Raw genomic sequence first — 50,690 nt, forward strand, 5'->3', positions numbered from 1 at the left:
TAATCAGCGAATCTAAAGGTAATCGCAATCCGATAGGCGAGTTTCCAGGAATTAAAAAGAGATGATTTCGTCTAAAAGCCCATTCGCTTGTGTACCATTTTCCACTCGTGTTATTAAGCGGTAAAATATATCCAACGGGTTTTGAAGTTCCTTCATTTAAAATCTCTTTCAATTTGTTTTTTACCAGTAAATTTCCATCCTCTTTTGTGGGATCGATATCAATTGGTAATTTTCCTTCTTGCCATAAGAAATAAAATGAATCTTCGAACGAAGGAATAATATGTTTATCTGAAATCGCTAAATGCTTAGTTAGCGTTTCTAAAAATAGTTTATCGGCATGCTCTGGGACAACAGGATTATCTGAAAACAATGATAACAATTTTCTGTTATGCCAAATAAGTTTACCATCTTTTCTCCAACAAATTTCAATTTGCCAACGCGGAAGCGGTTCTCCTGGATACCATTTTCCTTGCGCTTGATGAAGAAAAGCACCTTTACCAAATTTATCATATAATCTCGTGGTTAGGCTTTTTGCTAACTCTCTTTTATGAGGTCCGTCGGCATCGGTATTCCATTCAGCCGATTCCATATCGTCTATCGAAACAAATGTTGGTTCTCCACCCATAGTGAGTCGTACATCACCTTTTTCTAATTGTTTTTCAACTTTATAGCCAAGTTTATGAATGGCTTTCCATTGCTCATCGGTGTAAGGTTTGGTAACTCTTGGCGATTCGAATATACGCTTTACAGAATTTTCGAAAAAGAATTCGGTTTCACAAACATCGGTGGAACCAGAAACGGGTGCAGCACTTTCAAAAGACGGAGTACAAGCTAATGGAATATGTCCTTCACCAGCTAATAAGCCCGATGTTGCATCAAAACCAATCCAGCCTGCTCCAGGAATATAAACTTCGGCCCAGGCATGTAAATCGGTAAAATCTTCTTCAGGACCAGATGGACCGTCTAATGATTTTTCATCAGATTTTAACTGTACTAAATAGCCTGAAACAAAACGCACTCCAAACCCTAAATGCCTCAATACTTGAACAAACAACCAGGCGTAATCTCTACAAGATCCGTTTTTTTGACTTAAGGTTTCTTCACAGGTTTGTACGCCAGGATCCATACGAATGTTGTAATTAAGGTACTCGTATATTTTTCTGTTAATATCGATTAAGAAATAAATGGTTTTTCTTGGTGTATAATCGATGGTTTTAATAAAATTTTCAAGAAGTTCGCCTTTATCGGTAATTTCAAGATAGGGAAGGAGTTCTTTTTTAACGGTTTCTTTATATTCAAACGGAAATTCTTCGGCATATTCTTCAACAAAAAAATCGAAAGGATTGATAGTTTTTAAATCGGCTATAATTTCAACTTCTATAGATAACTCCTTTGTTTTTTCAGGAAAAACCAATCGTGCTAAGTAATTCCCAAATGGATCTTGTTGCCAATTAAAAAAATTGTTTTCTGGTTTAATTTTTAGCGAATAGGCCTCTATAGGTGTTCTGCTATGTGGTGCTGGTCTTAGCCTAAAAATATGAGGAGATAGCGATACAGGACGATCGTATTTATAAAGTGTTTTATGAGAAATTACTATTTTTAAAGCCATGTTTTAGTTGGTTTTTCGAAAGACGCAATTTAATTGTTTTTTAAATGAAACTTGATACGCATATTTAAAATAAAGAGCCTTTTATTAACATATTTATTAGCCTAATTTACAAATTACTAGGTAGTATTAAATGAATTTTTAATATAGTCCTTAAGTTTTATAAAATCATTAAAATTTAAATTTTAAACTGCTGTAATCTCATATTTGCTAACGAAATAATCAAAAGTTGCTAATCGATTTGCAATACCGTTGTTAAAATACTTTTGAATACCTTAAAAAAGACAAAACATGTATGTTTTTTGAGAACATACCTTTAATTTAGTGATTTTAACTTTAAGAAATAAAAATCATGAAACGTCATAATAGCGCAATCATTATATTGTTTTTAACGCTCTCATTTTTTGAAGTAAACGCTCAAAATAAGTCTTCATTAATAAAAAAAAATGCTCAAGTAGAAACTATAGAAACGAGATTTCTATTTACCGAAGGACCAGCCGTAGCGAAAGATGGGAGTGTTTATTTTACAGATCAGCCGAACGACAAAATTTATATTTGGAATGAAAAGAATGGTATTTCACTGTATTTAGAAGGTACAGGAAGATCGAATGGCATGTATTTTAATGATAAAGATCAACTTGTTTCATGTGCCGATGAAAAAAATCAATTAGTCTATTTTGATGAACATAAAAAAGTACATGTTATTTTTGAAAACTATAATGGTAAACATTTAAATGCGCCCAATGATTTATGGATTGCGCCAAACGGAGGTATTTATTTTACAGATCCGTATTATCACAGATCATGGTGGAGCGAAGACCATAAGCAAGTTCAAGATGTTCCAGGGGTTTATTATTTAAATCCGGAAGGGACTATTACCCGCGTAATTTCTGATTTTGTAAAACCCAACGGAATTATTGGAACACCCGATGGAAAGACAATTTATGTTGCAGATATTGGTGATGATAAAATTTGGAAATACACGATTCAAAATGATGGTAGTTTAACCGATAAAACATTTTTTGCGCCTCATGGTAGCGATGGTATGACCATTGACAATAAAGGCAATGTGTATCTTACATCTGGTAAAATATGGGTTTATAGTCCGGAAGGCAAACTTATTAAAGATATTGAATTTCCAGAAAAACCTGCCAACGTTTGTTTTGGTGGTAAAAAAAGAAATATACTTTTTGTAACGGCTCGAAAAGGTATTTATACCTTGAAAATGAAAGTAAAAGGAGTAGACTAGATCTTAAAATTAGTCTTCATAAACTCTGTTTTCCTGTTCTGCTACTCTAATAAACGTGGTACGTTTGGTAAGTTCTTTTAAACGTTGCGCCCCAACGTAGGTGCACGTGCTTCTCAAACCACCTAAAATGTCTTGTAAGGTTGACTCTACATTGCCTCGATAAGGAACTTCAACAGTTTTACCTTCACTAGCTCTATATTCAGCAACACCACCAACATGTTTTTCCATAGCTGTAGAGGAACTCATCCCATAGAATTTTCTGAAAGGTTTACCGTTGCGTTCTATTATCTCACCACCACTTTCGTCATGGCCTGCAAGCATGCCACCAAGCATCACAAAATCGGCACCAGCACCAAAAGCTTTAGCAATATCGCCTGGAGTGGTGCAACCACCATCACTAATAATTTGTCCACCTAAACCGTGTGCTGCATCGGCGCATTCAATAATAGCAGATAATTGCGGATAGCCAACACCCGTTTTTACTCTTGTGGTACAAACAGAACCAGGACCAATACCAACTTTCACTATATCGGCTCCAGATAGTAATAGTTCTTCAACCATTTCTCCTGTAACAACATTTCCAGCTATAATTACCTTGTCAGGATAGTGTTCTCTTGTTTGTTTTACAAAATCTGCGAAATGTTCAGAATAGCCATTAGCCACATCAATACAAATAAATTTTAAGTTTGGATTGATTTCAAAAATAGAAGCTAACTTTTCTAAATCTTTTTTCCCCGTCCCTGTACTAATAGCAATATGATTTTCAATATTTTTTGGTGCATTGGTAGCAAATGTTCTCCAATCTGAAAGTGAATAATGTTTATGAATTGCTGTAAACAAGGATTTATTTGCTAGCGCCAAAGCCATATCAAAAGTACCCACAGTATCCATATTAGCTGCTATAATAGGAATTCCTTGCCAAGTTAAAGGGCTATGTAAAAATTTAAATTCTCGTACTAAATTTACTTGAGCTCTGCTTTTTAATGTTGAACGTTTTGGACGAATCATCACATCCTTGAAGCCAAGTTTTATATCATATTCTATTCTCATTTTGTTATAAAATTAGTGGAGTACTTTCAAAAGTATTATTTTTAAAATTGAAAAATTGTAAAAAACGAATAAATTACATGAACCTCATGTTATTATTTAATATTACCTTTATATTGGCAGAAATTTTTACAAAAAATATAATAAAAACTTACAGAAAAAACCATTTTGGGAATTAGAGCAGATATCAAAAATTTTCTAAAAAATCAGCTTAAAACAGCATTTCTTAAAAAATCTATGCGATCATTTAAGATACGAGTAGTATTGATTTTTTTCTCCTTTATTACTATGATTATTTTATTGTTTGTTGGATATTCTCAAATTGAGAAAAAAAATGATTACTTATTAAATGATATAAATAAGATCAATCAAGTCAATAAAAATATTTCTAAAACTACCATAGATTTTCAATCTTCCTTATTATTTCATTTTAATAAACAATTAGACACAAAGAGCTATGTAGATTCGTTATTGTTATATAGCTCGAATTTAGATGGTTATATAAAAACATTAGATAGTTTAAAGGGTAATTTAGTTGCACATTCAATTAATTTTGATAATGAGTTTAATGTGATATTTCATGATATAAACGTTATTAAAACTCAAATAGATGAAAATAAAACATTAGATGAATTATCAATTAAAGAGTTCTATAAAAATATTGATATTAATGGTAATCGTTTGAATGATACTTTGAGATTACTTAACGGCAAATTAACTCAAATAGCAAATGGTAGAGAAAAAGAATTGAAAAGTAATGCCTCAATGTTCTTTTTGTTACTTGTTGTTCTATTTCTGGTTATAGTTTATTTTCTGGCGCATAGATTAACTCGAGATTTAAGAGAATTAAATTTAAAAATAGAGACTTTTAATGAATTAGATACAAATTTTAAAGAGGAGCCTTTAATTTCTAATATTGATGAAATTAGGAATTTAGATAAAGCTTTTGAATTAATAAAGTCTAAATTACGATTATTAGAGTCAGATTTAGAAGAAGCCACCAAGATAAGTGAATATAAGTCTGTATTTCTAGCTAATATGAGTTATGAAATTAGAACACCTCTTAACTCCGTATTAGGTATGATAAATATGCTTAAAAAGAGTCAGTTAACCACAGAGCAACAAATACAATTAGAGATAGCAGAATATTCATCAGAGCATGTTTTGCAGTTAGCAAATATGATTTTAGATAATTCTAAAGTAGAAGGAGGAGAAATTAAATTAGAATTATCTGCTATCGATTTAAAATCTGATTTATCAAGATTAATTAAAGTTTTTGAATATGAAGCATGGGATAATAGCTTAAATTTTGAGTTTAAATTTTTAGCAGATGAAAACCAAAAATTTTTATTGCTAGCAGATATTAAACGTATAAAGCAGATTTTAACTAATTTGTTGAACAATGCAATAAAATTCACCAATGCAGGGACTGTTTCTTTAATTATAGATCAAACTGTAGGACCGGATGATTATCAGATAGTTACTTTTTATGTGAAAGATACGGGTATTGGAATTCCACCAGATAAAGCTAAACGAATTTTTAATGATTCAGACAATAATCATTTATCAATCATGGATTATTATGGAGGTACTGGCTTAGGATTAACAGCTTCTAGTCAATTAATAAAAGCGATGGGTGGTGAACTTAAATTGGAGAGTAAAGAAAATGAAGGGTCTATTTTTTATTTCAGTATTCAATTACAAAGAACTTTAAATCTGGAGCGAGAAAAATTAGAGACCAGTACAATATTACTCAATCAGTTTGACTATAAGTTTTCTGTTTTAGTTGCTGAAGACAATACCATGAACCAAAAAGTAATCAAGTTTCTTTTAGAGCAACAAGGAGCAGATTGTACGTTTGTTAAAAATGGATCTGATGCTGTTAAGCTTTTTAATATTTTAGATTTTGATATGGTATTCATGGACATATTTATGCCAGAAATGGATGGATATGAAGCGACTAAATTGATTAAAAAAAGCACGAAGTATGCTGAGCGTAATATTCCTATTATTGCAGTATCTGCCAGTGCTTTTGAAGAGGATATAAAAACCGCAAAAGAGGCTGGAATAGATGATTTTTTAGCAAAACCAATAGAAACTAAAAAATTAAAAGAACTTCTAGTTAAATACGCTCCTAAGGAGAAAACAACTAAAACAGAAGAAGAAAATAAATAATTACTTTACAGCTATCATACTAATTTCAACATGTACGTTTTTTGGTAATTGTGCTACTTGAACAGTTTCTCTAGCAGGCGCATAATCATCGTCAAAATAACTACCGTAAACTTGGTTTATTTTACCAAAATCATTCATATCTGTGATAAAAATAGATGTTTTAACCACATTATCAAATGTCATATCTGAAGCTTTTAAAACAGCTTCCATGTTTTTCATCACTTGGTGAGTTTCAGTTTCAATATCATCTAAAACCAACTCACTAGTTTTTGGATTAATTGCAATTTGACCAGACGTGTACAATGTATTTCCTGATAGAATGGCTTGATTGTAAGGTCCAATAGGAGCAGGAGCATTAGCCGTAGTAATTATAGTTTTTTTCATGATTTATGAATATTTTTAAAATCAAATATAGTTTTATAGTTGTAAATCTGGTTGTTTTCGTTTATCGTATTTAAGGTCTTTTAAGATGCTAGACTTAATACCAATAAAGAAATACCAAGAACTTCTAGAACTAAATGGTACCCAACTAAAATTCATTCTCCAACTTAATAAATCACGTTCAAAACGTAACTGTGTGTAAGTGAATCCTTGATTTTTTAAATCGTAACCAGAAGAGGCTCCTACAGACCATTTGGGAGATAAGTCAATATCACCAGAAAACATCAATGAGTGTGAGGATATTTCATTTTGGCGCCTTGAATTACTATAATTTACAGCATAAGCAATTCGTAAACTCCAGGGTATTTTGAAATTATAAAAAGTGCTTGATTCTTCTTCTTTATTATCTTTTTGCTCATCAAATCGTTGACTTGTAAAGTCGTCTGAACGACCGAATAAATCATCATCACGACCTCCACTTCGAAGATTTTCTTGGATGCTAGGGTCGTTGTTGTTGTTGTCTTTTTTATCACCTTTTTTGCTTGATAATGAGTAACTCATGGTAAGATTCGCGCTTGTTAACCTAAATAAGCTTCCTCCATTATCAATATTGAATTTATTGATTTTGTTATTATTGTTATCCAAAGCATATGGATCTAATGTGGCTCCAAAGTTTACACTCATTTTATTTTTAAAAAGTTGGGTACCACCACTCATTCTAACAGGGCTCCATTGCAAAGAATCTCCTGCTAAATTATAGGATGTTGAAAAGTTTAAGTTATTTAGAAGAGTAATTTTTTTAGGCTCTGTTGCTGTGGTGTCTCTGTCTTTTACTTTTGCTTCAAGATTATTAGATAAGGATAGACCTATTGAGCTTGAAAAATTCTTACTGGGCGAGCCAAAAATACCTTGTTCAAATCTCGTGTACTCTACGTCGCTAGTCGTTAAACCATCTGCACTCACTACTTCGTAAGTATCGTAATATTTATCAAAAGCCGGATTAATACTATAACTTATAGAAGGCCTCATAACGTGTCTAATTTTCTGTATTTTAGGATCTTTACCTTCTTTTTCAAAATCAAACATCCCATAAATAGTGGTTCCTAAACTGGCGCTGAAGTTATAAGTTCTAAAAGAATCAAAACCATTAATTTCTTCCGAGATCGTTTTTTTCTCTAAAGGGTCGTAATATTTATTAATAGTTTTAAAGGTCCAAACTTCATTGTAATTCGTACTCGCACTTAAACTAAAGTATTTAAATACTTTAAAATTTGTGCTCAATGGGATTGAATGTTGAAAACCAGCTTTAGCATCTCTAAACATTTCTTTTTTAAAGAACAATGAATCTGTTGTTTGTATTCTGTTTTCTCCTCTTAAGTTATACTGAAGATTTATGTTTTGTATAATTCCTTTTTTGGAGCCTGTTTTTGGTGCAAAAGGAAATATTCTACCAACACTTCCTTGAAAGGTTGGTAATGTCATATTAATTTGTTCTGTATTGGTATTTTGCGAATGTGTAGCGGTAACGCTAAAATTCACTTGTGGTTCACCCTGAAACGTTTTAGAATAAGAAACTGATGACGAAAGCGTATTATTAAGGAAATTACCTGTATTCACTTGATTTAAAGATGTTCGGTAATAGGTGCTACTTCCTAAGTTAACCGAGGCTGAAAATCTTGAGTTTGGGCTTGATTTTCCATCTTTACTATGAGACCAACGCAAATTATATACGGTTGATTTGCTATAATCTGGGAAGCCACGTTCACTACTTATTAAGTTTTCATAGCGAAACCCAAAATTTCCTCTAAATTTATATCGTAAGGCATAATTACTTTCTAAACGAAAGCCATAACTACCATTTGTATAATAATCTCCTAAAACAGCCAAGTCTACATAATCACTAACCGCAAAATAATACCCACCATTTTGTAGAAAATATCCTCGACTACTTTGCTCTCCAAACGTTGGAAATAAAATTCCTGATGTTTGTTTTTCAGACTGCGGAAAAAAACCAAAAGGGAGTCCAATTGGCGTGGGAACATCATAAATAAAAAGATTGGCTAAACCGGTTACTATTTTTTTTCCAGGAACTACTTTTGCTTTTCTTAATAAGATGTAATATTCAGGATCATCTAAATCTTCGGCAGTTGTGTATTTTCCTCTTCTAATAAAATAAACAGAATCGTTTTCTTTTTTTGTTAACTCAGCTATAACTGTTCCTCCAGATTGTTCTGTTTTCGAATTGTAAATGAGTGCTTTTTGAGTTTTAGTGTTGAATAAAATAGAATCTGGTTCAACTACATTGCTACCTTGAGTAAAAACAGGAGCTTGAGTATAAACACCTAGAGAATCTATAAGGCCTTTGGCGTACACTTCATTTTTACTGTAATCTATAGTAATATCACCTGCTTTAATATTCATATCACCGTATGTTATTTCAGCTTCATTATGCAAATAAAATTTTTGCTTCTTTTGATTAAAGGACGTGTAATCAGTTGCTTTATAATCAACAATATGTTCTAATAAACCCTTTTTAGGCTTAACAGAATCTTTTAAAGTACTGTCCTGAGCTTTTTCAGAAATTTGAATTGCATCTATGTCTTGAGTATTTAAAACTAAACTGTCATTCTCAGTAGTAGGTTTTATAGTAGGACTCTTTTTCGGTATATCTTGGGCAAAGCTTAACATGTTTATAAACAATGTAAAACTTAGTGCAAAAAGTAATTGAAAGTTGTTTGTACGCAACGCTTTTAAATGTATTTTTGTAAAAAGATGGCTCGGTTTTTGAAAAATCAAAATTACAATATTTTTTTTGTGATTATTTCTTTATCAAATAAAATTTAAAATTAAAATAAAGCACGCTTTTAAGCCGTTAAAATTAATATGAAAACGCACAGAGTATTACTTTTCGTATCTTTTATTATAGTATTAACATGCTCACCCTTGTTAATGGCCAATAATATCAAACTTTCGCACAAATTTGTTGTAGTGTTAGACGCAGGTCATGGAGGTAAAGACCCCGGTAGACCAACAAAAAATGGCTATAAAGAAAAAGATATTGCTCTTAAAATTGTTTTGGCAATAGGAGCAGAACTAGAGAAAAACCCAGATATTAAAGTTATATATACACGAAAAACAGATGTTTTTGTAGATTTATTTGAACGAGGTAGAATAGCTAATAAAGCTGAAGCGGACTTGTTTGTTTCTATACACTGTAATGCCCATAACACACAAGCCGAAGGTGCAGAAACGTATGTTTTAGGAATTCATAGAAATAAAACAAATTTTGAGGTGGCTAAAGCTGAAAACGAAGCCATATATTTTGAGGAAGATTATGAGAAAAAGTATTCTGATTTTAATCCTAATTCTCCTGAGGCCGTTATCGGGTTAACCCTAGCTCAAGAAGAATATTTAGATCAAAGTATTGAGTTAGCTACCCATATACAAAAGAATTTTGTCAAAGAGTTACACAGAAAGGATAGAGGTGTTAAACAAGCTGGTTTTATTGTGTTGCATCAAACAGTCATGCCTAGTGTATTAGTAGAAACAGGTTTTATTACTAATAGAACTGAAGGGGCTTTTTTAAATTCAAAACGCGGACAGCAAGAAATAGCTAAATCAATAGCAGAAGCAATTGTTAATTATAAGAATTCACTCAATCAAAATGTTGGAGAAGATATGGTTGCTGCTGAAGCAACGAATAAGCAGGAAGTTAATCAACCAACAAGTTCTGATAATGATATCATTTTTAAAGTGCAAATAGCTGCAGGATCTAGAAAAATTGCCACAAAGCCTTATAATTTTAAAACTTTAGATGATATTTCTAGGGAGCAAGAAGGTGGATTATATAAGTACTATTACGGTTCTACACCAGATTTCAATAAAGTTCAAAAGCTAGAGGAAATAGCAAAAACAAAAGGTTACAAGTCCAGTTTTATTGTAGCTTTTAAAGATGGTAAAAAAATCTCCTTAGATGATGCTTTAAAAACATCTGCTAATTAATCTCATTCTTTTCAAATTTATTTTAAATTTGTTTATCTAAAACAGTTACTTTGAAAATAACAAAAGAAGTTAAAACAGCCATATTAGTATTACTGGGAATAGTCCTTTTTATCTTTGGGTTTAATTATTTAAAAGGTAAAAACCTATTTGAATCCAACGATTTATATTATACTGAATTTGATTATAATGGATTAAGTACTTCATCTGTAGTTACCGTTAAAGGTAATACAGTCGGTAAAGTTCAAGAAATAAATTATGAGTACAAAACGGGTAAAACAAGAGTCGCTTTTTCTGTAAGTGATCAATTAAAATTTTCTAAAAACAGTATCGTTAAATTATATCAAACAGGGTTGATGGGCGGTAATGCGTTAGCTATTTTAATAAGCAACGATGGAGAACAGGCAAAACCAGGAGATGTTTTAAAATCTAAAGTAGAAGTTGGACTTATCACAAGTCTTTCAAAAAATTTCTCAGGAGTAAGTACAGATTTAAATGCAACATTAAAAACTACAGATACGCTTTTAGGAAATATTAATAAAATAGTTATTGATGAATCTGATAGAGGCTTACAACAAACTATAGCCGAATTAAATACAACTTTAAAGAGTTTTAAGCAACTATCAAATTCTGCAAATGGTTTAATTTCAAAAAATGATGAAAATATAGCTATCATTCTAGAGAACTTTAAGACTACCAGTCAAAACTTATCACAATTATCTGCCGAGTTAAAAGAAGCAAATTTAGATGATACTCTAAAAAAACTTAATACTACAGTAGTCAGCTTAAACACCGTGTTATCAGGGATTGAAAACGGCGAAGGTTCTATGGGCAAATTACTAAAAGACGACAGTTTATATAGCAATTTAGAAGGAGCTAGTTTGCAGTTAGAACAATTACTTCAAGACATGAAATTGAATCCTAAACGCTATGTTCATTTCTCTTTGTTTGGTAAAAAACCAAAACAATATGATGCTGATGGTAATGAAATAAAAGAAAAAGATTAAACCATTTTTACATGGATTATATAACAAACATACTTTTTGCTGTTTTACTATTTATTGGTATCGGTTATTTTTCTAAAAATGTCAAAAAATTAAGTCGTAATATTAAATTAGGTCATGACGTTGATGTTAGTGATAACAAATCACAACGCTGGAAAAATATGGCTATGATAGCCTTAGGCCAAAGCAAAATGGTTCATCGTCCAATAGCAGGAATTTTACATGTTATTGTTTACATTGGTTTTATAATTATCAATATAGAAGTTTTAGAAATTATTATAGACGGTCTTTTTGGAACGCACCGCATAGGATTAAGTGTCTTGCCAGTTTCCGTTTATGGCTTTTTAATTGGTGCTTTTGAAGTGCTTGCTGTTTTAGTTTTGGTGTCTGTTATTGTATTTTGGATTCGTAGAAACATCTTAAAAATAAAGCGATTTTGGAATAAAGAAATGACTAGCTGGCCTAAAAATGATGCTAACTACATATTGTATTTCGAAGTTGTGTTAATGTCGTTGTTTTTAATCATGAATGCGAGCGATATTCATTTTCAATCCATGAATTCAGGCAACGTTATCAGTCAATTTATAGCGCCTTGGTTTAGTGGTTTTTCAGAAAGTGCTTTACATAGCATGGAAAGAACTGCTTGGTGGTTCCATATTATAGGTATTTTAATTTTCTTAAATTATCTCTACTTTTCAAAGCATTTACATATTTTATTAGCGTTTCCAAATACATTTTATGGAAGCGTAAAACCTCAAGGACAGTTTGATAATTTAGAAGCTGTTACTAAAGAGGTCAAAATGATGATGGATCCCAATGTCGATCCGTTTGCTGCTCCAGCAGACAATGCAGAAATGCCTGCAAAATTTGGAGCTAGTGACGTGCAAGATCTCAATTGGGTACAATTGCTTAACGCCTACACATGTACAGAATGTGGTCGTTGTACAAGTCAATGTCCTGCAAATCAAACAGGTAAAAAACTATCACCTCGTAAGATTATGATGGATACCAGGGACCGATTAGAAGAAGTTGGCAAGAATATAGATGCTAATAAAGGAACTTTTGTAGACGACGGAAAGCAATTGTTAGATAACTATATAACAAGAGAAGAATTGTGGGCATGTACCTCATGTAATGCGTGTGTAGAGGCTTGTCCGGTAAGCATTAATCCCTTGTCAATTATCTTAGATATGCGTCGTTATTTGGTTATGGAGCAATCAGCAGCTCCAACGGAATTAAACAATATGATGACCAACATAGAAAACAATGGTGCTCCATGGCCATACAATCAAATGGACAGATTAAACTGGAAAAACGAATAAATTAGTAATGGCGTTACCCGAGGGTCGGGCTTTCGGCAGTCGCTTTTTTTGAGAAAAACAAAAAAGAGCTCCAACAAATGCCTCAATCCCTAACGCAAAATAACCGTAAATAATGAGCGAATTACTTAATGTACCAACAATGGCCGACTTTATGGCTCAAGGAAAACAACCAGAGGTATTATTTTGGGTGGGTTGTGCAGGTAGTTTTGATGACAGAGCCAAAAAAATAACAAAAGCATTTGTAAAACTTTTAAACAAAGCTCAAGTAGAATTTGCGGTGTTAGGAACCGAAGAAAGTTGTACGGGCGATCCAGCAAAACGAGCAGGAAACGAGTTTTTATTTCAAATGCAAGCTGTTACCAATATAGAAGTAATGAACGCTTACGAAATAAAGAAAATCGTCACAGCTTGTCCACATTGCTTTAACACTATAAAAAACGAATATCCAGAACTTGGCGGAAATTACGAAGTATTGCATCATACACAATTTTTAAAAAGCCTGTTAGACGATGGTCGTTTAACCATTGAAGGCGGACAGTTTAAAGGAAAACGTATCACTTTTCATGACCCTTGTTATTTAGGCAGAGCCAATAATGTGTATGAAGCTCCAAGAGATTTAATAAAAAAATTGGAAGCAGAATTAATTGAAATGAAAAACTGCAAAAAAGACGGCTTGTGTTGTGGAGCAGGAGGAGCTCAAATGTTTAAAGATGCCGAAAAAGGAGATAAAGAAGTGAACATAGAACGTACCGAACAAGCGTTGGATATAAAACCGGAAATTATAGCTGCAGGTTGCCCATTTTGCAACACCATGATGACCGATGGTGTTAAAGCCAAAGAAAAAGAAAATGAAGTTCCTGTAATGGATATTGCAGAATTGATTGCTAATGCTCAAGATTTATAAAAAAGAATATGCTAGTAGATTTTAATACGTTACCCGATGAATCAAGAGTTTGGATTTACCAAGCCAACCGATCATTTTCAGAAGAAGAGATTGAAGAGATACAATCAAGATTAGAGGAGTTTATAGAAAACTGGACTGTTCATGGTAGTGACTTGCAGTCTGGCTATTGTATTAAATATAAACGATTTATAGTCATTGGTTTAAATCAAAACATTAATAGCGCTTCCGGTTGTTCAATTGATGCGTCTGTTCATTTTATACAACAGTTAGAAAAAGATTTTAATGTTGATTTATTAGATAAAATGAATGTTTCTTATAAACAAGGCGAATTTGTAGCTTATAAAACATTAACCGATTTTAGGCAAATGGCTAAAGACAAAGCTGTTTCAAAAAACACTATCGTGTTTAATAATTTAGTCAATACTATTGCTGAATTTAAAGAAAATTGGGAAGTTCCAGCGAGTGAAAGTTGGCATAGTAGATTTTTGAAGTAATGGTTATCCAACCTAAATAAAGTGTCATTGCGAACGCCGTGAAGCAATCTGTTAAATTTTAGTTCTATTTCTTCAGAATACTTCTGTTTTAACTCCTTAGTAATGAACACAAAAGACCTTTTTACTGCTCTCAAGGAGACATAATACTTAAAATAAATTAAATTCAGCTTTACCAACTCACCCTAAACAGAAAATTAGGGGTTAGATGCAGGGAATAATAATCTTCAATGACAACAGAATCATTTGAACCGTTGTTTTCAATCATTCCTCTACTTAGGTGATTTTTTTGATTATATAAATTCCAAATAGAAAAACCAATTTTCCCTTTTGTATTAGATTTTTCTGAAAAAGAAAAATTATAAACAGAAGAGAGATCTAATCTGTGATAGCTTGGGAGTCGTTCTGTATTGACGCCTACAAATTCAACGTTATTGGTATTAGGGTTAGTAGTTGTTATGGTATATGGCATTCCTGTATGCCATTTCCAGCCTAAAGCAACCTGTAATCGTTTTGTTTTATAGGCTATAGAAGTAGATATAGCATGGTTTACTTCATTACTAGCTGTAAAATACTGATTATTGTTTATGCCTTCAAACCTATTGTCGGTTTTATTAATTGAATAACTTATCCACGTTTTAATTTTATTAAAATCTTTTTTAGCATAGAAATCTAAACCATATATATGCTGATTTCCGATGCGATAATTTTGGGCCTCTTCATTAAAAACACCAGACGACAGTGAGCTAATTCCCTTTACTTTTTTAAAATATGAATCAAAATCAAAGCTCCAACCTCTATTATGGTAAAGTAATCCAAGGGTTATTTGTTTACCATTTACAATAGGCGATTCATTTCCGTCAGACAATCTCCAAAGTTTGTTGCTTTTAGAGATATCACTAAAAACACTTTCATTAATTTGATAAATAATTTGATTTTTAATTTCGCCAGAGGCTTGTAACTTAAGGTGATTGCCAAGTTTTTTAATAAGCAATAGTCTAGGCTCAAGCCTAAATGCATTAAGTTCTTTATAGTAACTTGCCCTCAATCCTAAATCAAAATTAAACGACTTTAAATGTCGGTTTGAGTAATTAGCAAAAAGAGAATGTGTGTTTATTTTTGAATTGTTTGTGTCTAAAACATTTTCCAAATCAGTTGTTTCAGCAAAAGCGTAACGCACATTTTTAAAAGATGTTTGGTAACCAAAACTGCTTGTATTGTTGTTGCTTAGTGTTGAAATTTCAGTTGAAAAATCAAAGTCTTTTATATAATTTTCTTTATCAAAATCTGATGTTTGGTTTTCATTATCAGCTGTTATAAAACTATAATTTAGTCCGTAATCAGAATAACTTAATTGGGTGATTTGTTTTGTTTTAGTACTCCAGTTTTTTCTCCAATTTAAACTAAACCCATTATTTTCTGTATCTAAGTAATCTTGATAAAATCTGTTTTTAGTAACATTTTGATAATCATGTTGTAAATCGTTATCAATATGAATAAGACTAGCCGATATTTTGTTGTTAGTATTTAATTTATAGTTTAACTTTAAATTATAATCATTAAAATGGAATTTTTCTTCAGAGTATTCATTATCTAAAATAGAAGAGTTTTGAAATACTTTTTGTTCCATTCTTTTAAAGGTTCCTGTTTCAAATAAGTTTTCGTAGGATCTTCTGTAAGCCACTAAAATACTTAATTTGTTTTTTATCAGGGGAGCTTCAAAATAAACATCCCCACTAATGCCATTAAATCCAAAACCAGAATTAATTTTCTCAGGAATATTGTTACTTGTAGAAATATCAACAACACTAGAAATTCTCTCACCAAAACGTGGGTTTGTACCTTTATTATAAAATTTGATACTTTCAGTTATATTGGGATTGAATGGAGAAATCATTCCAAAAAGATGCCCGCTATGATAGATATTGATTCCGTCCCATATAATTTGATTTTGATCGGGCGTTCCGCCTCTAACATTTAAGCCAGAAGCCGTTTCGTCGGGACTTATAACACCCGGTAATTCTTGGATACTCTCAAGAACATCAGCCTCAATAAGACCAGGTAAAATATCTAATAATTTGGGTTTTATGGTAAAAGAGGCATCAACACTTTTAGTAATTCCTCTGGTTAAATAGTCTTTTATGATAACTTCATCTAATTGTTGGTAATTAGCCTCATGTTCTGCTTCATTAATAACAATGTATCGTTGATTAATGATTTTAAAACTAACATTTAAAACGACTGATAATTCATCAAGAACGTCTTGGAGCGTACGTTTTTTATCTTCTAATGAGACAATTTTATTATCAATAAGTTTATTGGGATATGATATTTTAACACTATAAACCTTTTCAACTTTTAGTATGGCCTCATTAGCTGGAACCTTGTTAAATTGAATTGGAAACGCTGCATTTTCTTGAGAAAAAGCAGTAAACGGTAATAGTATAATTAGGAGATAAATACTAAATTTCATTAAACTCTTTAGACAATAATATTTTCTTGTCTAAAATAGTATATTTAATGTTAACAGTCTCAAAAACGGAGGCAAGAGCTACATTTAAATTTGTATTATCAAAACTTCCTGTAAAAATAATGGAGTCATCAATTTTTGAAGTATCAAATTTTATATTGAATTGTTTTTCTAAAGCTAAAACAACTTGTTTTAAAGGCACTCTTCTAAAGCTGCTTTCTCCATTAACCCAAGACGGATTTGGAGGTAAAGACTCTAATGTTTCTTCTTCAAAAACACCGTTAGTGCTTCTAACAGATAGGTTAGGAGTTAATATAAAGTCTTTATTATTGCTATGTACTTTTACTTTGCCTTGATAGCATACAACCTCAAAAAAATCCGGGTTTGTATTGATGTTAAACTGTGTTCCTAAAACTGTTATACTGCCATTATTGGTAACTACTTTAAAGGTGCTTCCTTTTGTTACTTTAAAGAATGCCTCACCATCTAAAAACACTTCTCTTTTATATTTCCAATCTTTTTTGTTGTATTTTAATAACGATTTTGCATTCAGTAAGACTTCTGATCCATCTTGAAGAAGAACACTTTTTTGCTCACCAAAATTAGATGCATAAGCGATCGTATTTGTTTTGAAAAATATAGTTGCACTAAAAAACAACACGATAGAAGCTGCTATAGCAATAGCTATTTTTGCGTATAGTGGTATTATTTTTGTTTTTGTAGATTTTTTATGCTTTATTTTTTCTTTAACTTTAGCATAAGTAGTGTCTAATGGTTTTTGTAGTTGTTCATAAACATCTATACCAGCTCTAATTTTTTTATAGGCACTAAACTCTTTATCTCCGACTAATTTTTTAAAATCAGCGTCAGAAAGCTCTCCTTCAATCCATTGAGCCAAAAAAGTGTCAGTATCATGATTCGTAGTTTTCATGTCCATAAATTATCTTTTATCAGTTCTAATACAATTAAAAAATATAAAACCCTACTTTTTAAACGTTTCCAATTTTTTCGCGTAGTACTAATAGTGCACCATGCATGCGTTTTTCAACGGCTTTAACAGAAATACCTAACTGCTCTGCAATGTCTTTATATTTCATTTTTTCTATTCTATTTAATAAAAATACTTCACGTTGCGTTTCGGGTAAATTTTCTATTGTTTTCTCTAGTTTAATTAAAAATTCTTCTTCCAGCAGCAAAAATTCTGGAGATTCATTGGTGCTATCTTTTTTATAGCCTTGTTGATGATTGTCTACTACTTTATTATGTTTTACAATGTTTAGAAATAAATTATTGGCAATAGTATATAAATAACTCTTAATAGTATCATAAACTACTTTTTCGCAGTCTTCCCAAATTTTCACAAAGGTATCTTGCACAATATCTTCAGCTAAGTCTGTGTCTCTTGTTTTAGAAAAGATAAAACGTTTGATGTCTTTTGCATGGTTATTAAAAACACTTTCAAAGACAACTTCGTTGCAAACGTTTTTTAATTCATTTCCCATCTACATATTATTTGGGCTCAAAGCTATGTAAAAAAATATAATTTTTTGGGTAGGGTATTTTTTTAATTAGATGTAATATTTATGATTCTGTCTATAACTAAATTACGGTTATAGTAAACCACTGATTAAGTTTTTGACAAGTTATTTGATTGATTGATGGTTATAAAGCCTTAAATTTTTAAGGCTTTATTTTTTTAGGTAGGGTTATTTTATAAGTAATTGTAATATAGATAAACACAATTGTTTGTGGCAACATATTCAACTGAAGTAAACATCATAAAAACGTTAATATCATTTAAAATTTAATACAAATGAAAAAAATACTTTGTTTTAGTGCACTTGCACTTGTTTTTAGTTTTAACATGCTTGGTCAAAATTGGGTAACAAATTTTGATGAAGCAAAGCAAGAGGCTTCAAAAAATAATGAAAATATTGTTTTAGTTTTTCAGGGATCTGATTGGTGTGGCCCTTGTATAAAACTAAATAAAGAAATATGGAGTAGTTCAGAATTTAAGAAACTATCTAAAGATCATTTTGTGATGCTAAAGGCAGATTTTCCACGGAAAAAAGCTAATAAACTATCTAAAGAACAAACGGCTCAAAATGATAAATTGGCAGAATTGTATAATAATGAAGGTTACTTTCCTTTGGTAGTTGTGCTCAATTCAAATGGAAAAGTATTGGGTAAGATGGGTTATGAAAAAATATCTCCAAAAGCCTATTTTGATAAATTAACTTCATTTGAACCGTTACTTTGAAAAATTATTTTTTTGGAATACTGTGTTTAGTAAGTTCCTTAACGTTTTCACAGGAAGTGTATAGAAGAACGTTAAAACTTATGGGGAGTCGCTTTGATATTTCAGTTGTTGCTGAAAATCAAGAACAAGGAGATTCTTATATCGATCTTGCGGTTAATGAAATTTCAAGGATAGAAAAAATGATCTCCTCATGGGATCCTTCTACAGAAACATCTGAAATCAATAGAAATGCTGGTATAAAACCAGTTGTAGTGGATAAAGAATTGTTTGATCTCATACAGCGGTCTATAAAAATCTCCAATTTAACAGAAGGTGCTTTTGATATTAGTTATGCATCCATGGACAAAATCTGGAAGTTTGATGGAAGTATGAAAGAAATGCCCAGTGAAGAGGCCATTAAAAACTCTGTAGCCAAAGTAGGATATCATAATATTATTTTAAACGAAGCAGATCATTCCGTGTTTTTAAAACTAAAAGGCATGAAGATTGGTTTTGGAGGAATTGGCAAAGGGTATGCTGCTGATAAGGCTAAGGCCTTACTTAAAAGTAAAGGAGTGAAGGCAGGAATTATAAATGCGTCTGGTGATTTAAATACTTGGGGAACACAACCTGATGGAAAGGATTGGATGGTTGCTATTGTAAACCCTATAAATAAAGAAAAAGTGTTTTCATGGATGCCGGTGCGTAATTCGGCAGTTGTCACCTCTGGTAATTATGAAAAATATGTCAAATTTAATGGCGTATTATACACTCATATTATTGATCCAAGAACGGGATACCCGAGCACAGGTCTTTTAAGCGCTTCTATATTTACTGCAAATGCAGAGTTAGCGGATGCTTTGGCTACTTCAATTTTTGTAATGGGTGTAGATGTTGGGTTAGATTTTGTAAATCAATTAAAAGGCGTAGAGTGTATTTTGGTTGATAAAGACAATAAAGTTCACACCTCACACAATATAAATTTAAAACAATTAAATGCGAAATAATGCCTGCAACTAAGTTGATAATAATAGAACTGTTTCGTGTTAAAAATCATCTACAATAAAAAAATAGCAAATGAAAAAAATAATAATAATGGCAGTAGGAGTCATTTCTTTTACATCGTGCGTGGCGGTAAAGGAGTATGAAAAAGTAAATCTTAATGACCCAGATATGGCTTTATCGAGAAAGAAATCCGATAGGTTTGAAAGAAATTTTCAAGTGTATAGAGAAGGAGCTTCTGGGGCTAATGGCGGAAAGTCTGGTGGTGGCTGTGGGTGTAACTAGTCATTTTTAAAAACAAATTTCAATATCATTTATTTAGTAAATTCATGAAAGCAACCTATAAATTAATAGTTTTTGCAATTTTATACTCTTCAATTACATTTGCTCAAAATCAAACCAATACCTACAAGAAGCGAGTTTTAGAAACTGCTGAAGCAGATTTTTTAACAAGTTATTATAACCAAGATGGCGATAATGCTTCAGTTACCGGAGGTATTGGAAGTGAAAAGCTTAATGATTTCACACCAACCGTCGTTGTAAGTGTTCCGTTAAATGACGACGATGTGTTAACCATAGATGCAGGAATATCAACGTATTCTTCGGCATCTTCAAGTAATTTAAATCCTTTTGACAGAACCATAAAAGTACCAAAATCTAGTACAACGGTTATTACATCTGCTTCAAAAGGAACAACTAAGAAAGTAACAAACTATGCTTATGTAACTGCCCCAACTCCATGGGCAGCATCATCAGGCGCCTCAAGAGCAGATATCTGGGGAAATATTACAGGGAGCTATGCTCATAGTTCGGATAACAGAAATACTATTGTGGACGGCGATATTTCTGTATCTCATGAATTTGATTATAATTCCTTGGGAATTGGAGGCGGACTCACAAAATTATTTAATGATAAAAATACAACTCTTGGTTTAAGTGCTAATGTCTATTTAGATAAATGGAACCCTAAATATCCAACTGAATTGCATTGGTATTTACAAGGAAATAAAAGTTTAAACAGCAACTATTTTCAGGGTGTGCCTATTTATAATCAAAATGGTGTGGCCATAGATAAAACTGGTAATACTACACCAGTTTGGAATCCTGTAAACTATAGTTATATTCAAAATAAATCAAGGAACTCCTATTCGGTATCATTTAGTTTTGCTCAAATATTGAATAAAAACGCACAGTTTTCCTTGTTCTTTGATGTTGTAAAACAACAAGGATGGTTATCAAATCCTATGCAACGGGTTTATTTTTCAGACGTTGCTAATTATTATATTGGGGACCCTGCCAGTATCCCTAATTATACATCACGTAGTAACAAGAATGTATTTCAATTAGCTGATGATATGGAGCGTTTGCCTAGTAGCCGTTTAAAATTACCCATAGGGATGAACTTTAACTATTATTTAAATGAAACGTTTGTTTTGAGAACCTATTATCGCTTTTATACGGACGACTGGGGTATTAAATCAAATACAGCTAATATAGAAATACCTATTAAGATAAGTCCAAAGTGGACCTTATATCCATCGTATAGATACTATAATCAAACAGCGGCTGATTATTTTGCACCTTATGAGCAGAATTTGTCAACCAGTACGTTCTATACATCAGATTATGATTTATCAAAATTTAACGCCAATCAATATGGATTTGGTTTTGGATATACCGATATTTTTGCCAGCTGGCACCTCTGGGGACTAGGGTTAAAGAATATTGATTTAAAATATTATAACTATAAAAGAAGTACAGGTTTAAAAGCAAGTATCATAACAGCAGGCTTTAAATTTGTTTTAGATTAAATGTTTATAACGTAGTTATAAATCTATCTTAAAGTCTTTTATTTTTGATACTAAAAGCAGTAATTTGGCATAGTTTTTTGAGTTAAGTATTTTAGCCAAAAATCTATAGTTAATCCATCTTTATGCGTTATTTCAAAATTGCTTTTTTAGTATTTTTTAGTGTTCAAATTGTTTTAAGTCAAAGTTCAAAAGACCCTCTATTGAGCTCCAATACCTATGCTCAACAACGATGGGTAGATAGTATTTATAACACCTTGACCCTCAAAGAAAAAATAGGCCAATTATATACTGTTCAGGTATTTTCTAATGAAGATGAAGTTTCTAAAAAAAAGATTATTGAGTTAATCAAGGATTATAATATTGGCGGTATTATATATTCAAAAGGAGATCCAGTAAGTCAAGCTAAACTTGATAATGAGTTGCAAGGAGTTTCAAGGATTCCTTTATTGGTTAGTATGGATGCAGAGTGGGGTTTAAGCATGCGATTAGATTCTACATTCGCTTTTCCGTGGAATATGACTCTTGGTGCTATCAAGGATAATAAGTTAATAGAACAGGTTGGAAGACAAATAGGAGAGCATTGCAAGCGTTTGGGTGTTCATCTAAATTTTGCTCCTGTGGTTGATATCAATACCAATCCTAAAAACCCAATTATTGGAAATCGCTCTTTTGGCGAAGATCGTGATAATGTTACCGAAAAAGCTTTAGCCTTTATGAAGGGTATGCAAAGTGCTGGTGTTTTGGCCAATGCCAAACATTTTCCAGGTCATGGTGATACCGAAACAGATTCGCATAAAACCTTACCAACTATTGATTTTGATGCACAACGGATTGATTCTGTAGAAATGTATCCGTATAAAAAACTGATTAAGCAAGGACTCTCTAGTGTGATGGTAGCTCATTTAAATGTTCCGAGTTTAGAAACAAAATCAGATTATCCATCATCATTATCAAATCATATTATAACGGATATTTTAAAAGATTCGTTGGGGTTTAAAGGACTTGTTATTTCTGACGCACTTACTATGAAAGGCGTTGCCGATTTTGACGAAGCTGGAGACATTGATTTAGCTGCATTTCTAGCAGGAAATGATATCCTTTTGATGTCTGAAGATCCAGCGATAGGAATTTCTAAAATTACAGATGCTTATTATGAAGGTAAAATAACTGAAGAACGTTTAGAATATTCAGTAAAGAAAATTTTAAAGGCTAAATTTAAAGTAGGATTAAATCATTATAAACCTGTTGAAGTTTCTAACTTAGTTAATGATTTAAACAAGGTTAAAGATGATGTTTTATACGAAGATTTGATTGAAAATGCATTAACTGTGGTAAAAAACAAGTCAGACATATTACCATTGAGACGTTTAGAAACCAAACGTATTGCGTATGTAAAAATGGGAGATGATGACGGATCGTATTTTTTAGACGAATTAAAAAAGTATACGAAGATTCATGAGGTTAAAGCTGACAAATTAGATGAATTAATAGCCCAGTTACAATCGTATAACACCGTAATTATTGGATTTCATCGATCAAATGATAACCCATGGAAAAGCTATGAGTTTACTGATAAGGAATTGACTTGGCTATATGAAATAGCACGAACGAATACCGTTATTTTAGATGCATTCGTTAAACCTTATGCACTTTCAGATTTGCATACCATAGAGAATATCGAAGGCATTATCATGAGTTATCAAAACAGTCCAATAGCTCAACAAAAATCTGCTCAGTTAATTTTTGGAGCTATTCCCTCTAAAGGAAGTTTACCTGTTTCCGTAGGAGATTTTTTTAAGGTTGGAGATGGAATTAAAAACAATCCTTTACAGCGTTTAAGTTATACTATTCCAGAGCGTGTTGGAATGAGTTCAGAAAAACTCAAAAAGATTGATTCTGTTGCGCAATATGCTATAGATCATAAAATGACACCTGGAATTCAATTGTTAGTCGCTAGAAGAGGAAAGGTTATTTACAATAAAAATTTCGGCAAACACACTTACGATGGTGAAGAGAAGGTGACTTCTAATGACATTTATGATTTAGCATCATTAACAAAAATATTGGCAACCTTGCCTTTATTTATGGAATTAGAAGAGCAAGGCATTGTATCATTAGATAATAAAGTATCTGATTTTTTACCAGAATACAAAACATCAAATAAAAAGAATATTACTTTTAAACAAATGCTTTCTCATTATGCGCGATTAAAACCTTGGATCCCGTTTTATGCAGCGACGCTAGATCCTGTAACTAAAGAACCAAGTCCAAAATACTACAGAAATGGTTATAGTAGTAAGTTTAATATTGAAGTGGGTAAAAATTTATATTTAAGAAGTGATTATCCCGATTCAATGCAGACGATAATAAAAGATAGCAAATTATTGAGTCATTTACGATATAGATATAGTGATTTACCATATTATATTTTAAAGAAATTTATTGAGAAACATTACGACAAACCTTTAGATGAATTGGTACAAGATCATTTTTATGAATCGTTAGGAGCTAATATGACTATGTATAATCCTTATCGTAAAATAAGAGACAAGAACATTGTACCCACTGAAATAGATGATTATTACAGGCATCAAGAAATCCGTGGCTATGTGAATGATAGAGGAGCCGCCATGGAGAATGGAGTAGGTGGACATGCAGGTGTTTTTAGTAATGCTAATGATGTAGCTAAAATTATGCAAATGTATTTACAAAAAGGATTTTATGGAGGAAAGCGCTATTTTAAACCAGAAACTATCGATAAATTTAATACATGTTATTATTGTAGTAGAGATAATAGGCGAGGTGTAGGATTTGATAAACCGCAGTTAGAAGAGGAAGGACCTACATGTGGGTGTGTGTCCATGACAAGTTTTGGACATTCTGGTTTTACTGGCACCTATGCATGGGCTGATCCAGAGAAAGACATAGTATACGTATTTTTAGCAAACAGAACCTACCCACATGTAGGAGCAAATATATTGCTAAAAGAAAATATTAGAACAAAAATTCAACGCTTGATATATGAAGCAATTGTTGATTAAAAAAAAATATTAGTATGAAAATAGGTATTGTTTGTTATCCTACATTTGGAGGAAGTGGTGTAGTTGCTACAGAATTAGGTTTAGAACTTTCTAAACGCGGACATGAAATTCATTTTATAACTTATAACCAACCTGTACGGTTAGAGTTATTGAGTAATAATGTTCATTATCATGAAGTAACTGTTCCAGAATACCCGCTATTTCATTATCTACCTTATGAGTTAGCATTATCAAGTAAATTAGTTGATATGGTGAAACTTCATAAAATAGAGGTTTTACATGTACATTATGCTATTCCACATGCCTATGCAGCTTATATGGCAAAAAAAATGCTACAAGAAGACGGAATTTATGTACCTATTGTAACAACCCTTCATGGCACAGATATTACGCTTGTTGGGAGTCATCCGTTTTACAAAACAGCGGTTACCTTTAGTATCAATAAATCTGATGCAGTAACTTCAGTATCTCAAAGTTTAAAAGAGGATACATTGCGTTTATTTGATATAAAGAATGATATTACTGTAGTGCCTAATTTTATTGATTTAGACAAATACTCTAATTCCTTTAAAGGCTGTCAACGCGCTATGATGGCCAAAGAAAATGAAAAAATAATAACACATATTAGTAACCTTAGGGCCGTAAAAAGAGTTAAAGATGTTATTAGTATATTTTATAATATCCAAAAGAAACTTCCGGCAAAATTAATGTTGGTAGGCGAAGGGCCAGAGCGCGAAAATATCGAGATGCAATGTCAAAAATTAGGCATATCAGATAAAGTTGTTTTCTTTGGGAAAAGTAATGAGATTGATAAAATACTGTGTTTTAGTGATTTGTTTTTACTGCCGTCAGAAACAGAAAGCTTTGGATTAGCGGCATTAGAAGCTATGGCCTCTAGTACAGCTGTCATATCAAGTAATACAGGCGGTATTCCAGAAGTTAATATACATGGTGTTTCTGGGTTTTTAAGTGATGTAGGTGATGTAGAAGACATGTCAAAAAATGCTATTTATATATTGAGTGATGAAAATCGTTTGGAAACTTTTAAAAGAAATGCCAGAAAGGAAGCTTTAAAATATGATCTTCATAAAATAGTTCCTCAATATGAGGCTATTTACCAAGCCACCTTATCCCGATGTTTAACGTTGTAATCATTTTTCTTATTAAGTTTAATTAATGTTGTATATTTAGTAATAACTAAACAATAACTTAAATAAAAACAATATGAAAAAAACAGTGTTTTATTTAGTAATAGTGATATTATTAAGTGTATTCCCCAGTACAGTTATGGCATCAGAAAAAGTTCCAGTAACAGCTGAAAAACCAGTTACAGAAATTCCTGCTGAAGTAAAAACAATGCTTAATCGATTAGAAGAGATTAAGGATATGGATAAATCTGATTTAAAATCATCAGAACGAAAAGAACTTAGAAAAGAAGTTAGAGAAATAAAAAAGACCCTAAAATCATCTGGTCGCGGAATATATATATCTACAGGAGCCATTATTATCATTTTATTGATTTTGTTGCTTTTATAGTAATAGTATATAAATAATATGCATAAAAAAAAGCGCCTATTAGGCGCTTTTTTTGTTATAAAATCTTTATTAAAATTGATATCTAATTCCTAAGGCAATGTCAAAAACAGTGTTATCTGTAAAATCATTATTACCTATTTCTGGTCTAAAATCTAACGACAATTGTAATGGAATATCAAAGCTATATTCAATACCTATGTCACCAGCAATAAAAAAAGATGTTTGACTATCATTTAATTGGTTTTTACCATCAAAAGAAGCTATACCACCCCCGGCACCAGCATACCAATTAAAATCACCATCTAAAGGAAATACCCATTGATATAATCCTGTAAGTTTAAAAGCATCATAGTTGTTTCCATTTCTCCATCCTAAATCCAATTCTAAACGGTTGCTTTCAGAAAGCGCCCGTTGATATGAAATTTCGGCACCTAAACCATCACTATCTCCTAATCGCAAACCAAGAGCGTTATTGGATATTTCTTGAGCATTTGATACTGCAGTAAAGCTAATAAAAGCAATGGCAACTAAAAATAATTTTTTCATAAGTTAAAAGTTTTTGTTTCTAAATTGTACATATATACGAGCTAAATGATTAAAAAGCCCATTTTTTTAATTCAAAGTATTATTTCAAAAATAACGCCAAACTTTTATTTTTATTTAATTAAAAATAATTTATCTCGCGTGTCATATTAAATAGATCTGTTAAGGTCTCATTTACAAGTGTTAATAAAAACAATAGTGTTTTGTGAACTTTAAATTTCCATGTCAGTTTATAATTAAAAAAATAAAAATCATAATTTAATTCGCTATATCACTATTACTTTTTTGATTAAATACAGTATTTCAATTTTTGTTTCTCTAATAATAGATTTACTTTAGCGTAAAAATATTTATTTATGGCTGGAAATTCCTTTGGAAAATTATTTACGCTAACGACGTATGGTGAGTCTCACGGTCCTGCATTAGGAGGTGTTATTGATGGTTGTCCGTCAGGAATTGAATTAGATTTAGATGCCATACAAAACGAACTAAACAGAAGAAAACCAGGCCAATCAGCTATTGTTACACAACGAAAGGAGCCTGATACGGTTAAATTTCATTCAGGTATTTTTGAAGGTAAAACAACAGGAACTACTATTGGTTTTGTTATAGAAAATACCAACCAAAAATCTCATGATTATACACATATAAAGGATAGTTACAGACCTAGTCATGCAGATTATGTTTATGACAAGAAATATGGATTTAGAGACTATCGCGGTGGCGGACGTAGTTCTGCCAGAGAAACTGCTTGTCGTGTTGTAGCTGGGGGCATAGCAAAACAAATGCTTAAAGGCATAGAAATTAGGGCTTACGTGTCTGCCGTTGGCACGATGAAACTGGACAAACCGTATACCGAATTAGATCTTACTAAAACGGAATCTAATATCGTTCGTTGTCCAGATGTAGATATGGCTGCGAGTATGGAATCATATATAAAAGAGGTACGCGCTAAAGGCAATACAGTTGGAGGTATTGTTAGTTGTGTTATAAAAAATGTGCCAGTCGGATTAGGAGAACCTGTTTTCGATAAATTGCACGCTGAATTAGGTAAAGCTATGCTATCAATAAATGCGGTAAAAGGATTTGAGTATGGTAGCGGATTCCATGGTAGTACCATGTATGGTAGCGATCATAACGACTCGTTTAATAGTGATGGTACCACAAAAACCAATTATTCAGGTGGTATTCAAGGAGGCATAAGTAATGGAATGGACATTTATTTTAATGTGGCATTTAAGCCTGTCGCAACCCTTATTCAAAAATATGAAACGATAGATAAAGAAGGAAATACAGTAGAAATGCAAGGTAAAGGACGTCACGACCCTTGTGTTGTTCCTAGAGCTGTGCCCATTGTTGAAGCTATGGCTGCATTGGTTTTGGCGGATTATCACCTTTTAAATAAACTAACTAAGTTATAATATGAAAAAGCTAGCACTGCATTGGAAAATTCTTATCGGAATGATATTAGGTATCATATGGGCATTATTATCTAGCTCATTAGGATGGAGTGCCTTTACCATTAATTGGATAGATCCATTTGGTACTATTTTTATTAATCTTTTAAAACTTATCGCAGTTCCGTTAGTCTTGTTTTCCATTATAAGTGGCGTTGCTAATATTGGTGATCCAGCAAGCTTGGGTAGAATGGGAGGAAAGACATTGCTTGTTTATCTTATAACTACTGTTATGGCCATTTCTCTAGGGCTGTTATTAGTGAATACAATTAAACCGGGTAAATTAATTGATAAACAAAGTAGAATTGATAATAGAATCAGTTATGAAATTTGGGCCAGTTCCCAAGGCTATCAAATAAAGGATGGGATTAATTATCTACAAGATCCAGCTTTTTTTGAACGCGCACAGGAAATTTCAAAACTATCTCATGCAGAATTAAAAGAAGCTTCAGTTTCAGATAAGTTAGAAAAAGCTAATAAACGCAAAGAAACCACACCTCTTCAACCCTTAGTTGATATTGTGCCAGACAACTTTTTTTATTCACTTTCCAATAATGGCTTAATGTTGCAAATCATCTTTTTTGCCATCTTTTTTGGCGTTTGTTTATTATTTATTCCTAATGATAAATCACAACCCGTTTTAAACTTAGTAGATGGCATAAATGAGGTCTTTCTTAAAATGGTTGATTTGGTTATGCAAGCAGCTCCGTTTTTTGTTTTCGCCTTATTAGCTGGTGTAGTGAGTAAAATGGCTGGAGATGATATTGGTAAAGTAGTTGAAATATTTAAGGGATTAAGTTGGTACTCCCTAACTGTTCTTATAGGCCTTTTATTCATGATTTTTGTTGCCTACCCAATTATTTTAAAACTTTTTGTGAAGAAAATTCCATATACAGGTTTTTTTAAAGCTATGAGTCCAGCACAAACCTTGGCCTTTTCAACATCCAGTAGTGCAGCTACATTACCAGTTACTATGGAATGTGTAGAGCAGAACTTAGGAGTTGATAAAAAAGTAAGCAGCTTCGTCTTGCCCATCGGTGCGACCGTTAACATGGACGGAACTAGTTTATACCAAGCGGTTGCTGTTATATTTTTAGCACAATTGCATATGATTGATTTAACACTTGGACAGCAATTAACCATTGTCCTCACGACTACGTTGGCGTCTATTGGTTCTGCGGCAGTACCTAGTGCGGGTTTAGTAATGCTTATTATTGTATTGGATTCCGTAGGGTTAAATCCAGCTTGGATTGCTATTATCTTTCCGGTTGATAGAGTTTTGGATATGTTCAGAACGGTGGTTAATGTAACAGGTGATGCTACGGTATGTTCTATTATCGCTGATGGCGAAAATATGTTGGATTATCATGACGATAAAGATCCAACAGAAACTTTTGATTTAGATTCTTGATTATATGGGAAGATTAGTTATTTCTGAACCTGTTGTATCTGTGGAATGGCTTCATTCCAATTTAAATGCTGAAAATATAATTATTTTAGATGCCAGTATTAAAAAGGTTGTGGGTAATGACAATTCTAAATCTGAAATACAAATACCAAATACATGTTTTTTTGATTTAAAAAATGCGTTTAGTGATCCCTCTGCGCAGTTTCCAAGCACGTTTCCGTCTGAAGAACAATTTACCAAAGAAGCACAAGCCCTAGGAATTAATAAAGACAGTGCTATTGTGGTTTATGATGATAAAGGTATTTATTCAAGTGCAAGAGCATGGTGGTTGTTTAAAGCAATGGGACACAACAATGTGGCCGTTTTAAATGGCGGATTACCCGAATGGATTCAATCAGGTTATAAAAAGGAAGCAAAAAAAGAAGTTCAATTTAGTAAAGGTAATTTTGAAGCACATTACCAGTCAAAATTCATGAAATTTTTTGACGATGTTAAACAGGCGTCTTTATCGAAATCACATACAATCATGGATGCGCGTTCTGAAGCAAGATTTAAAAGTTTGGTGCCAGAACCACGAGAAGGATTGCGAAGTGGAACCATTCCTAATTCTGTTAATTTGCCGTATGAAGATTTATTAGAAGGCAATGTACTAAAACCTAGAGACGTTATTGAAGCTAAATTTCGAAAAATGGTTCAAAAAGAAGCCCTTATTATTTTTTCTTGTGGCTCAGGGATTACTGCTTGTGTACTGGCTTTAGGAGCTGAAATGTCTGGCTACAAAAATATTTCAGTTTATGATGGTTCTTGGACAGAGTGGGGTAGTTTAGTACCTGAATAAGGTCTATTTTAAAGTTTCTAGATACCAATTCACTCGAAGTGACAAGAATGTTTACAGTTATGTTTTTAGTTCGAATAAATATTGAGACACAAAATATTTTGTATCGAGAATCTATTGACTTTGTGTGATTAAGTGAAAAACCTATTCTAAAAATTTACTTTTTAGTTCTGGTGTGGGAATCATGCAAGATTCTTTTTTACCATACCATTTGTATCTGTTTTTAGCAATATAATCATATACCCAATTGCGAATAAAAGCAGGCACAATTAAAAAAACACTCAGTATACTATTTGGAAAACCTAAATAATAGGCGATTTTTAAGGCGGCAGTAGATTTATAACTAATACCTTCTTTCGTAGTGTATAACAAAATAGAATCTGTTTTTTTTGTGTCTATTTTGTACTCTTTGATTAGTTGTTGTCCAACCTCACTTTGTAAAGCAGCAAGCATAAAAATATTGTTTTTGTCATGCTTTATAACATATTGTACTGAGCTGTTGCAGAGATTACAAACCCCGTCAAATAAGATTAGTTTTTTGTTTTGAGGAAGATTTATCATTATCTAAAGTACGTTTTAATAAGGTTGCATAAATTGGTTTATTTCCTAGTATTGTTGTAAATACAGATGCTGTAACTGTTGTAATTATTAAAGGTAATATTAATTCGTAATTTGAAGTCATTTCTATGGCAAGTACTAAGCCTGTAAGAGGAGCTCTAACAGTTGCGGAAAAAATACCAGCCATTCCTGCAACAGCAAAAACACCTGGATGTGAAATTAAATTGGGAAAATAGGGTTGCATAGTAATTCCGAATAACATCCCTAAAATAATACCGAGTGTTAGCATGGGTAAAAAAATACCTCCAGGTAAACCAAAACTGTAACTAAAAAAAGAGAGCAGAAGTCTTATTACAAATAAGAGTACTAAAAATGATAACGAAAAAGAATTATCAAGTACTTTAGTAATGGTATCGTATCCTCCACCTATCATATCGGAGTGAAAAATACCAATAAGCGCAATAATTAATCCTATAAAAATTGCTGAGTAAATGATTGGAATGTTGTTAGTAAATTTAAATAAATCTAATGATTGAATGAGTAATTTATTATATATGTAACCGATTATACTGCATAATAATCCAATAACTATAAATAGCCATAATCCATATATGTTAGGGCTTGGAAACACCATCATATTTATAATAGGTTTAGATCCAATTAAGAGTCTAACAATAAAATCAGCAGTTCCAGCACCAATCATGATAGCTGCTACAGAATAAAAATTAAATTTAAAATGGCCATGCATTTCTTCAATCACAAAAATAATTCCAGCAAAAGGAGCATTAAAAGCACTGGATAACCCTGAAGCAGCACCAGCAGATATTAATGGGTTATTTTCAATTTTTGAAGATTGACCTAAAACATCCTTAACCATTTTACCAATATTGGCACCTAATTGAATAGTTGGACCTTCTCGTCCTAAAAGCAAACCGCTTCCCAAAGAAAATAATGAAGCAATAAATTTTACAGGCAACACTCTTTTCCAACGCATAGGCCGGATATCATCTAAAGCACCCTCTATTTCTTGAACACCACTTCCTGATGCTTCTGGCGCAAATTTTCTAACTAAAAATAAGGATATAGCTATTCCAATAATAGCAAACATAATTGGCCATAACCAACTAAAAAATATTGAATTGCCAGCATTTTCAAATAAGGTGTTTCTAAAGTTTTCTACATAACTAAGGGTAATTCTAAAAAAACCACCCAGAAGACCAGCAATAATTCCAATTAAAAGCGCATAAAATAACAGGATAAAGTGTTTGGTGTTCTCATCTTTAAATCGTTGATATTTTTTGTAAGATGCTCTAAACTTCATTATCCACTATTTTTTAACAGTTTCTACTAATTCTAATTGTTCTAAGCTTACATTAGTAGTAAACATGCCATAATTAACAACGGCTTTATTTTTTTCAATTTTATCAATGCTACCAATAGCACGACCATCTTCCATACGAACACGATCACCAACTTTTAAAGTAGGTTTAGGTTTTGGTGTTTCAATCTTTTTCTCTTTGGCAGCCTTTTTCTTCTTTCTTATAACATTTACAACTTTTTCAGCGTCTTGTTTTACTTTTTCTTCTTTAGCTTTAATGACTTGTTTCTGCTTAGCAGATACTTTTTTACGTTTAGAGTTTTCTATTTGAACGATTTTAAAAAGTTCACCCATTAATTCTTTTTTCTGCTTATTTTCAAAGTACCTTTCGGCTACATCATTTAGTTTTTGACCCAAATAAATTAAGCGCTGATTGCTATCATACAACTCTTGATAGCTTTCTAGCTTCTTTTGAATTTTGCTGTTGATTTCCTCTAGCTTATCAGCTTCCTCAATTTTTTTCTTTTCATTTTGTCGTAATGATTCACCAGTTTTCTCAAGCTTAGAGCGTTCTTTTTGAAGTTTGGCAATCGTTGCATCAAAGCGTACTTTACTGCGCTCTATCTTCTTTTTAGCTCTATTTATTAATCCGTAAGGAATGCCATTTTTTTGTGCTACTTCAAACGTAAAACTACTTCCTGCTTGTCCAACAACCAATTTAAATAAAGGCTCTAGTGTTTTTTCATCAAACAGCATATTAGCATTCACCATAAAAGGCAGTTCATTAGCCAGCATTTTTAAATTGGAGTAGTGGGTTGTAATAATACCATAGGCTCCTCTATGATAGAATTCTTCTAAAAACGTTTCAGCTAAAGCGCCACCAAGTTCAGGATCACTTCCTGTTCCAAATTCATCAATTAAAAACAAACTATTCTTATTACATTTCTTAAGAAAGTAATTCATTTGCTTAAGCCTGTAGCTGTATGTACTCAGGTGATTTTCAATAGACTGATTATCGCCTATATCACTCAACACTCTATCAAATAGGCATACTTTACTGCGTTCGTGAACAGGAATTAGCATACCACTTTGTAACATAACTTGTAGTAAACCAATGGTTTTAAGTGTGATACTTTTTCCACCAGCATTAGGCCCCGAAATAACAATAACACGTTTTTCCTGACTAAAATCTATAGTTTGAGGAAATGTTGTTTTCTTATTTTTTAAATTATTAAGATAGAGTAGCGGATGATAAGCATCTCTTAAAAATAAACTTTTATCTTCTGAAATTTCAGGAAGAATAGCTTCCATTGATTTAGCATATTTTGCTTTAGCTGCAATAACATCAAGATTGATTAAAAAGGTTTGAGAATCTGACAACCATGGTGAAAACGGACGAATAAAATTGGTGAGTTCTTTTAAGATTCTAATCACTTCTTCCTTCTCTTCGTATTCTAAATTATTGAGTTCTCGCGTAAATTGTGTAGTTGTTTCGGGCTCAATATAAACAATACTGCCCGTTTTACTTCCACCCATAATAGAGCCTTTAATTTTACGGCGATACATGGCTTTTACGGCTAATACGCGTTTATTGTCAACTACAGATTCTCTAATATCATCTAAGTAGTCTAGCTGATGATACGCATTTAAAGCCGTTGCAAAACTCTGGTTTATTTTGCTTTTTATTTTATTAATGGATTGTCTTAAATCATATAATAACGAAGACGCATTATCTTTAATGTCACCAAATCTATCAACAACAGCATCTACATTTTCTATAATGGCTTTTGTAATGGGGATGTGCGATGCAAAGTCATTTAAAACAGGATAATATTCCTTAAATTTTTCAAGAAATGTAATTATTTCATTGGTTGTTAAAGAAAGAGATACAAGTTTTTTTAAACTATGAACTTCTAAATAGGTGTTTTCAATATGTAATAGTTGGAGTTCTTTGGTTATGGCATCAAATCCGTGATTTGGAATTCTATTGTTATTATGAAATGATGATAGGTATTCATTCGTTAACTGTAATGCAATAATAAGCTCTTCTTTTGTTTTAAAAGGGGTAATTTCGAGTGCTTTCTGATTTCCCAAGGGTGTAATACAATGTTCGCTAACCTGTTGCAAAACGGTTGGAAATTCTAAATCTTGTAATGTTTTTTTATGAATATTTATCATTCTTGGATCGCTATCGTAAACTTAAGATTGCAAAGTTACATATTAAGTTTGATAAGTAAGAAAAGTTAATTATTTGGTTAATTCTTCAAGAAGCACGTTATAATCATATTGTAAATCTTCATGAAGCGTTGAAACAATTTTTTTAATAGCAAGAAGCTGTCTTTGATAAATATTGGTAAGTGTTACGTTATGACGTATTGAAGGGCTGAAATTTTTTAATTTCTGACAAAAATAAAGAAGCAATTCAACTTCCGTTTCTTTTTTAAGTGAGTAACGGACATATTTTTTAATATTTTTCAATATTTTCCGAACACTTTTTTTGATGTAGAAATAACTGTTGGTGTTAATCAGTTCAAATTGTTCATCCACGTAAGCTTTCACGGTTTCAATATAGCCTGTTTCGTTATCCGATTCAAAGAGTAAATAGGTAAGTAGTTCTTTATTTTCTTTTTTGAATTTTGATAAACGTAAGCACAGTTGCGTTAATTCTTCTGAAGAACGATGTTGTAATTCTTTTTTTATGGTAATAACAGATACCGCTTTCAATAACTATATTTTTTTGATTAAAATGGTTATTAAACCATAATTTTTATCTTAATTTGGGAAAATTAGTAGGGTTTAATTCGTGCATAACCTCATAAACGGCCTCAAAAACATCTTCAATAGAAGGTTTTGAAAAATAATCACCATCCGTTCCATAAGCAGGCCTATGTGCTTTAGCAGTTAAGGTTTTCGGTTTACTATCTAAATATTGATAGCCATTTTGAGTATTTAAAATTTCATTTAGTATATAAGCCGATGCGCCACCAGGAACATCTTCATCAATAATCATAACTCGATTGGTTTTAGCCAAACTTTTTACAATATCATGATTAATATCAAACGGTAATAAGGATTGTACATCAATAATTTCTACATCAATATCAACTAATTGTAATTCCTTTGCAGCTTGTTCAACAATTCTAAGAGTAGAACCATAAGAAACCAGTGTAATATCGGTTCCTTGTTTAATAGTTTCAACAACCCCAATAGGTGTTTTAAATTCACCAATATTGTTAGGTAGTTTTTCTTTTAGCCTATATCCATTTAAGCATTCAACAATTAAAGCAGGTTCATCGCCTTGTAACAAGGTATTATAAAAACCAGCCGCTTTGGTCATGTTTCTTGGAACTAACACATGAATACCTCGCACTAAGTTTAAAATGCCACCTAGTTGTGAACCAGAATGCCAAATACCTTCTAATCTGTGTCCTCGAGTTCTTATAATAAGCGGTGCTTTTTGACGACCTCTTGTTCGGTAATGTAAGGTAGCTAAATCATCACTTATTATTTGTAAAGCATACATTAAATAGTCTAAATATTGAATTTCGGCAATAGGTCTTAATCCTCGCATAGCCATGCCAATACCTTGACCAACAATGGTTGCTTCTCGAATACCACTATCCGCAATTCTTAATTCTCCATATTTTTCTTGCAGGCCTTCTAGTCCTTGATTAACATCCCCTATATAACCAGTATCTTCTCCAAAAATTAAAGTTTCAGGATATTTATTGAATATGAAGTCAAAATTGTCGCGAATTATAATTCTTCCATCTACTGATTGAGCATCAACATCATAAGTTGGATTTACTGGCTCAACGTATAATGCAGATTTATCAGTTTCGGAATATAAATGTGAACTGAATTTTGGCTGTGTTTCTTTGAAACATTCGTTTATCCAATTGGCCAAGTTTTGTTTTTCAATAGACGAATTGCTAATACTATGATGTAAAACCCTTCTAGCTGTCGATAATACATCTTTCATAGAAGGCTCTTCTATGGCCAGCACATAATTTTTTAACTTTATAATATAATCAGCGTTTGTGCTAGTTGCAGCTAAGTTTGACAAAAGACTTGCTAATTCTTGACGCCTTTTTACTATTGGAGTTAAAAACGTGTCCCAAGCTCTTTTTTTACCGTCTCTAACCTCCCGTTTAATAGATCGTTCAATTTCTATTAAAGCCTCATTAGTTGCAATACCGCTTTCAATCATCCAAGAACGCATTTTAGCATTACAGTCATGTTTAGATTCCCAATTTAAACGAGTTTTAGTTTTATAGCGCTCATGAGATCCTGATGTAGAATGCCCTTGAGGTTGTGTTAATTCTAAAACATGAATTAATACAGGAACGTGCTCTTCGCGGGCAATAGCCGCAGCTTCTTGATACGTTTCTACAAGATTGGCATAATCCCAACCTTTAACACGCAATATTTCATAACCTTTGTCTTCATTAGTGCGTTGAAAACCGCTTAATATTTCTGAGATATTTTGTTTTGTTGTTTGATGTTTAGCATGAACTGAAATACCATATTCATCATCCCAAACACTAATAACCATAGGAACTTGCAGTACGCCTGCAGCGTTAATGGTTTCAAAAAACAAGCCTTCACTCGTGCTGGCATTTCCTATAGTTCCCCAAGCAACCTCATTACCATTAATTGAGAAATTTGAATTTTCAATGCCATCAACTTGTCTGTATATTTTTGAAGCTTGCGCCAATCCCAATAGTCTAGGCATTTGTCCAGCAGTAGGAGAGATGTCTGCACTGGAGTTATATTGTGTCGTTAAATCTTTCCAGTTACCTAGCTCATCTAAACTATGTGTTGTAAAGTGACCTCCCATTTGTCGTCCAGCAGACATAGGTTCTAAAGCTAAATCAGTATTAGCATATAATCCGGCAAAAAATTGTTCAACAGTGAGCTCTCCAAGTGCCATCATAAATGTTTGATCACGATAATACCCTGAACGAAAGTCACCCTTAAAAAAGGCTTTAGCCATTGCTAATTGTGGTACTTCTTTACCATCACCAAAAATTCCAAACTTAGCTTTTCCTGTTAAAACTTCACGTCTGCCAAGTAAACTACATTCTCTACTTGTAACGGCTATTTTATAATCATTTAAAACTTCTGTCTTAAAGTCTTCAAAAGACATGTCATTTTTTAAATCTGGAATTGTTTGCATAAATGTATACTGGCTATTTTGACAAATTTAATCAAACTTTGTGGGTTTCACAATAATAATTAAACAGGATAATTGATAGATTCTTAGTAATATAATTTAAAAGTTCCAATTCGTTGATATTAATTCAATGAAACATTAAAAAATTAAATATTTTTTCAAAAAATTAACGTAGTTAATACCACCGCCTTCTAAATAATCCTAATAATGATTTGGGGTCTAGAGTAAACTTAAATCGTATTTTTTGATCATAATTTGGTTGGCCAATTTCCCAGCCTAAATTGGAATATAAGGGGAAATAAACTTCAAAATAATCTGTTACTAGATTCACTCGTATCCCTGAATCATAAACAAATGTTGGATCATTAAATTTGTTTTTTACAAAGCCCACATCTGAGTAGGCTAACACGTATTTCCAGAGTGTAGTACTTACGTTTAACGTTGAAATCCATTGATTTGCAAATGGAGGATTTAGTTTTGATTTAAAACCACCTTCGGCATCAATATATTGTTGACTAAATATCCCAGAAGATTCTGAACGTCCTAAATACGCATAATCAAATAAATAATCTGTTGGTCTATCTAACGCAAAACTAAAATAGTCAGAACCTATGTTGTTAGAGTTTTCTAAAAAAGCACCAGCAAAAAAGCGGAGATTTAACTGTCGGTTGTTTTCAAACAATCTTCTATATTCGTAATCAAATGACAGTTTACTAAATTTTCTTGCTATTTGAAGATCCAAGTAATAACTATCGTAATGAATTAAATTGTCGTTTGAATTAACAAAACGAGCATTGAATATGCTATAATTTGGTTCATCAGTATTTAAAACATTGTAAATATCCTTATCTCTGTTAATATCTAAATACCTAAGATATATAGCTTTTCTTTTGTTAGATCTAAAATCGCTGTCTTCCCTAAAGAAAAATGACAGATAGGGCGTTATTTGTCGAACAAATAAATTAGGTGCATAGGAGTCATAACTGGAACGTATACCATAATTTAAACTGTATAAATCACTGTTATTAAAATCATGAATCATATAAATATTAGCAGCACCTGTTAACGAATTAGATTTAAAAGAATACTTGGGTTCTAGTTTGTAATTAAAATGTTTTCTTAAAAGTGTTTTGTTATATGTTTTAATGCCTAATGTTAAACCATCATAAATATTATTAAACTCTACTATTGGCATAAAAAAGACCTGATTGTAGTTAGGGTCTTCAATGTCTTTAAACAGTCTGAATTGTAAAGGTTTATTGTTGAAAAACCACCCTTTTAACGATTTCCAGTTATCTCTTAAATTAATTTCGGGTATTATGTTTTCATAATTCAAAACCAATTTATCGGCATCGTTTCTAGGTATGGTAATGGTTTTACTTTTGGATATGTTTTCTATCCATGTTTTTGAAACAATACTATCATTATGTAACGTGTATAATGATATGGGCATGGTGTTGTCCACTTTATTTTTGATAGTAAGAGTTACAGAGTCCTCAGTTTTAATAACATCCTTAATTTTAAAATCTATTTTTTTTCGTGTGTTAATAAAATCCGTAAAAAACCAATCAATATCCTTATTGGTTTTTTGTTTCAAATAGGTTTCAAAATCTTTAGAGGAGGTTTCTTTTAATTTATTTTCAGTTAAAAAAGACTTTATAGAGTTCTCCATGATATGCGAATTAATAAAATCATCGAGATATTTAAGTCCTACACCAGCCTTATATTTGTTAGCGATGCTTTTGTTGAATTTTAATAAAGAGTCTTTTGCCATGCTTAGAGGCTGGTCTCTATTAGTTCTTGCCATAGCCATATAGGCTAAATTATATTTATCATTAAAATTTAAATCGGCCGCATGAAAAGCTTTAACACCCCAAAAGTTTGCTAAAGACCCTAAGAATTTCATATCTGGATAGTTTATTTCAACATATTTCATGAGAAAATAAATTTGCAAACCATCCAATAACCACTGATCTTTTCGTGGATTAATGAGTAATGTGTTTTCTAAATAATTGTATAAAGCAATTTTTACTAATTTCAGTTCATATTGAAAACTTTCGGGATAAGGATGAATAAATTTTGGTAGAAAATTTAATCCATAAATAGGTTCTTTTTTATAATCAATGTTACTTAAAAGTAGTTTTTCATGTGGGTAGCTTCCAAGATTTTCAATCAGAAAACTTGTTACTTTTTCATCAATTAAAACCTTGTCAATAACATCCAAATTAGGATCTTCTATATCGGAAACTATGGCAAAATTATCGCCTTCAACAGTATTAAAATTTGAGTGTTTACTTAAAAACAATCTAGTATTAATTCTGTTTTTTCCTGTTAGTCTAATTATTTGATTATTAGAGTTTTTTATCACCTCACTTGTATTTAATTCTGAAGTAATAGTATAGTTTTTTGGACATATAATTTCAATATCAATATTTGCAGCCGGAATAAATAAATCGTCTAAATCTTTATTACTATAGTACTGCCATTCTCCATTATAAACGGCAGGTGTAATATACCAATATCTTAAGTTAATATCTCCTGAAGGTGTTATGCCATAACTTGTGAATTTATCATTAGGTATTTGAACAATGTAAGACAGGTTAATTTTATAAGATTCATCGGGTTTTAATGGATTTTCTAGATATACTTTAACAACATCTGGTTGGCCAGGAAGTGTTGTGAAAACCAAATCTTGATGATCTTGTTTTATGGATGTTATGACAGAAAATCCCCGATCTTCATTTTTTGCAAGGTGAAAATCGTTTTTGTATTCTTCTGCTAAACGCTGTGCTAACGGTGTTTTTTTTGTTGAGTAGCTATTTGACCAATTATTTAAATAAATTGTTTTAAGGGTGTCTTTTGTTGTGTTTTTGTATTGAATAGTTTGAGAAATAGCTATTTGCTTTTTACTCATGTTAAAAACAGCTCGAAGATCAATATTGTTTTGACCAGACATGACATGACTAAAAAGGCATACCAGTATGAAGCTTAAAAAACGCAATTTCAACTTATTCGACAAACATTAAAAGGTTAAAAATTTATAGATAGGCTCGGTAATATAATAAAATTAATACTTACTTGTAATTTGAATTTTGATGTTCTTGTATTTTAGAAATTAGGACTAAAATCTGACTCCTTATAAAAGGCATCTAATATTTTAATAACGTCATCTTCAGTATCAACTATATGTATAAGATCTAAATCTTTATCGCTAATATTTCCAAATTTTGCTAATAATGTTGATTTAATCCAATCAAATAATCCTTCCCAAAAATCAGTTCCCACTAAAATAATAGGGAATTTTTCAATTTTATGTGTTTGTATTAACGTGATGGCTTCAAATAATTCATCAAGTGTTCCAAAGCCTCCAGGCATAACAACAAAACCTTGAGAATATTTTACAAACATCACTTTTCTAACAAAGAAATAATCGAAATCCAAACTTTTATCAGAATCTATATAAGGGTTATCATGTTGTTCGAAAGGTAATTCAATATTTAAACCTACCGATGTTCCTCCACCTAAGTGGGCTCCTTTATTACCCGCTTCCATAATACCTGGACCACCACCAGTAATCACACCATAGCCAGATTCTACAATTTTTTTAGCTATTTTTTCAGTTAGCTGATAATATTTGTCTTGAGGTTTTGTTCTAGCGGACCCAAAAATTGAAACACATGGACCAATTTTACTCATTTTTTCAAAACCACTAACAAATTCGCCCATAATTTTAAATATGGCCCATGAATCATTAGTTTTTACTTCGTTCCATCCTTTTGGATGCTGTTCGTGTATCATATATCAAATTAAAATTTAAAAACCCGCTAATTTAATTCTTTTTTTAGGAATTGTGCTGTATAGCTTTTTTTATGTTTAATAATATCTTCTGGTGTGCCCTCAACAATAATTTTGCCGCCACCTTTTCCGCCTTCGTAACCAATATCAATAATATGATCAACGGTTTTAATCACATCTAAATTGTGTTCAATAATTAAAACGGTATTACCTTTATTCGCCAGTTTGTTAAGAACCAACATTAATACGCGAATATCTTCAAAATGTAGGCCGGTTGTAGGTTCATCTAAAATATAAAAGGTATTGCCTGTATCTCGCTTACTCAATTCTGTTGCCAGTTTGATACGTTGGGCTTCTCCACCCGAAAGGGTAGTACTTTGTTGTCCAAGAGTAATATATCCTAAACCAACGTCTTTAATGGTTTTAAGTTTGTTGTATATTTTAGGAATATGTTCAAAAAAATCAACCGCTTCATTAATGGTCATGTTTAACACATCGCTAATCGATTTTCCTTTATAGCGAATTTCCAAAGTTTCTCGGTTGAAGCGTTTTCCCTGGCAGGTTTCACATTCTACATATACATCTGGAAGAAAATTCATTTCAATAACGCGTAATCCACCTCCTTGGCAGGTTTCGCAACGACCACCTTTAACATTAAAACTAAACCTACCTGCTTTGTACCCACGAATCATTGCTTCAGGAATTTTAGCAAACAATGCCCTAATTTCACTAAATGTTCCCGTATAGGTTACGGGGTTACTTCTTGGTGTTCGTCCAATAGGCGATTGGTTAATATCTATAACTTTGTCAATATGCTCTAAGCCTTTAATGCTTTTATAAGGCATTGGTTTTTTTACACCGTTAAAATAATGCGCATTTAAAATAGGGTAGAGTGTTTCGTTAATTAATGTCGATTTTCCACTACCTGAAACCCCAGTGACTCCAATCATTTTTCCTAAAGGAAACTTAACTGAGACATTTTTTAAATTATTACCTGTACATCCTTTTAGTTCTAAAAATTTCCCATTGCCTTTCCGACGCTTTTTAGGAATTTCAATATGCTTCGAACCGTTTAAATAATCGGCTGTTAGTGTATGATGGGTTAAAAGTTCTTTTGGTGTACCAATACTAATAATTTCACCACCATGTTTTCCAGCTTTCGGACCAATATCGATAACATAATCGGCACGTTCAATCATATCTTTATCATGCTCAACAACAATAACAGAGTTGCCAATATCTCTTAATGCTAACAACGAATTGATCAGTTTTTCATTATCGCGTTGGTGCAGGCCGATACTAGGTTCATCTAAAATATATAATACACCAACTAATTGAGAACCAATTTGTGTTGCTAAGCGAATACGCTGTGCTTCACCGCCAGATAATGATTTTGAACTTCTGTTTAATGACAAATAATTTAATCCAACATCCAATAAAAATTGTAATCTAGATTTGATTTCTTTAATAACTTCTTCCGCTATTTTAAATTGTTTTTCTGATAGATGATTAGGTAAGTCATTAAACCAATCGGCTAGTTCTAAAATATCGGTATTAGCAAGTTCTGCTATATTTTTATTGTTTATTTTGAAGTATAGAGATTCTTTTCTCAATCGACTTCCTTGACATTCTGGACATTCAACTTTATCCATATAGTCTTTAGCCCAACGTTTTAAGGAAGTTGATTCTGCATTTTTATATTGATTTTCAATAAAATTAGCAACGCCTTCAAAATCTATTTTATAATCGCGGGTAACCCCTAAGGTTTTACTTTCTACAGAAAACTTTTCATTACCACCGTACAAAATCATTTGTTTTGCTTCTTCAGGAATATCTTTATATGCATCGGTTAATTTAAAATTGTAACGTTGTGCAATGATTTCAAACTGCTTAAATATCCAACTACTTTTTTCGGGTCCATGTGGTGCTAATGCACCATTTTTTATAGACAATGTATCATCTGGAATGATTTTCTTTTCGTTAACCTGATAGAGTGTTCCTATGCCGTTACAATTTGGACAAGCACCTTTAGGAGAATTGAATGAGAAATTATTAGGTTCTGGATTTGGATATGAAATCCCTGAAGACGGACACATCAAATTTCTACTAAAATAACGTGTTTCCTTGGTGTCTTGGTCAATCACCATAAGCACATCTTCTCCATGATACATAGCGGTGTTTATCGTTTCGGTAAGACGCTTATCTTTATCTGTACTGTCATCAATTTTTAAGCGGTCAATTACAATTTCTATATCGTGAGTTTTGTACCGATCTAATTTCATCCCTTTTACAAGATCCTGAATCTCACCATCGGTTCTAACTTTTACAAAGCCTTGTTTGGCAATTTGCTCAAACAATTCACGATAATGACCTTTACGAGAACGCACAACGGGCGCGAGGATATTGATGCGTTTGCCTTTAAAATCGCTTATAATAAGTTCTTTAATTTGCTCATCACTATAACTTACCATTTTGTCTCCAGTGTTGTAACTGTAGGCATCACTGGCACGAGCAAATAACAAACGTAGAAAATCATAAATTTCTGTAATGGTTCCAACGGTTGAACGTGGTGATTTACTGGTTGTTTTCTGCTCAATAGCAATAACAGGGGAAAGTCCGTCAATTTTATCGACATCAGGACGCTCTAAACTACCTAGAAACTGGCGTGCATACGCTGAAAATGTTTCTATATAGCGACGTTGTCCTTCTGCATAAATCGTATCAAAAGCAAGAGAAGATTTTCCGCTTCCGGATAAACCTGTAATTACAACAAGTTTTTCGCGAGGAATGGATACATCAATATTCTTAAGATTATGTACTCTGGCTCCTTTTACTTCAATAAAATCATCAAATTGGCTCATAAATTGGCAAAAGTGCAAAGGTACAATTTTAGTTGTTAAATTCTTGTGAAGTTTTATTGATGATTAGCAATTAATACAACGAATGATTATTTTCGTTATCTGATTACATTTACTCAGAATACAATTTTAAAATAACGACAATGAAATTATTAGGAATAGGTTCAAGAATTAATCATCCAGACTATGGAAAGGGTGTTGTAACCAACGTAACATCACAACATTATTGGGTTACATTTATTGAAAACGGACTAGAAACCATTGATTTAGATAGTGAATTTGAAATCATTGAAGCGGCTGACGATGATGTTGATACGGTTAGTTTTTTTGATGTAGAAAGTAGTCTAAAAGAGATATTAAGAAAATGGAGTGATGTTTCTGAAGTTGTTCCAATAGCCGATAAATGGAAAGGAGGAAAGCTTGTTTTAGAGCCAGGAGATACGAACTTAAAGTCTAGTGAAATTCCAATTGATACTTTTTTTCATAAAATAACGATGGTTAGAGATCGATTGCGTGTTATGGAGCAAAAAATTAACTCCAGTAATCTTGAAGAACAGGAAAAAATTGATTTGCAACAATATATTACGCGTTCTTACGGAAGTTTAACAACGTTTAATGTTTTGTTTAAATTGAAAACCCAAAACTTTGTTGGGCAGAAATCGAGTTGATTAAACGGTTTCTAATCAAATTTGTTTGGTGCCTATAATATTTGTAATATCAATTCCTAAAAAGAAAATATTATGAAATGTTGGTAGGATAGCACCACTTTTTGTAGTTGTCCAGTTTGACCATGATGCCTCTAAGCCTTTTATTGGTATGATAGATACCCACATTTTAAAACTTGTTGGTTTTCCATTGTCATCAAATAGCCAAAGGTAGGAATCTCCAGGTGTTGAGCCTCCGGATGTGTAGGTAACCAATAATCCTGAGTTACCATTTTTTAAGGTTACATGCCTGCGTTCTGTACCAGTATCAAACACTTTATAAGGAGCTACTAACCAAAAGGAATCATTATTAAAATAGGAAATTGCCTTATCAATAAGCTCTTCTCCCATATCCCCTTTAACCATAAATCCATGAACTGACGCTTTATTTAAATCTGTATTATTGAAGTCCAAATCAACTTTATAATCTTCCCAGTAAACAGAACAGGTGTTTTTAGATTTTTTCCATTTATAGTGATGTGACTTCTTAAATGTCCATTCTAAATAATTGGTGCTGTCATAAGCTTTATAATTTAAGGCATCTAGCATTTTGTAAGCTAAGGCATCAGCTTTGGCCCCTTGTTCTCCAATGGGCAAATCCTCATTATATTTAATAAAAACAAACACAAAAAATAAAATGCTAGGGAGTGTTAAAAACACAATCAATCCAGAAATTATTTTAAATGTTTTTTTTGTTTTCATAACCTGCTTCACTAGCAATTATAATAATAATGCGTTGTTTATCAGGGCTAAAATATTAAATAGAATTGATTCAATTGCGCAAATAGATTAAAAACCGACAGCCGCATCATCCCCTCGATGATCTGCACCACCTTCAAGCCGTTTATCGTTTAAAACAAGGATTCCATCTACTTTACCAATAACAGGTGAGTCTTTTTCATTCACAGAGTATCCTCGGTTTTCAAGTTCTTTAATTAAATTTTTATCAAAAGAATGTGGTTCCATTTGAATAACATCTGGCAACCATTGATGATGAAATCTAGGCGCATCAACTGCCTCTTGCATTGTCATATTGAATTCATGAACATTCAAGATAGTTTGCAAAACTGAGGTTATAATCGTTGACCCTCCAGGTGTTCCGACTGACATGAATAAATCTCCATTTTTTTCAACAATTGTTGGTGTCATAGAGCTTAACATTCTTTTCTCTGGAGCAATGCTATTGGCTTCAGCACCTATTAATCCAAACATGTTTGGTACTCCTGGTTTACTGCTAAAATCATCCATTTCATTATTTAAGAAAAAGCCGAGTTCAGAACAGTATAATTTTGAACCATAAGCGCCATTTAATGTTGTAGTAACGGAAATGGCATTACCCAACTGATCGATTATGGAATAATGGGTCGTTTCGTTACTTTCAACAACTTCAATATTACCATGAGATACACTTGAAGAAGGCGTAGCTTTATCAAAAGAAAAATCAGACATCCTTGATTTTAAATAGGCATCACTGATAAGCTGGTCCGTTGGAATTGATACAAAGTCCGGATCTCCCAAGTAATAACTTCTATCGGCATAAGCACGTCGCTCAGCTTCTGTAATCACTTGAATAGCTTTTAAAGAATTATGTCCGTATTCACTTAGATTATAAGGCTCTATCATTTTCATAATTTGTGCTAAACAAATACCACCACTAGAAGGGGGAGACATGGAGATTACTTTTAAGTCATCATAACTAAATGTAATCGGCTTTCTCCATTTTGCTTGGTATTTTGCTAAATCGTCTTCAGTAATAATACCTCCGTGCTCATGTATAAATTTAACCAGTATTTTAGCTGTTTCTCCTTTATAAAATTCATCTCGGCCATTTTTTAGTATACGTTCTAAAGTGTTGGCTAATGCAGGATATTTTATCGTGTCATTTTCTTTCCAGACTTTATAAAATAATAATGAGTCATTATTTACTAAACGAAATTGATCTTGATAATGATTCAACCTTTTAGCTTGATTTTTAGTTACAACTACGCCTTTTTTAGCAAGAGCAATTACAGGTTCTAAAATATCTTTTATAGGTAAGTTTCCAAATTTTTCATGAACATCAAACAGTCCGGCAATACTTCCGGGTACACCAATGGCTAAGGACCCAAGAGTGCTCTTTTTAGGAATTACTTCACCAGATTCGTCTAAATACATATTTTTTGTAGCTGCTAGTGGTGCTTTTTCTCGGTAATCCAAACCACCAACAGTGCCGTTAGATTGTCTGTATACCATAAAGCCGCCTCCACCAAGATTTCCAGCAAACGGATAGGACACCGCTAAAGCCAATCCTGTTCCAACCATAGCATCAAAGGCATTACCACCTTTTTTTAAAATATCAGCCCCAATTTGTGAGGCTTCAACACGCGCAGAAACCACCATTGCCTTATTGGAAACAAGACCTCTTTTGCTTATTGTTTCAGTATTCTTTTTACAAGAAAAGCATATAAAAGCTAGTAATAGGATATAAAAAATCTTTTTCATTGTGTATTGTTTTTAAGTTCTATTTCTTTTAATTTTTGTTTTGAAAAAACGATGAGTTCTTCAAAAAAAAGAGTGAATTCATTTTCAAAATCTTTATAAAATTCTTCCAGTTCATTCACCGCTTCATTCATACTTGATCTATTTTTGGTACGTCTGTTCATACCTTCTAAAGCTCTGGAAATGCCATCAATTGAGGCATAACTTACCAACCAATTATCAGCCATCATGTACGGCATCATTTTTTGAATTCGTAAAGGTAGTAGGTCATAATGGTCTTCAAGAGAATCATAAAAAGCGTCAACATATGTTTCTAAAGGAATAGGAGAATAGTTACTCCAGTTTTTAGCCAAAAAATGATCATAAAGCATATCAACGATTATCCCAGAATAATGACTGTATTTTTCGTGTAATCTTTTGGTGCTTTTTCTAACTGTTTGATGAGCATCTGTAAAAGTATCAATATTTCTATGCAATAAAATACCTATTTGAATCTCCTTTGGGTATTTTTTATAATCTTTTCCTTTAATACCATCGGCTATAAAATTCCCAATAGTTACAAGGTCACTTTCACCAGATAGATAAATGTGTGCTAAGTAATTCATTGGCGTAATTTACAAATTCAAAAGGAAGATATGTATTTTAGCTTTAAAAATATTCCATTAAACATTTTTTAAAGTTTATTAAAATGCATGCTGAAAAAAAATATGTAGGTTTGTTAAAAATTCAAAAATAATGACATTAATAAAATCAATTTCAGGAATTAGAGGAACTATTGGAGGTCAAGTAGGAGACAACCTAACACCCATTGATGCTGTTAAATTTGCGTCGGCTTACGGAACTTGGATTATGCAACAACGTGACAAAGAAGATTATAAAGTGGTTGTTGGTAGAGATGCGAGAATTTCTGGTAAAATGATTCAGAATTTAGTTATGAATACCTTAATCGGAATGGGGATTCATGTTGTTGATTTAGGTTTATCTACAACACCTACTGTTGAGTTGGCTGTACCTATGGAGCATGCAGACGGTGGTATTATACTAACAGCGAGTCATAATCCAAAGCAATGGAATGCTCTAAAACTTTTAAATCATAAAGGTGAATTTTTGGATGGTGAAGAAGGGGCCAAAATTTTAGAAATAGCTGAAAGCGATTCAATGAGTTTCGCAGATGTTGATAGTTTAGGAAAAATTACTAAAAATCAAGCTTACATCGATTTACATATTATTGAAGTGCTAGATTTACAATTAGTAAACGTTAAAGCTATTGAACATGCACGTTTTAGAGTAGTAGTAGATGGTGTGAATTCTACTGGCGGTATTGCTATTCCATTGCTTTTAGAACGCTTAGGAGTCGATGTTATTAAATTATACTGTGAACCTAATGGGCAGTTTCCACATAATCCAGAGCCTTTAAAAGAGCATTTAACAGATTTATCGGAAGCGGTTAAAAAACATAAAGCTGATTTTGGAATTGTAGTAGACCCCGATGTTGATAGATTAGCTTTTATGGACGAAAATGGCGAGATGTTTGGCGAAGAATATACTTTGGTGGCATGTGCTGATTATGTATTGAGCAGAACACCAGGAAATACCGTAAGCAATATGAGTTCAACTAGAGCACTGAAAGATGTTACTGAAAAACATGGCGGAACCTATGAAGCGAGTGCCGTCGGCGAAGTAAATGTGGTAAAGTTGATGAAGAAAAACAAGGTGGTTATTGGAGGTGAAGGTAACGGAGGTATTATTTATCCGGAGTCACATTACGGTAGAGATGCTCTTGTTGGTGTCGCATTATTTTTAAGTTTATTGGCTGATAAGCAAATGAAAGTTAGTGAGCTTAGAAAAACCTATCCGAACTATTTTATGAGTAAAAAGAAGATAGAATTGACAGCTGGTTTGGATGTAGATGGTATTTTAAAGGAAATAGAGAAACGTTACCAAAACGAGCAATTGATCACCATTGATGGCGTGAAAATTGATTTTCCTGAAAGTTGGGTGCATTTGCGTAAAAGTAATACTGAACCCATTATTAGAATTTACACCGAAGCAAAATCGCAACAAGAAGCCGATACGTTGGCTGATACATTTATAGAAGAGATAAAAAAAGTCAAGCTTTAGATTATGATATCTAAAAGAAGTAAGGAAATACTATTATCTTTTTTGAAAGATAAACACAAAAAAAAATGGTATAAAATAGTTAAAGAATTTACTAGCCTTTATGTTTCTCAAAAAACATTACCTGTAAATTACATCACAAGTTTGCTTTATCGAAAAAACATCTCGAATTATAAGGATTATATAAGCTTAAAAGAGAACGAAAAATTATTAGCATGGTCTTATTCACACGCCAAAGAACAAATTGTATTGGTAGAAAATAAACTACTGTTTCATGATTTAATAGTCAAAAATAATATATCTACACCTCAAATCATTTTTCATAATTCAAAAAACAAGTTTATTTATAAAAATGATTTTTTTCAAATAGAGACAAAAAATGATTTTTTTTCTTTTTTAGAAAAAGTTTTTTATGAAATAAAAATTGAACATGTTTTCTGCAAACCTTTAGATGGTTCAATGGGTAAAAACATTTTCGTTTTAGATAAAAATACATTTCGAGAAACACCAGATAATCTAATTAACTTAGTGTTTTCCAAAGCATTTATATTTCAAGAATTAATCTTACAACATCAAACTTTAAAAAAGATAAACAATTCTAGTATAAATACTTTAAGGATTGTTGCTTATAAAAACAAAGAAAATAAGGTAAAAATATTATCTGGATTTATTAGACTAGGAAGAAAAGGATCAATTGTAGATAATGCACATGCCGGAGGTATTGTAGTCTCATTTAATAAGGAAACAGGTAAGATGCGCCATGAAGGCTTACAACTAATCTATAATGGGGGAGGTGTTTTTTACAAGCATCCTGATACTGGAATTATTTTTGATAATTTTCAAATACCTTGTTATGATCAAGTTAAAGAAATAGTTGTTAAAGCTTCTTCTCTATTTAAATTCCCATTATTGGGTTGGGATGTTGCTATAACTCCGGAAGGACCTACAATAGTAGAGGCAAACCATGATTTTCATTTATTTTTATCAGATAGAATGGAACACGGTTTAAAAAGAAATCCTACATTTAATAAATTACTTGAGGAATTGCAATAAATTAATTTATTACTTCTTCTTGTGTTTCTAACGCTTATGAGTCCAAAAATAATACTCAGGAGCCTCACGAATTTGTTTTTCAACCTCGTGTAAAAACATATCTGTTAGTTGA

At 32.2% G+C, this 50,690-nt stretch carries 39 protein-coding genes (1 of these 39 only partly in view); 20 read left to right on the forward strand and 19 right to left on the reverse strand.

All coding sequences use genetic code 11. The features are described from left to right. On the reverse strand, positions 1 to 1,609 hold the 5' end (the start) of the coding sequence (locus G5V56_RS11860; protein ID WP_166965252.1) for a transglutaminase family protein. It extends 1,724 nt beyond the left edge of the window; the window shows 1,609 of its 3,333 coding nt (coding positions 1-1,609); it begins with the start codon at positions 1,607 to 1,609; its stop codon lies beyond the left edge, outside the window. A 349-nt stretch (positions 1,610 to 1,958) separates the two neighbouring features. Between G5V56_RS11860 and G5V56_RS11865 the strand changes: the two genes are divergently transcribed. Beyond that, positions 1,959 to 2,855 (forward strand): SMP-30/gluconolactonase/LRE family protein, encoded by an 897-nt coding sequence (locus tag G5V56_RS11865; RefSeq protein ID WP_166965254.1) that lies wholly within the window; start codon positions 1,959 to 1,961, stop codon positions 2,853 to 2,855. A 9-nt stretch (positions 2,856 to 2,864) separates the two neighbouring features. On the opposite strand, the gene G5V56_RS11870 is transcribed toward G5V56_RS11865, so the two are convergent. Beyond that, entirely contained in the window at positions 2,865 to 3,905 is a 1,041-nt protein-coding gene (locus G5V56_RS11870) for a GMP reductase (RefSeq protein ID WP_166965256.1), read from the reverse strand. A gap of 234 nt (positions 3,906 to 4,139) precedes the next feature. Here G5V56_RS11870 and G5V56_RS11875 point away from each other — a divergent pair, with 234 nt between their 5' ends. Then, positions 4,140 to 6,077, forward strand: a complete 1,938-nt coding sequence (locus G5V56_RS11875; protein ID WP_166965258.1) for a response regulator — start codon at positions 4,140 to 4,142, stop codon at positions 6,075 to 6,077. Here G5V56_RS11875 and G5V56_RS11880 read toward each other — a convergent pair whose 3' ends face one another. Beyond that, the gene (locus G5V56_RS11880; RefSeq protein ID WP_166965260.1) at positions 6,078 to 6,461 is read right to left on the reverse strand and encodes a RidA family protein; all 384 of its coding nucleotides are present in this window, start codon (positions 6,459 to 6,461) and stop codon (positions 6,078 to 6,080) included. Positions 6,462 to 6,494: 33 nt separating this feature from the next. Continuing rightward, complete coding sequence (locus tag G5V56_RS11885; RefSeq protein WP_166965262.1) at positions 6,495 to 9,254, reverse strand: putative LPS assembly protein LptD; 2,760 nt, start codon at positions 9,252 to 9,254, stop codon at positions 6,495 to 6,497. 87 nt (positions 9,255 to 9,341) lie between these two features. Here G5V56_RS11885 and G5V56_RS11890 point away from each other — a divergent pair, with 87 nt between their 5' ends. The 5 genes from G5V56_RS11890 (at position 9,342) to G5V56_RS11910 (ending at position 14,181) form a co-directional block, all read left to right on the forward strand. Further along, entirely contained in the window at positions 9,342 to 10,460 is a 1,119-nt protein-coding gene (locus tag G5V56_RS11890; protein ID WP_166965264.1) for an N-acetylmuramoyl-L-alanine amidase family protein, read from the forward strand. Positions 10,461 to 10,510: 50 nt separating this feature from the next. Next, the gene (locus G5V56_RS11895) at positions 10,511 to 11,464 is read left to right on the forward strand and encodes an MlaD family protein (RefSeq protein WP_166965266.1); all 954 of its coding nucleotides are present in this window, start codon (positions 10,511 to 10,513) and stop codon (positions 11,462 to 11,464) included. A gap of 11 nt (positions 11,465 to 11,475) precedes the next feature. Further along, a complete protein-coding gene (locus G5V56_RS11900) occupies positions 11,476 to 12,783 on the forward strand; it encodes a (Fe-S)-binding protein (RefSeq protein WP_166965268.1) in 1,308 nt (435 codons plus the stop codon). A 112-nt stretch (positions 12,784 to 12,895) separates the two neighbouring features. Continuing rightward, positions 12,896 to 13,687 carry a (Fe-S)-binding protein gene (locus tag G5V56_RS11905; RefSeq protein ID WP_166965270.1) on the forward strand — a complete coding sequence of 264 codons (792 nt, stop codon included), beginning with the start codon at positions 12,896 to 12,898 and terminating at the stop codon, positions 13,685 to 13,687. Between the two features lie 8 nt (positions 13,688 to 13,695). Beyond that, positions 13,696 to 14,181, forward strand: coding sequence for an ABC transporter ATPase (locus tag G5V56_RS11910; RefSeq protein WP_166965272.1), 486 nt, complete (start codon positions 13,696 to 13,698; stop codon positions 14,179 to 14,181). A 169-nt stretch (positions 14,182 to 14,350) separates the two neighbouring features. On the opposite strand, the gene G5V56_RS11915 is transcribed toward G5V56_RS11910, so the two are convergent. Genes G5V56_RS11915 through G5V56_RS11925 form a run of 3 tightly spaced genes read right to left on the reverse strand, consistent with a single transcriptional unit; the run spans position 14,351 to position 18,150 of the window. After that, positions 14,351 to 16,651: a FecR domain-containing protein gene (locus G5V56_RS11915; protein ID WP_166965274.1), complete on the reverse strand. Its 2,301-nt coding sequence runs from the start codon at positions 16,649 to 16,651 to the stop codon at positions 14,351 to 14,353. Then, positions 16,641 to 17,585, reverse strand: a complete 945-nt coding sequence (locus tag G5V56_RS11920) for a FecR family protein (protein ID WP_166965276.1) — start codon at positions 17,583 to 17,585, stop codon at positions 16,641 to 16,643. The genes G5V56_RS11915 and G5V56_RS11920 overlap by 11 nt, the downstream gene beginning before the upstream one ends. Before the next feature lie 52 nt (positions 17,586 to 17,637). Further along, positions 17,638 to 18,150, reverse strand: a complete 513-nt coding sequence (locus G5V56_RS11925; RefSeq protein WP_166965278.1) for an RNA polymerase sigma factor — start codon at positions 18,148 to 18,150, stop codon at positions 17,638 to 17,640. Between the two features lie 311 nt (positions 18,151 to 18,461). Between G5V56_RS11925 and G5V56_RS11930 the strand changes: the two genes are divergently transcribed. The 7 genes from G5V56_RS11930 to G5V56_RS11960 all read left to right on the forward strand — a co-directional run bounded on the left by G5V56_RS11930 (position 18,462) and on the right by G5V56_RS11960 (position 26,277). Next, positions 18,462 to 18,908, forward strand: coding sequence for a thioredoxin family protein (locus tag G5V56_RS11930; protein WP_166965280.1), 447 nt, complete (start codon positions 18,462 to 18,464; stop codon positions 18,906 to 18,908). Further along, positions 18,905 to 19,894, forward strand: coding sequence for an FAD:protein FMN transferase (locus G5V56_RS11935; RefSeq protein ID WP_240911309.1), 990 nt, complete (start codon positions 18,905 to 18,907; stop codon positions 19,892 to 19,894). Before G5V56_RS11930 ends, G5V56_RS11935 begins: the two co-directional genes overlap by 4 nt. Before the next feature lie 70 nt (positions 19,895 to 19,964). Beyond that, positions 19,965 to 20,174: a DUF4266 domain-containing protein gene (locus G5V56_RS11940; RefSeq protein ID WP_166965282.1), complete on the forward strand. Its 210-nt coding sequence runs from the start codon at positions 19,965 to 19,967 to the stop codon at positions 20,172 to 20,174. Positions 20,175 to 20,218: 44 nt separating this feature from the next. Further along, complete coding sequence (locus G5V56_RS11945) at positions 20,219 to 21,700, forward strand: DUF3570 domain-containing protein (protein WP_166965284.1); 1,482 nt, start codon at positions 20,219 to 20,221, stop codon at positions 21,698 to 21,700. Between the two features lie 122 nt (positions 21,701 to 21,822). Beyond that, the gene (locus G5V56_RS11950) at positions 21,823 to 24,741 is read left to right on the forward strand and encodes a glycoside hydrolase family 3 N-terminal domain-containing protein (RefSeq protein WP_166965286.1); all 2,919 of its coding nucleotides are present in this window, start codon (positions 21,823 to 21,825) and stop codon (positions 24,739 to 24,741) included. 14 nt (positions 24,742 to 24,755) lie between these two features. After that, positions 24,756 to 25,892 carry an N-acetyl-alpha-D-glucosaminyl L-malate synthase BshA gene (bshA, locus tag G5V56_RS11955; RefSeq protein WP_166965288.1) on the forward strand — a complete coding sequence of 379 codons (1,137 nt, stop codon included), beginning with the start codon at positions 24,756 to 24,758 and terminating at the stop codon, positions 25,890 to 25,892. Between the two features lie 73 nt (positions 25,893 to 25,965). Continuing rightward, positions 25,966 to 26,277 carry a hypothetical protein gene (locus tag G5V56_RS11960; protein ID WP_166965290.1) on the forward strand — a complete coding sequence of 104 codons (312 nt, stop codon included), beginning with the start codon at positions 25,966 to 25,968 and terminating at the stop codon, positions 26,275 to 26,277. Between the two features lie 69 nt (positions 26,278 to 26,346). Here G5V56_RS11960 and G5V56_RS11965 read toward each other — a convergent pair whose 3' ends face one another. Further along, positions 26,347 to 26,823 carry an outer membrane beta-barrel protein gene (locus G5V56_RS11965; protein ID WP_166965292.1) on the reverse strand — a complete coding sequence of 159 codons (477 nt, stop codon included), beginning with the start codon at positions 26,821 to 26,823 and terminating at the stop codon, positions 26,347 to 26,349. A 353-nt stretch (positions 26,824 to 27,176) separates the two neighbouring features. On the opposite strand from G5V56_RS11965, the gene aroC reads away from it, so the two are divergent. Genes aroC through G5V56_RS11980 form a run of 3 tightly spaced genes read left to right on the forward strand, consistent with a single transcriptional unit; the run spans position 27,177 to position 30,523 of the window. Continuing rightward, positions 27,177 to 28,241, forward strand: coding sequence for a chorismate synthase (aroC, locus tag G5V56_RS11970; protein ID WP_166965294.1), 1,065 nt, complete (start codon positions 27,177 to 27,179; stop codon positions 28,239 to 28,241). 1 nt (position 28,242) lies between these two features. Beyond that, positions 28,243 to 29,688, forward strand: coding sequence for a dicarboxylate/amino acid:cation symporter (locus G5V56_RS11975; RefSeq protein WP_166965296.1), 1,446 nt, complete (start codon positions 28,243 to 28,245; stop codon positions 29,686 to 29,688). A 4-nt stretch (positions 29,689 to 29,692) separates the two neighbouring features. After that, positions 29,693 to 30,523 carry a sulfurtransferase gene (locus G5V56_RS11980; protein WP_166965298.1) on the forward strand — a complete coding sequence of 277 codons (831 nt, stop codon included), beginning with the start codon at positions 29,693 to 29,695 and terminating at the stop codon, positions 30,521 to 30,523. Between the two features lie 141 nt (positions 30,524 to 30,664). On the opposite strand, the gene G5V56_RS11985 is transcribed toward G5V56_RS11980, so the two are convergent. The 8 genes from G5V56_RS11985 to uvrA form a co-directional block, all read right to left on the reverse strand. Further along, entirely contained in the window at positions 30,665 to 31,081 is a 417-nt protein-coding gene (locus G5V56_RS11985; RefSeq protein ID WP_166965300.1) for a thiol-disulfide oxidoreductase DCC family protein, read from the reverse strand. Further along, positions 31,041 to 32,399, reverse strand: a complete 1,359-nt coding sequence (gene clcA / locus G5V56_RS11990) for a H(+)/Cl(-) exchange transporter ClcA (RefSeq protein WP_166965302.1) — start codon at positions 32,397 to 32,399, stop codon at positions 31,041 to 31,043. The genes G5V56_RS11985 and clcA overlap by 41 nt, the downstream gene beginning before the upstream one ends. Positions 32,400 to 32,405: 6 nt before the next feature. Continuing rightward, positions 32,406 to 34,574 carry an endonuclease MutS2 gene (locus G5V56_RS11995; protein ID WP_166965304.1) on the reverse strand — a complete coding sequence of 723 codons (2,169 nt, stop codon included), beginning with the start codon at positions 34,572 to 34,574 and terminating at the stop codon, positions 32,406 to 32,408. Between the two features lie 69 nt (positions 34,575 to 34,643). Next, a complete protein-coding gene (locus G5V56_RS12000) occupies positions 34,644 to 35,120 on the reverse strand; it encodes a hypothetical protein (protein WP_166965306.1) in 477 nt (158 codons plus the stop codon). Between the two features lie 43 nt (positions 35,121 to 35,163). Next, positions 35,164 to 37,575 carry an alpha-ketoacid dehydrogenase subunit alpha/beta gene (locus G5V56_RS12005; RefSeq protein ID WP_166965308.1) on the reverse strand — a complete coding sequence of 804 codons (2,412 nt, stop codon included), beginning with the start codon at positions 37,573 to 37,575 and terminating at the stop codon, positions 35,164 to 35,166. Between the two features lie 172 nt (positions 37,576 to 37,747). Next, the gene (locus tag G5V56_RS12010; protein WP_240911310.1) at positions 37,748 to 40,486 is read right to left on the reverse strand and encodes a gluzincin family metallopeptidase; all 2,739 of its coding nucleotides are present in this window, start codon (positions 40,484 to 40,486) and stop codon (positions 37,748 to 37,750) included. 194 nt (positions 40,487 to 40,680) lie between these two features. Continuing rightward, positions 40,681 to 41,370, reverse strand: a complete 690-nt coding sequence (locus tag G5V56_RS12015; RefSeq protein ID WP_166965312.1) for an LOG family protein — start codon at positions 41,368 to 41,370, stop codon at positions 40,681 to 40,683. A 26-nt stretch (positions 41,371 to 41,396) separates the two neighbouring features. Further along, positions 41,397 to 44,228 (reverse strand): excinuclease ABC subunit UvrA, encoded by a 2,832-nt coding sequence (gene uvrA, locus G5V56_RS12020; protein WP_166965314.1) that lies wholly within the window; start codon positions 44,226 to 44,228, stop codon positions 41,397 to 41,399. Positions 44,229 to 44,368: 140 nt separating this feature from the next. Here uvrA and G5V56_RS12025 point away from each other — a divergent pair, with 140 nt between their 5' ends. Next, positions 44,369 to 44,893, forward strand: a complete 525-nt coding sequence (locus tag G5V56_RS12025; RefSeq protein WP_166965316.1) for a hypothetical protein — start codon at positions 44,369 to 44,371, stop codon at positions 44,891 to 44,893. 15 nt (positions 44,894 to 44,908) lie between these two features. Here the strand turns inward: G5V56_RS12025 and G5V56_RS12030 are convergent, their stop codons facing one another. The 3 genes from G5V56_RS12030 to G5V56_RS12040 all read right to left on the reverse strand — a co-directional run bounded on the left by G5V56_RS12030 (position 44,909) and on the right by G5V56_RS12040 (position 48,012). Continuing rightward, positions 44,909 to 45,631, reverse strand: a complete 723-nt coding sequence (locus tag G5V56_RS12030; RefSeq protein ID WP_166965318.1) for a hypothetical protein — start codon at positions 45,629 to 45,631, stop codon at positions 44,909 to 44,911. Positions 45,632 to 45,718: 87 nt separating this feature from the next. Then, positions 45,719 to 47,410: a gamma-glutamyltransferase gene (gene ggt, locus G5V56_RS12035; protein ID WP_166965320.1), complete on the reverse strand. Its 1,692-nt coding sequence runs from the start codon at positions 47,408 to 47,410 to the stop codon at positions 45,719 to 45,721. Continuing rightward, positions 47,407 to 48,012: an acyl carrier protein phosphodiesterase gene (locus G5V56_RS12040; protein WP_166965322.1), complete on the reverse strand. Its 606-nt coding sequence runs from the start codon at positions 48,010 to 48,012 to the stop codon at positions 47,407 to 47,409. Before G5V56_RS12040 ends, ggt begins: the two co-directional genes overlap by 4 nt. Positions 48,013 to 48,142: 130 nt before the next feature. Between G5V56_RS12040 and glmM the strand changes: the two genes are divergently transcribed. Together glmM and G5V56_RS12050 are read left to right on the forward strand one after the other, a co-directional pair. Beyond that, positions 48,143 to 49,528 (forward strand): phosphoglucosamine mutase, encoded by a 1,386-nt coding sequence (gene glmM, locus G5V56_RS12045; protein WP_166965324.1) that lies wholly within the window; start codon positions 48,143 to 48,145, stop codon positions 49,526 to 49,528. 3 nt (positions 49,529 to 49,531) lie between these two features. Continuing rightward, positions 49,532 to 50,578: a sugar-transfer associated ATP-grasp domain-containing protein gene (locus G5V56_RS12050; RefSeq protein ID WP_166965325.1), complete on the forward strand. Its 1,047-nt coding sequence runs from the start codon at positions 49,532 to 49,534 to the stop codon at positions 50,576 to 50,578. Positions 50,579 to 50,690: the final 112 nt, after the last annotated feature.

The sequence above is a fragment of the Yeosuana marina genome, assembly GCF_011762485.1.
Classification (GTDB): domain Bacteria; phylum Bacteroidota; class Bacteroidia; order Flavobacteriales; family Flavobacteriaceae; genus Yeosuana; species Yeosuana marina.

Excerpts from the sequence above, each read along its gene's own strand:
- G5V56_RS11865 (WP_166965254.1), top strand. The coding sequence starts at position 1,959 with ATGAAACGTCATAATAGCGCAATCATTATATTGTTTTTAACGCTCTCA.
- G5V56_RS11870 (WP_166965256.1), bottom strand. The coding sequence starts at position 3,905 with ATGAGAATAGAATATGATATAAAACTTGGCTTCAAGGATGTGATGATT.
- G5V56_RS11875 (WP_166965258.1), top strand. The coding sequence starts at position 4,140 with ATGCGATCATTTAAGATACGAGTAGTATTGATTTTTTTCTCCTTTATT.
- G5V56_RS11880 (WP_166965260.1), bottom strand. The coding sequence starts at position 6,461 with ATGAAAAAAACTATAATTACTACGGCTAATGCTCCTGCTCCTATTGGA.
- G5V56_RS11890 (WP_166965264.1), top strand. The coding sequence starts at position 9,342 with ATGAAAACGCACAGAGTATTACTTTTCGTATCTTTTATTATAGTATTA.
- G5V56_RS11900 (WP_166965268.1), top strand. The coding sequence starts at position 11,476 with ATGGATTATATAACAAACATACTTTTTGCTGTTTTACTATTTATTGGT.
- G5V56_RS11905 (WP_166965270.1), top strand. The coding sequence starts at position 12,896 with ATGAGCGAATTACTTAATGTACCAACAATGGCCGACTTTATGGCTCAA.
- G5V56_RS11910 (WP_166965272.1), top strand. The coding sequence starts at position 13,696 with ATGCTAGTAGATTTTAATACGTTACCCGATGAATCAAGAGTTTGGATT.
- G5V56_RS11915 (WP_166965274.1), bottom strand. The coding sequence starts at position 16,651 with ATGAAATTTAGTATTTATCTCCTAATTATACTATTACCGTTTACTGCT.
- G5V56_RS11920 (WP_166965276.1), bottom strand. The coding sequence starts at position 17,585 with ATGGACATGAAAACTACGAATCATGATACTGACACTTTTTTGGCTCAA.
- G5V56_RS11925 (WP_166965278.1), bottom strand. The coding sequence starts at position 18,150 with ATGGGAAATGAATTAAAAAACGTTTGCAACGAAGTTGTCTTTGAAAGT.
- G5V56_RS11930 (WP_166965280.1), top strand. The coding sequence starts at position 18,462 with ATGAAAAAAATACTTTGTTTTAGTGCACTTGCACTTGTTTTTAGTTTT.
- G5V56_RS11940 (WP_166965282.1), top strand. The coding sequence starts at position 19,965 with ATGAAAAAAATAATAATAATGGCAGTAGGAGTCATTTCTTTTACATCG.
- G5V56_RS11945 (WP_166965284.1), top strand. The coding sequence starts at position 20,219 with ATGAAAGCAACCTATAAATTAATAGTTTTTGCAATTTTATACTCTTCA.
- G5V56_RS11950 (WP_166965286.1), top strand. The coding sequence starts at position 21,823 with ATGCGTTATTTCAAAATTGCTTTTTTAGTATTTTTTAGTGTTCAAATT.
- bshA (WP_166965288.1), top strand. The coding sequence starts at position 24,756 with ATGAAAATAGGTATTGTTTGTTATCCTACATTTGGAGGAAGTGGTGTA.
- G5V56_RS11960 (WP_166965290.1), top strand. The coding sequence starts at position 25,966 with ATGAAAAAAACAGTGTTTTATTTAGTAATAGTGATATTATTAAGTGTA.
- G5V56_RS11965 (WP_166965292.1), bottom strand. The coding sequence starts at position 26,823 with ATGAAAAAATTATTTTTAGTTGCCATTGCTTTTATTAGCTTTACTGCA.
- aroC (WP_166965294.1), top strand. The coding sequence starts at position 27,177 with ATGGCTGGAAATTCCTTTGGAAAATTATTTACGCTAACGACGTATGGT.
- G5V56_RS11975 (WP_166965296.1), top strand. The coding sequence starts at position 28,243 with ATGAAAAAGCTAGCACTGCATTGGAAAATTCTTATCGGAATGATATTA.
- G5V56_RS11980 (WP_166965298.1), top strand. The coding sequence starts at position 29,693 with ATGGGAAGATTAGTTATTTCTGAACCTGTTGTATCTGTGGAATGGCTT.
- G5V56_RS11985 (WP_166965300.1), bottom strand. The coding sequence starts at position 31,081 with ATGATAAATCTTCCTCAAAACAAAAAACTAATCTTATTTGACGGGGTT.
- clcA (WP_166965302.1), bottom strand. The coding sequence starts at position 32,399 with ATGAAGTTTAGAGCATCTTACAAAAAATATCAACGATTTAAAGATGAG.
- G5V56_RS11995 (WP_166965304.1), bottom strand. The coding sequence starts at position 34,574 with ATGATAAATATTCATAAAAAAACATTACAAGATTTAGAATTTCCAACC.
- G5V56_RS12005 (WP_166965308.1), bottom strand. The coding sequence starts at position 37,575 with ATGCAAACAATTCCAGATTTAAAAAATGACATGTCTTTTGAAGACTTT.
- G5V56_RS12010 (WP_240911310.1), bottom strand. The coding sequence starts at position 40,486 with ATGAGTAAAAAGCAAATAGCTATTTCTCAAACTATTCAATACAAAAAC.
- G5V56_RS12015 (WP_166965312.1), bottom strand. The coding sequence starts at position 41,370 with ATGATACACGAACAGCATCCAAAAGGATGGAACGAAGTAAAAACTAAT.
- uvrA (WP_166965314.1), bottom strand. The coding sequence starts at position 44,228 with ATGAGCCAATTTGATGATTTTATTGAAGTAAAAGGAGCCAGAGTACAT.
- G5V56_RS12025 (WP_166965316.1), top strand. The coding sequence starts at position 44,369 with ATGAAATTATTAGGAATAGGTTCAAGAATTAATCATCCAGACTATGGA.
- G5V56_RS12030 (WP_166965318.1), bottom strand. The coding sequence starts at position 45,631 with ATGAAAACAAAAAAAACATTTAAAATAATTTCTGGATTGATTGTGTTT.
- ggt (WP_166965320.1), bottom strand. The coding sequence starts at position 47,410 with ATGAAAAAGATTTTTTATATCCTATTACTAGCTTTTATATGCTTTTCT.
- G5V56_RS12040 (WP_166965322.1), bottom strand. The coding sequence starts at position 48,012 with ATGAATTACTTAGCACACATTTATCTATCTGGTGAAAGTGACCTTGTA.
- glmM (WP_166965324.1), top strand. The coding sequence starts at position 48,143 with ATGACATTAATAAAATCAATTTCAGGAATTAGAGGAACTATTGGAGGT.
- G5V56_RS12050 (WP_166965325.1), top strand. The coding sequence starts at position 49,532 with ATGATATCTAAAAGAAGTAAGGAAATACTATTATCTTTTTTGAAAGAT.